Source organism: Aquidulcibacter sp., from assembly GCF_044346625.1.
Taxonomy (GTDB): Bacteria; Pseudomonadota; Alphaproteobacteria; order Caulobacterales; family Aquidulcibacteraceae; genus Aquidulcibacter.
Genome location: NZ_JBIIYV010000023.1, coordinates 1 through 41,958, shown reverse-complemented (window position 1 = coordinate 41,958; position 41,958 = coordinate 1). Strand labels below are relative to the sequence as shown.

General features: G+C 55.2%; 35 protein-coding genes. 12 read left to right on the top strand and 23 right to left on the bottom strand.

Features of this window, described 5'->3' with window-relative positions:
• Positions 1-108: 108 nt before the first annotated feature.
• The 15 genes from ACIQ20_RS07920 to ACIQ20_RS07850 all read right to left on the bottom strand — a co-directional run bounded on the left by ACIQ20_RS07920 (position 109) and on the right by ACIQ20_RS07850 (position 12,374).
• On the bottom strand, positions 109-1,572 hold the full coding sequence (locus ACIQ20_RS07920) for a serine hydrolase domain-containing protein (RefSeq protein ID WP_395779102.1): 1,464 nt from the start codon (positions 1,570-1,572) through the stop codon (positions 109-111).
• Positions 1,573-1,610: 38 nt separating this feature from the next.
• The gene (locus ACIQ20_RS07915; protein ID WP_395779100.1) at positions 1,611-2,333 is read right to left on the bottom strand and encodes a DUF6445 family protein; all 723 of its coding nucleotides are present in this window, start codon (positions 2,331-2,333) and stop codon (positions 1,611-1,613) included.
• The gene (locus tag ACIQ20_RS07910; RefSeq protein ID WP_395779098.1) at positions 2,333-2,887 is read right to left on the bottom strand and encodes a DUF1254 domain-containing protein; all 555 of its coding nucleotides are present in this window, start codon (positions 2,885-2,887) and stop codon (positions 2,333-2,335) included. Before ACIQ20_RS07910 ends, ACIQ20_RS07915 begins: the two co-directional genes overlap by 1 nt.
• Positions 2,887-3,486: a DUF1214 domain-containing protein gene (locus ACIQ20_RS07905; RefSeq protein ID WP_395779096.1), complete on the bottom strand. Its 600-nt coding sequence runs from the start codon at positions 3,484-3,486 to the stop codon at positions 2,887-2,889. The genes ACIQ20_RS07910 and ACIQ20_RS07905 overlap by 1 nt, the downstream gene beginning before the upstream one ends.
• Before the next feature lie 88 nt (positions 3,487-3,574).
• Entirely contained in the window at positions 3,575-4,372 is a 798-nt protein-coding gene (locus ACIQ20_RS07900) for a hypothetical protein (RefSeq protein WP_395779094.1), read from the bottom strand.
• A gap of 55 nt (positions 4,373-4,427) precedes the next feature.
• Positions 4,428-5,582 carry a succinyl-diaminopimelate desuccinylase gene (dapE, locus tag ACIQ20_RS07895; RefSeq protein ID WP_395779092.1) on the bottom strand — a complete coding sequence of 385 codons (1,155 nt, stop codon included), beginning with the start codon at positions 5,580-5,582 and terminating at the stop codon, positions 4,428-4,430.
• A gap of 28 nt (positions 5,583-5,610) precedes the next feature.
• On the bottom strand, positions 5,611-6,582 hold the full coding sequence (locus ACIQ20_RS07890) for a Gfo/Idh/MocA family protein (RefSeq protein WP_395779090.1): 972 nt from the start codon (positions 6,580-6,582) through the stop codon (positions 5,611-5,613).
• Between the two features lie 179 nt (positions 6,583-6,761).
• Entirely contained in the window at positions 6,762-7,244 is a 483-nt protein-coding gene (locus ACIQ20_RS07885) for a DUF3291 domain-containing protein (protein ID WP_395779088.1), read from the bottom strand.
• An 8-nt stretch (positions 7,245-7,252) separates the two neighbouring features.
• On the bottom strand, positions 7,253-8,104 hold the full coding sequence (gene dapD, locus ACIQ20_RS07880) for a 2,3,4,5-tetrahydropyridine-2,6-dicarboxylate N-succinyltransferase (RefSeq protein WP_395779086.1): 852 nt from the start codon (positions 8,102-8,104) through the stop codon (positions 7,253-7,255).
• A 102-nt stretch (positions 8,105-8,206) separates the two neighbouring features.
• Positions 8,207-8,578 (bottom strand): tRNA-binding protein, encoded by a 372-nt coding sequence (locus tag ACIQ20_RS07875; protein ID WP_395779084.1) that lies wholly within the window; start codon positions 8,576-8,578, stop codon positions 8,207-8,209.
• An 8-nt stretch (positions 8,579-8,586) separates the two neighbouring features.
• On the bottom strand, positions 8,587-8,904 hold the full coding sequence (locus ACIQ20_RS07870) for a cupin (protein ID WP_395779082.1): 318 nt from the start codon (positions 8,902-8,904) through the stop codon (positions 8,587-8,589).
• Complete coding sequence (locus ACIQ20_RS07865; RefSeq protein ID WP_395779080.1) at positions 8,897-9,619, bottom strand: pyrimidine 5'-nucleotidase; 723 nt, start codon at positions 9,617-9,619, stop codon at positions 8,897-8,899. The genes ACIQ20_RS07870 and ACIQ20_RS07865 overlap by 8 nt, the downstream gene beginning before the upstream one ends.
• Positions 9,616-10,545: an acetylglutamate kinase gene (argB, locus tag ACIQ20_RS07860; RefSeq protein WP_395779078.1), complete on the bottom strand. Its 930-nt coding sequence runs from the start codon at positions 10,543-10,545 to the stop codon at positions 9,616-9,618. The genes ACIQ20_RS07865 and argB overlap by 4 nt, the downstream gene beginning before the upstream one ends.
• Positions 10,546-10,769: 224 nt before the next feature.
• Complete coding sequence (locus ACIQ20_RS07855; protein ID WP_395779076.1) at positions 10,770-11,441, bottom strand: hypothetical protein; 672 nt, start codon at positions 11,439-11,441, stop codon at positions 10,770-10,772.
• 66 nt (positions 11,442-11,507) lie between these two features.
• On the bottom strand, positions 11,508-12,374 hold the full coding sequence (locus ACIQ20_RS07850; RefSeq protein ID WP_395779074.1) for an isoaspartyl peptidase/L-asparaginase family protein: 867 nt from the start codon (positions 12,372-12,374) through the stop codon (positions 11,508-11,510).
• A gap of 128 nt (positions 12,375-12,502) precedes the next feature.
• On the opposite strand from ACIQ20_RS07850, the gene ACIQ20_RS07845 reads away from it, so the two are divergent.
• Genes ACIQ20_RS07845 through ACIQ20_RS07830 form a run of 4 tightly spaced genes read left to right on the top strand, consistent with a single transcriptional unit; the run spans position 12,503 to position 15,646 of the window.
• Complete coding sequence (locus ACIQ20_RS07845; RefSeq protein ID WP_395779072.1) at positions 12,503-13,498, top strand: NADPH:quinone oxidoreductase family protein; 996 nt, start codon at positions 12,503-12,505, stop codon at positions 13,496-13,498.
• Positions 13,495-13,818: a putative quinol monooxygenase gene (locus ACIQ20_RS07840; RefSeq protein WP_395779070.1), complete on the top strand. Its 324-nt coding sequence runs from the start codon at positions 13,495-13,497 to the stop codon at positions 13,816-13,818. The genes ACIQ20_RS07845 and ACIQ20_RS07840 overlap by 4 nt, the downstream gene beginning before the upstream one ends.
• A 31-nt stretch (positions 13,819-13,849) precedes the next feature.
• Positions 13,850-14,704, top strand: coding sequence for an SDR family NAD(P)-dependent oxidoreductase (locus ACIQ20_RS07835; protein WP_395779068.1), 855 nt, complete (start codon positions 13,850-13,852; stop codon positions 14,702-14,704).
• A 12-nt stretch (positions 14,705-14,716) separates the two neighbouring features.
• Positions 14,717-15,646 carry a DMT family transporter gene (locus ACIQ20_RS07830; RefSeq protein ID WP_395779066.1) on the top strand — a complete coding sequence of 310 codons (930 nt, stop codon included), beginning with the start codon at positions 14,717-14,719 and terminating at the stop codon, positions 15,644-15,646.
• Here ACIQ20_RS07830 and ACIQ20_RS07825 read toward each other — a convergent pair.
• Positions 15,618-16,322 carry a lysoplasmalogenase gene (locus ACIQ20_RS07825; protein WP_395779064.1) on the bottom strand — a complete coding sequence of 235 codons (705 nt, stop codon included), beginning with the start codon at positions 16,320-16,322 and terminating at the stop codon, positions 15,618-15,620. The genes ACIQ20_RS07830 and ACIQ20_RS07825 overlap by 29 nt on opposite strands.
• A gap of 4 nt (positions 16,323-16,326) precedes the next feature.
• The gene (locus ACIQ20_RS07820) at positions 16,327-17,079 is read right to left on the bottom strand and encodes an SDR family NAD(P)-dependent oxidoreductase (protein WP_395779062.1); all 753 of its coding nucleotides are present in this window, start codon (positions 17,077-17,079) and stop codon (positions 16,327-16,329) included.
• 322 nt (positions 17,080-17,401) lie between these two features.
• On the opposite strand from ACIQ20_RS07820, the gene dapF reads away from it, so the two are divergent.
• From dapF to ACIQ20_RS07805, 3 genes are all read left to right on the top strand, one after another.
• Positions 17,402-18,235: a diaminopimelate epimerase gene (gene dapF, locus ACIQ20_RS07815; RefSeq protein WP_395779060.1), complete on the top strand. Its 834-nt coding sequence runs from the start codon at positions 17,402-17,404 to the stop codon at positions 18,233-18,235.
• Positions 18,236-18,311: 76 nt separating this feature from the next.
• Entirely contained in the window at positions 18,312-19,601 is a 1,290-nt protein-coding gene (locus ACIQ20_RS07810) for an adenylosuccinate synthase (RefSeq protein WP_395779058.1), read from the top strand.
• A gap of 6 nt (positions 19,602-19,607) precedes the next feature.
• On the top strand, positions 19,608-19,829 hold the full coding sequence (locus ACIQ20_RS07805) for a hypothetical protein (protein ID WP_395779056.1): 222 nt from the start codon (positions 19,608-19,610) through the stop codon (positions 19,827-19,829).
• A gap of 3 nt (positions 19,830-19,832) precedes the next feature.
• Here the strand turns inward: ACIQ20_RS07805 and ACIQ20_RS07800 are convergent, their stop codons facing one another.
• On the bottom strand, positions 19,833-21,044 hold the full coding sequence (locus tag ACIQ20_RS07800; RefSeq protein WP_395779054.1) for a chromophore lyase CpcT/CpeT: 1,212 nt from the start codon (positions 21,042-21,044) through the stop codon (positions 19,833-19,835).
• Between the two features lie 93 nt (positions 21,045-21,137).
• Positions 21,138-24,824 (bottom strand): EAL domain-containing protein, encoded by a 3,687-nt coding sequence (locus ACIQ20_RS07795; protein ID WP_395779052.1) that lies wholly within the window; start codon positions 24,822-24,824, stop codon positions 21,138-21,140.
• Positions 24,825-25,085: 261 nt separating this feature from the next.
• Between ACIQ20_RS07795 and ACIQ20_RS07790 the strand changes: the two genes are divergently transcribed.
• A complete protein-coding gene (locus ACIQ20_RS07790) occupies positions 25,086-26,222 on the top strand; it encodes a response regulator (RefSeq protein ID WP_395779050.1) in 1,137 nt (378 codons plus the stop codon).
• A 150-nt stretch (positions 26,223-26,372) separates the two neighbouring features.
• Entirely contained in the window at positions 26,373-27,590 is a 1,218-nt protein-coding gene (locus tag ACIQ20_RS07785) for a TadE/TadG family type IV pilus assembly protein (protein WP_395779048.1), read from the top strand.
• Between the two features lie 9 nt (positions 27,591-27,599).
• On the opposite strand, the gene ACIQ20_RS07780 is transcribed toward ACIQ20_RS07785, so the two are convergent.
• Together ACIQ20_RS07780 and ACIQ20_RS07775 are read right to left on the bottom strand one after the other, a co-directional pair.
• Positions 27,600-28,538: an NAD(P)H-dependent flavin oxidoreductase gene (locus ACIQ20_RS07780; RefSeq protein WP_395779046.1), complete on the bottom strand. Its 939-nt coding sequence runs from the start codon at positions 28,536-28,538 to the stop codon at positions 27,600-27,602.
• A gap of 23 nt (positions 28,539-28,561) precedes the next feature.
• The gene (locus tag ACIQ20_RS07775) at positions 28,562-30,676 is read right to left on the bottom strand and encodes an acylase (RefSeq protein ID WP_395779044.1); all 2,115 of its coding nucleotides are present in this window, start codon (positions 30,674-30,676) and stop codon (positions 28,562-28,564) included.
• 270 nt (positions 30,677-30,946) lie between these two features.
• On the opposite strand from ACIQ20_RS07775, the gene ACIQ20_RS07770 reads away from it, so the two are divergent.
• Together ACIQ20_RS07770 and ACIQ20_RS07765 are read left to right on the top strand one after the other, a co-directional pair.
• The gene (locus ACIQ20_RS07770; RefSeq protein WP_395779042.1) at positions 30,947-34,138 is read left to right on the top strand and encodes a TonB-dependent receptor domain-containing protein; all 3,192 of its coding nucleotides are present in this window, start codon (positions 30,947-30,949) and stop codon (positions 34,136-34,138) included.
• Between the two features lie 141 nt (positions 34,139-34,279).
• On the top strand, positions 34,280-35,410 hold the full coding sequence (locus tag ACIQ20_RS07765) for a zinc-binding dehydrogenase (protein ID WP_395779040.1): 1,131 nt from the start codon (positions 34,280-34,282) through the stop codon (positions 35,408-35,410).
• Here ACIQ20_RS07765 and ACIQ20_RS07760 read toward each other — a convergent pair.
• Both ACIQ20_RS07760 and ACIQ20_RS07755 read right to left on the bottom strand, forming a co-directional pair.
• The gene (locus ACIQ20_RS07760; RefSeq protein ID WP_395779038.1) at positions 35,407-36,453 is read right to left on the bottom strand and encodes a LacI family DNA-binding transcriptional regulator; all 1,047 of its coding nucleotides are present in this window, start codon (positions 36,451-36,453) and stop codon (positions 35,407-35,409) included. The two genes, ACIQ20_RS07765 and ACIQ20_RS07760, sit on opposite strands and share 4 nt — an antisense overlap.
• Positions 36,454-36,801: 348 nt before the next feature.
• Complete coding sequence (locus ACIQ20_RS07755; RefSeq protein WP_395779036.1) at positions 36,802-40,032, bottom strand: TonB-dependent receptor; 3,231 nt, start codon at positions 40,030-40,032, stop codon at positions 36,802-36,804.
• Positions 40,033-40,198: 166 nt separating this feature from the next.
• Between ACIQ20_RS07755 and ACIQ20_RS07750 the strand changes: the two genes are divergently transcribed.
• Positions 40,199-41,704, top strand: a complete 1,506-nt coding sequence (locus ACIQ20_RS07750; protein WP_395779034.1) for a tryptophan halogenase family protein — start codon at positions 40,199-40,201, stop codon at positions 41,702-41,704.
• The last annotated feature ends 254 nt before the right edge of the window (positions 41,705-41,958 follow it).

Genomic DNA, 41,958 nt, shown 5'->3' with positions numbered 1-41,958 from the left:
TCCTACGATAACATCGTCGACCATTGCTGCGAGGCATGGAACAAGCTCATCGATCAGCCATGGCACATCATGACCATTGGTCGGCGCAAATGGGCACATGGGTTATGATCAATGCAGCTTGGTATAACTCTTAGCCAAGCGGGTCATGGCTTCGGCCGACGCTGCGGCCATGACCCGCCCCAGCGCTTCGCCTGCATCGAAACGATTGGCTGCCGCAGCGATGGCCACTGGCTTCTCAGGATCAAAACTCAACTCCGCCAGCCAATACGTATTAGACCCATTGTGCCAGAGACTGCCGTCCTCACGCTCCACCCAACCAAAGGCGTAATTGGCTGCAGGTGGCGGCGTGTGCAGAGCGCGCCAGGTTTCTGTCTTGAGGTAATCCGTTCGCTGGCCTTGGTGGCCTAGGCTATGCGCGAGGCCAAAAGCGAGAAGGTCTGGGATAGAGATGTGGACGCCACCCGCTGGGGCCATCGAAGCGGGATTATCCGCCCCCGCACTGAACCCGACAGCCATTAAGCGGCCACCCAGCAAGGCTTTCCGGTGACCTTGAGGATTGCCTTGCCCTGGCGGACCAAAGCCAGCAGTGGAAAGCTTCAGCGGCTTAAAGACCTCCTCGACCATCAAGTCCTCATACGCTTTACCCGTGACGGCCTCGCACAAGGCTCCGGCCAAGACATAGCCATTGTTGGGATAAACCATGCCGCTCTGAGGCGGCAGAGCAAAGGCTTTCGCAACCCAAGTCGCACGGCCGTCCCTAGGTGAATTGGCACCAGACTGGGCCATCATGTCGAAGGGCGACAAATTGGTTGGCATGCCGGTCTGACCTGTCATCAAATGGGCCAGCGTCCGGTCGCGATAGGCTGGCAGCATATCGGGCGCGAGGGTGCCGAAGGCATCTCCCAATTTCATATCCCAAGAAAGCAGCCCACGCTCCACAAGGCGGGCAACCAAAGTCGCGGTCATGGATTTGGTAATGGACCCCACATGCCAAAGCTGGCCTTCGCGCACGCGCGTCTGGTCGGTCACAGTCAAAGTTCCGGCAACAACTTCACGGCCTTCTTGAGCTTTTCCTCGTAAGAGCTGGAACCCACCTACCAGGGCCGGGATTTGATACTTGGTTTGGCCCGCTTTCACTTCTGCGGATAGATCACCGAGGTCCTTGAGAGCGCTTTTTTCCGGGACGGCACCTTCTGCCAAGCGCGACAAGGTCAACGGCAGCGCGCCGCCTTGCGACCACGTGCCTTCCAAAAGATCCTTGTCAGATAGTTTAAGCATGAGGCGGCCCTTGATAGCGGAAAAGGTCACATCCAGCGCCGTTTCACTGACCGTGCCGGCATCGGCGGGGATCGGCTGGTTACCTTGATCAACCGAATAAAGGATCGGCAATTGCCCGTCTTGCACCACCAAGACCAGTCGCAGCGTCGTGGAGCCCGCAACCAATTGCCCGCCCCAACGACCTAGCAAGCCGGCGGCAGGCTTTGCTTGTGCTGATTTCAAAGGCCCAAACAGCGAGGCAACAAAAGGAATGGAAGCAACCAACGACTGTAGCGAGGTGCGACGCGAAACCATATAATCCATCCTAAATCTATAGACAGGCCAATCTGTCCTCAATCCATACCTAAAAACGCATTTACCGTCAGCCGTCCCGTGCTTGGATTTGGATCAAAAACAAATTCTTTTGGAATAGAAGCACAGTGTAGGCTGGAACTGAGATAAACAATCATGCGGTTAAAGCGCGCCTCAACGCCGCCTATCATCTCATAAATCGGGCTGTTCTCGTCAATATAGGCGGCATCCGGCAGGCCGAGCCTTGCCACATCAGCATTAAGCGCTGCTTCAAAGGCTGAAAAGCGGCCTGCATCCACGCTTTCAAACCCAGTGCTGCGTTGCCGGTAAAAGGCCGTCCCCCCTTGGTTCTCGCCTTGGCAAAGATAGAGAAGGGCAGCGACGCGGCCATATTCGAGGCTGTCGAAGTGCGGCAAGCGCTGGATCGGCTGAAGCTGCTCTGAGGGCGTGGTCACAAGGGAGAAATTGCTTTCTCTCAGACCGGCTCGACCCGTATAGTCAAAACAGCGGGGCAGGATTTCCGATAGCGGACCCAATAGGGTTTGAAAGGATGACGGCGGCACAGGCGCGCGGATCCCCGGATAGAACGGCCCATTTGGTGCAAAGCTTGGCCCGTTGACAGCCAAATCGATAATCGCTTCAGGGTCAGGCAGATAATCATCCAACACGACCACTTTGATGGGCTCTTGCCCAAAGTGATACACCTGTGCCGAACGCCCATGCGTTTCAAAAACCTCGACCGGAAATTGCTGCAGATCGCCCATCACATCCCGTCTGTAACAGTGCGACAAAAATCTTGAGCACGCTCAGCTTGCACACGCTTGAACGCCTCCGCGCTTGGTGCCAGACGGCGGACTAGCAAGAGCCCTTTGTCACTCGGCAGGCTAACCACGACTTCCCCCAACTTTGCCGCAATGGGTGAGCGCGCAGAGACAACCATAATCCGGGCCCCCTCTGGCCCGATCTTGCGGTCATTCAGGGTGAAGACATTGTCCGTATTGCCGGCATAGAAAGCCGCTGAGGTGTAGTCTGCACCTTTACCGATAAACACCCGAACCGGCCCCTTTGTAAGGTCAAGGGCGCAAGTCGAGTATGCGAGATCGGGTGACGAACGCACGATTTGCTGGTTTTGCGGGGTGACCATATTGCCATGAGCGAGGCGATTAATTCCACCAGAGGCTTCGGCGATACGCTTCATCGCGATGTTCATGATCACACTTGGGATGAGGCCGATGGTCAATAAATGTCCCAGAACCGCGAGCAGCGCACCAAAGGCTAGAGGCTTCAGCCAGCCGGGCTTCTTTTTGTCTTGAGCCATTAGTTTGCCCCCCCTATTGCTGGAGTTTGGGTGCAGGAAATTTTTTTGATGCTTGGAAGCTTCAAGGCCTGCAGGGCCGACTTCTCAACCGATTGCGGGTTGTAAAGGCGGATCGTCAAAGAATAGGTGCCGCCGCCCTTGCTGGACAGCCAAGGGCCGGGGGTTGCTGGCCGTGTCGCGCTTAATGTCCCAGTCCAAGTTGTTGCAGGCGCGACAAGCGCGCGCGTGGCATCGATCGAGCTCGCCCCATCGGTATTGACGGGCAACATCTGATCGGCCCCGTAAATCGTGATCGACCACCAACGCGTCGGGATCGCCTCACCGCTGAGGGCATAGGTGCAGCCTTCAACCAATTTCGCCCCATCATCATCGACATCGCGGTTGAAGTAGACCGTTTCTTCCTTCGTCAGCGCCAACAGGCCTACGCGCGCAATCGTGGCACGAAGCCAAGGGTTAGCCGCAGCTGCGCCTACAGTGGGATCAGTCGACCAGCGACCTGACACAAGCTTGGCGTCGCTAAACAAACCGCCAGAAATGCTGAGCGCTGAGCCCACACCAAACCCTAGGCCCAAGACGCCGCAGATAAGCCACCGCCACATAGGCACCCTCCCCTGATTTTTAGTCTTGGGGTCAGCTTAAGCAACTGGGCAGGAAAGAATAGGGGCTCTTTGCACTTCTGAGTGCGGCTCAAGACTTGGCGATAGCGAGGCAGAGCTCTCGTCCGATCAAGGCCGCGGTGCCAACGTCCCCACGATCCCAGCGCAGGACAAGCGCTTTTGCGCGTAAGCTTAAGAACGGGGCCTCACCGCCTGCCGCAGACATCGCCAATGCAGGCCCAAGCCGGGCTGACCAGACAAGGGCTGGGTCGCGGTCTGTTGCCCATGCCAAGCCATCCACACCACCGGGAGCAGGCACAGGGGTGAGGGTGCCATCGGATGGCAAGGCAAAGGGCCAAGGTGCGGCCTTAGGGGCAAAGATCAGACTGAGGGGGACCGCTTGCTTCAGCCGAATAACAAGGAAAACCTGTCCGCCGGATTGAACCGCGGCCATAGCCAGACCTTGTACTCGCCCCGTCATCGCATCTTGTGCGTCGCGAGGCCCAAGCGCGCGCAGACCGGCATCTTCGGCGTCTGACAAGGCGGCTTGAATAGCGGCGTCATTGACGATGGCCGTGGCTTGAACCGGTCCGCCACCACCCTCACGCGCGCCCGCCACCATCAACCGCCATAGCGCAACGGCCCCCGCCCCCGTTGAGGCCAAAACCAGCAACAGGACAAAAGCCCCCGCGCCGTACGACACAAAATCTGGCGCATTGAGCGCCAAAGGTGCGAGCAAGGCGAGCAAGAAAAAGGCCAAGATCAGCCCGCCCGCCGACAAGGCGATCAATCCCCCTTCATGACCCGTGCGCGCCTTGGCCGCGTCAAAACCATCACGCAAATTCTGTAGGAGAAACTTTGGGTTCAAAAGGAGAGGTGTGCGCGCCATGACTTAGTGATGACGTGACTCTGCCTGTTTGTGAAATCGGATCCTAGCAAGGACCTCAGACACGATCAAAATAGCGCGCCAACACGCCTTCATAAATGTCCGTCAGGGTCTCAATATCGCGGGTTTCCACCCGTTCATTGACCTGGTGCATAGTCGCGCCAACCAAGCCAAACTCACACACCGGGCAATAATCCTTGATGAAGCGCGCATCCGATGTACCGCCCGTGGTCGACAATTCGGGCCTGCGGCCAGTCACCGCCTCGCAGGACTCTTGGATAAGGTGGGTCAAAAGGCCGGGCGGGGTGAAAAAGGCTTCGCCTGAAACCATGATGGACAGATCAATCTTGCCGTTGAACCCAACTTGCGCGCGCTGGGCTTCGGCCTGCAGCCAGTTGGAGAGGCTTTCGCCAGTGTGGGCTGTATTGAAGCGGATATTGAAGCGAGCAGTCGCCTTTTCTGGGATCACATTGGTCGCAGGATTGCCGACATCCATAGTCACAACTTCCAGATTAGAAGGCTGGAAGCCTTCGGCCCCGTCATCCAATTTATGGCTCTGGATTTGGTGCAATAAACCAATCAATGCGCGCACAGGATTTGCGGCCTTGTGGGGATAGGCGACATGGCCCTGAGTACCGGTGACCGTGACCGAGCAATTGAGCGAGCCACGGCGACCATTTTTGATCATATCGCCCATGGCGTCTGGATTGGTCGGCTCGCCTACCAAGCATTGATCCAGAACCTCTCCTTCAGCGGTGATGGCTTGAAGTAGTTTCTTGGTCCCATGCAAAGCCACCCCTTCTTCGTCCCCGGTGATCAGGAAAGAGATGGAGCCCTTGGGCTTTGGGTGCTTTTCCAAATAGCGGGCCGTGGCCGCGATAAAGGCTGCGATGCCGCCTTTCATATCGGCAGCCCCTCGCCCGATCAGCAACCCGTCTTGCAGCGCCGCCTCAAACGGATCGACCTTCCACTGGGCCAAGTCCCCCGTCGGGACCACATCAGTATGTCCAGCGAAACAGAAATTTGGCCCAACCGTACCAAAGCGGGCGTACAGATTGTCGATATCCTCGAAGAGGTAGCGTTTGACCCCAAACCCAAGCCCTTCCAGCGCCTTTTGAACAACGTCGAGCGCGCCAAGATCAGCCGGCGTGACGGAGGGTTTGCGGATCAAGTCGCAGGCAAGACGGATGGGGTCGATGGTGTTTGCGGTCATGCCATCAATCTAGGGCAGATTGGTGGCTCTAGCCAGTGGTCGCTACCCGGCGGATCGCAGCCATGGCCACTGCATTCGCGATCAAGTCCGTCCCTTCGGTCCAAACTGGTTTTCCGGTCAGAATGGCGTCGACAACACCGTCGAACTGGTAAGCGTAGGATGGCCGCCGCGGGAAGGTTTCACGTGTTTTCTGCCCATTTGCGGTCAGGATCAATTCTGAGCCATATTGGGGTGCCAGCGGATTATCGATATCAAGTCGGCCTTTTGTCCCAACAAGCTCTAGCCGTGGAGGCTTGCGGCCGCCGACGGGGTCCATGTCACAGATTACGTCGGCTTGAAGACCATTTGGAAACGAAAAATGCGCCGTGGTGCGTCGATCTGTTCCATCAGGCTCAAGATCTTGATGGGCCGCTGTTACCTCAGGCTCCTCCCCTGCCAATTGGCGCAACCAGCTTACAGGATAACAGCCGAGATCGGCTAAGGCTCCACCGCCTTGTACGGCCTGCCATCGAAATTCCTGCGCCCTGCGGACGATAGGCGCAGAAAACTCCGCCTCTGCTGACACGAGCTCCCCTAACTGACCGGATTGAACAATCTCCATCGCCCGATTGAACAAGGGATGCCAGCGATAATGAAACGCCTCGATCAACCGCTTACCAGCTTTGTCTGCGGCTTCCACCAAGGCATGCGCATCAGCCTCGTTCACAGTCGCCGGTTTTTCCAATAGGACATGCTTGCCCGCTTCAAGGGCTTTCAGGCTCCACTCGAAGTGACCCGCTGGCGGCAAAGCATTATAGACGACGTCGACATCGTCGCGCGCGACCACCTCTTCATAGGCCCCAGCATTGGGAATTGTATGCGTCATGGCGTACTCAAGCGCGCGCTCTCGCGTTGATGCCCCAATCGCTACCAGAGTTGCATCTGGATTTTCTGAAACGGGATCAATCAACGCAGCTTTAGCGATGCGCGCTGCACCCAGAATAGCGAACCGAAGAGCCATTTACTGCCAATTCATAAAAAAGGCTACGCCTACTATAAGTCCAAGTTTTCATCCGAATCGATAAAAACGCAAGACTGCCAATTTCGTTTGGAATGAGACTCGGTCAAGCCCAGCACATCACGAAAACGTGATAATTGTAAAAATGGCTCAGTATTTTTGCATTACTGAGAAAACCAAATCTAGCCGCAGCGCTTGGAACGCCATTCAGCAACTTGAGGCAGGCTCTCCCATCCAAACGCCACTTCACTCGGGCCATTGGCTCGCAATACTTCTAGGCGCGCCATGCCGTCGTCAAAGGCGGGAATATGGCCAATTGGCACCCACCAAAAGGCCATATGGACGGTGCCAAGGGAAGGAAACCATTCAGCTTTCTGGTTGTAAACTTTGACGTGCGCCGTCTTCCACACAAAGTCCTCTAAAGCCTGCGCTGATGTCCACACGCTCATATTGATCAAAAAGCGCGGGTCTTCTGAAGCGCGAATGTCCATGGCACTGCCGGCATCAGACTTAAGCCGCCAAACAAATCCCTCAGCCCGCTCTGCAATCGCGTTCACAGCGTCGATGCGGCTCGTAAAGCCTGCAAAGCGCGGGTCATCCTGATCATAACGCGCGAGGGACACATTGATCTGGGCTAGATAATGCCCTTCAGGGTGAGGAAACATCGTGTGTCCTAATCGCGTAATAGCTCGTTGATACCTGTTTTGGAGCGGGTTTGCGCATCGACGGTCTTGACGATGACCGCACATGACAAGCTAGGGCCCCCTTTAGGGTCAGGCAGAGAGCCCGGCACAACCACGGCATAGGATGGTACTTCGCCGCGATAGACGGTGCCAGTTGCCCGATCAATGATCTTGGTCGAAGCACCCAAGAAGACGCCCATGGAGATCACGGCACCTTCGCGAACGATGACGCCTTCAGCGACCTCGGACCGCGCACCGACGAACACATTGTCTTCGATGATCACAGGCCCCGCCTGCAAAGGCTCCAACACGCCACCAATGCCGGTGCCGCCCGAAATATGGACATTGGCCCCAATCTGAGCGCAAGAACCAACTGTGGCCCACGTATCAATCATGGTGTTTTCGCCGACATAGGCCCCAATGTTCACAAAGCTGGGCATCAGGACTGCGCCCTTCGCGATGAAGCTGCCCCGGCGTACAACCGAACCTGGCACCATGCGGAAGCCTGCTTCGCGGAAATCAGCCTCTAGCCAACGCGCCGTCTTCAGCGGCACTTTATCAAAGGCGCGCCCGGCATGTTGCACGGGACGGGGATCATGCTCTGGGTCGATCAAATAATTATCATTGAGCCGGAAAGATAAAAGCACGGCCTTCTTGAGCCATTGATGGGTGGTCCATTGCCCGTCAGCGCCACGCGAAGCAACGCGCACAACACCTTGATCTAACAAAGTCAAAGCTTCCCCCACCGCATCGCGGACGGCCCCAGTCGTCTCAATCGAGATGGTGGTCCGGTCTTCCCACGCGGCGTCAATGGTGGCTTCAAGGTGGTTCAGATCAGTCATAAGCGTGGTCATTTTCAGCTAGCGGGTTTGGCCATAAGATCTTTTGCTATGCCTGTGCTTGAAGTGTCACGCAATCGCTTGCGTCATAACTGACCGAAACAATTAAAACAAACGCCCACCGTTCGGCACAGTTTGATCGGGTGCAAAGAGCACGACTTCACCATTTGGATCAGGAAAGCCCAAAGTCAGCACCTCTGAACGGATCGGACCAATCTGGCGCGGCGGGAAATTGACGACCGCTGCGACTTGGCGACCGATCAATTCTTCGAGGCGATAATGGGTGGTGATCTGGGCAGAAGACTTCTTCACGCCCAAAGTTGGACCAAAGTCGATCATTAAAATATAGGATGGTTTACGCGCAGCCTCAAAAACCTCTGCCGACACAATCGTGCCGACGCGAATATCGACCTTCAAAAAGTCATCGAAGCTGATGGGCTCAGCGGCGGGGGCCAAGGGGTCGTGCAGATGATGCATAGGCGAACCTAAATCGAACCCTTTTCCTCAACCACCAAAATCCGGGCGGCTCCCACGGGGCTAGCAATATGTTCATCGCCCACTTGGGCCACAAAAACATCATTCGGGCCAAGGCGTACGGTCTTTTCGATGCCATCTGTGCGATAAGACATATCGACATAGCCATCGACGACCATAAAAACTTCCGCGCCTGTATTGGTGTGCCAGATGTAAGGCTTGTCCGTCCAATGCAGGCGGACTGTGGCCCCCGCAATCTCGGCCAAATCACGCGCGCCCCAAGCGCGGTCTGCGGTAAACTGGGTGATGTCTTGATGGATCTCAGCCATGTTGATTTCCAGCGTCTACAACAGCTTCCAAGAAAGCGGTCAGGTCATTGGTCATGTGATGCACATGATCGGGCGTTTCATCGACGGGTCCTGCAGGGCGACCATCCACGGGCTCATGGCTCCAGTCCTTCCAAGACCAGACGAGGATGGTGGAAAAACCTAGATCATGGGCGGTTAGCAAATTGCGCGACAAATCCTCAACCATCACCGCTCTGGTTGGCTCAACCACATGGCGGTCAATCAGGACATCAAAGGCTTCGCGCTTGGGTTTAGGCACATAGCCGGTGGCCTCAATGTCAAACAAATCGTGGAAGACGTTGTCTAGGCCCAAAGCCGTCAGCGTGCGCTCTGCATGGCCACGAGAGCCGTTGGTGAATACCATTTTGCGGCCCGGCAACGCCTCAATTGCCGCCCGCAGTTTCGGCGCGGGCACGACGGGGCTGTAGTCTAGATCATGGACATAATCGAGGAAGGCACTGGCGGGCATAGCATGCTCGCGCATCATGCCGTTCAACGTCGTGCCATAGGTCGTGTAATAATGCTTTTGCTTGGCTTTCGCTGCATCATAGTCGAGGCCCAAATAGCTGCCGACAAATTCGGTCATGCGCTCATCGATTTGGGCGAATAAATCACATTCAGCGGGATAAAGCGTATTATCGAGATCAAAGACCCAATCTTCGGCCTCATAAAGTCGGGTCAGGGGGCGCGTGGTCATGAGCGAATAAGGGTTCCAGAACCTGAGTCAGTGAAAAGTTCGTTGAGGATCGCGTGGGGCGTGCGGCCATCGAGAATAACCACGGCCTCCACGCCCGATTCAATGGCTGTGATAGCTGTCTCTAATTTAGGGATCATCCCGCCATTCGCAACGCCAGACGCCATCAAGGCCCGCGCGTCCGCAATCGTCATTTCAGGGATCAGATTGCCATTGCCATCCTTCACCCCTTCAATATCGGTCAACAATAAGAAGCGCTTGGCGAGGAGCGAGCCAGCCAGAGCCCCAGCCGCCGTATCTGCATTGATGTTGAAGGTAGCGCCAGAGGGGTCCACACCAATGGGCGCAACAACCGGCACATAATCTTGGTCTGCCTTGATTAAGGTCATGACCAATTGGGCGTCGACTTCCTTTGGATCGCCGACAAAGCCCAGATCGACCACTTGCTCGATCCGGCTTTCAGGGTCTTTGCGGGTGCGAACAACTTTTTCGACCGTGAATAGGCGTGCATCCTTGCCCGATAGGCCAACGCCGCGCACATCGGCTTCGCGGCCTGCTTGGGTGATCAAATGCGCCAATTGCTTATTGACCGCGCCCGACAGCACCATTTCGGCGATTTCCATCGTGGCCGTATCGGTGACTCGCAGGCCGTCAACAAACTCAGACTTCACCCCAGCCCTGTTCAGCATGGCGCTAATCTGCGGCCCGCCGCCATGCACAACAACGGGGTGAATGCCAACAAGCTTGAGCAAGACCACATCGGCCGCAAAGCGCTGGGCAGTCGCCTCATCGCCCATCGCATGGCCACCATATTTGATCACCACCGTCTCGCGGTCATAGCGCTGGATAAAGGGGAGCGCCTCAGCCAAGGTTTTGGCGGTTGCAAAAGCGGTCTCAGCTTTGCTGGCGGCGGCAGTGTCGGCAGTCATAGGCGTTAGATTCCCAAAGGGCTCATAGGCAGGGTGATCGCTTTAGCGGGCTCTGCCCCTCACGCCAAGCTGTTTGGGCGTTTGAGGCATGCGGATGTATGTGTCGTCTCGCGGCGGCGATGTGATCGCGAGGCAACTTTGTTGGAGCACGTCTGTGATCCAAATCATGGCTAGCAATGGCGGCGCGTCGTGAAGCTGCACAGTTTCGATCAGTGTTTTGTGTGTCAGCAGGTGAACTTAATCAATCCTTTTGGAGTCTGAGAGGTGCCCTTTGGCGGCTCAAATCGACATTCCGATCTCAACCCCCGTCCTTGCGTAAGCACCAGATTATCAGACTCCGGCGAGGATTGGACCATATTGCCTTCTTTGGTGGTCACTTTGACTAGGCTCAACGTCGTATATCCTTGTCCATTGCAGAATACCGCATAGCTAAGCCACAAACCTTTTTCACCATGGGTCTCAGGGGTCTCCCACTGCGACTTTAAGCGAACACAGTCTGCAGAGCCATTTTTGAAGAAAATATTGTATAATTTTAAAAATTTTGGGTCTTGCTGCTGATTGGAGAAGTTAAATTTGGTCCCTTGAAACGTCAAAGGAACCGGCCAACCTCTAACGCAAATTGACTCCGGAAAACTGGGGTCGCAGGTCGTCAGCTCATATCGTAAGGAGACGTCGTCATCCTCCGGACCGAAGTCCCAGGAACTCCGCATCATCCGCACGCGAGCCTCATCAACGCGCCAAATCCACCCATTGTGCATGGACTCATAAACGGTACCGGTCGGCACTTGGTTCTCGGTCGTACCTTTATCGCTCGCTTTCGGAACCCAATCACAACTCGACAGCGCGGCGATGGTCAAAAGGCCGATGATTTTGGCGATAGATTTTTTGTTGGTCATCAAATCAAAGCCTCCTCTGCGCTTGAGTTAGCAATCCAAGCCCCATCCAAGCAGCCGCGCATCCTCTCACCGAAACGTCTTAACCTCAAAACGCCCCGTATGGGTCGCAATCCCGCGCTTCATGCCTTCGCTGACATAGGGCGTGGAGACATTGCCCATGGCGTCCACTGCAATCAGGCCACCATCGCCGCCTTGGGTTTCCATATCGGCCAAAGCTCCGGCGCAAGCCGAAGCCAAGGTCTGCCCACCATAGCGGACGCGGGCGGAGATGTCGGCGGCCACGGCGGCGCGCATGAAATATTCGCCTTGGCCGGTGCACGACACCGCCACACGCTCATCGGCCCAAGTCCCTGCCCCGATCAACGGCGTATCGCCGACACGACCAGGCATTTTGTTTAGGAGGCCACCAGTTGAGGTCGCCGCTGCCAAGCGCCCAGCAATATCGCGCGCGACAGCACCGACAGTGCCATGGGCCAACTCACCGGGTTCAACCGGTCGGCGAACGGCAGGGGTGTAATAGGCGGCAGGGTCTTCGATCTCTTCCAAGCCCAACTCGTGCGCAAAAGCCTTGGCCCCAGCGCCAACCAGCAACACATGCGGGGTCTCGTCCATCACGGCGCGGGCGGCCATGATCGGCGAGCGAAAACCAACCAAAGCCCCGACAGCTCCAGCGCGTCGAAGTGCGCCGTCCATCACGGCAGCATCGAGCTCATACTCGCCATTAGCATTGGCCGAAGCGCCTTTGCCCGCAACGTGGAAGCCCGAATCTTCCAACTCCCGCACCATGGAGACAACTACGTCGAGCGCTGACAAGCCTTCTTCCAGCATATCGGCTCCGCGTTTTAGGACTTCCGCCATATGGGCCTCTTCCCGGTCATAGGTGCGACCGCGAGCTGGTCCTGCGCCGCCATGAAGTGCCAATGCCCAAGCCATGAAACGCTCCTTATGCGCTGGGTGCCAGAGGGGTCACCCAAGAAAAATGAGAAATGAGACATGATCCTCTAGTGCGAAGCGTCAGGCTTCGCTATGCCTTTCAAAACAGATTGCTCAGGAGAAACATCATGAAGGCACTTTTGTCCCATTCACCCGGTATGCCCGAGACCCTTAGCTTGGCGGAATTGCCCGATCCAGTTGCTGGCAAAGGCGACGTTATTCTCGATGTGAAAGCAGTTGGCATCAATTATCCTGACGTTTTAATCATTCAGGACAAATACCAGTTCAAGCCAGAGCGCCCGTTTGCGCCAGGTGGTGAAGTGTCCGGCGTTGTTTCGGCTGTTGGCGAAGGCGTCACCCACCTCAAAGTTGGTGACCGCGTGATTGGCTCGACCGGTTGGGGCGGCTTGGCAGAAAAAATTGCTTTGCCAGCCGCGCGCTGCATTCCCATCCCTGACACCATGCCGTTTGATGAGGCCGCTGCCTTCATCATGACCTATGGCACCAGCCATTATGGCCTGAAGGATCGCGGGCATTTGAAGGCGGGCGAGACATTGCTCGTTCTAGGTGCAGCTGGCGGGGTTGGCCTTGCTGCGGTTGAACTTGGCAAAGCCATGGGTGCGAAGGTCATCGCCGCCTGCTCCACCCAAGAAAAAGTCGACGTCTGCCTCGCCCATGGCGCGGATGAAGGCATTGTCTATCCAACTGGTGAGTTTGACGCTGAGGGCAAAAAGGCCTTGGCAGACCTGTTCAAAAAAGCCTGCGGCCCCAACGGAGCAGACGTGATTTATGATGGCGTTGGTGGAGCCTACGCTGAGGCCAGCTTGCGCGCCATTGGATGGGAAGGCCGTTTCTTGGTCATCGGCTTCCCAGCTGGCATTCCTTCCATTCCGCTGAACCTCACCCTTTTGAAGTCCTGCCAGATTGTTGGTGTTTTCTGGGGCGCATTTACTGCGCGCAACCCAAAGGCGAATCAGGAGAACATCGCTGAACTGATGGCGTTGTATGCGGCCGGCAAAATCAAACCGCATGTCTCTGCACACTTCCCATTGGAAAAGGGCGCTGAAGCGATCCGTCATCTTATGGACCGCAAAGCCACTGGAAAGGTCGTTGTAACCTTATGACAGAACCCAAACCTCCCGGTGCTATGATTGTAGCCGGGACTTTTCGGGCAAGGCGGGGTGTAACCTTGCCCGTTTTGGCGGCGATGGCAGCGATGTCGACGGCATCGCGCGCCGAAGATGGCTGCGAACTTTATACCTATGCTGTTGATGCGTTTGACCCAATGACCATCCGCGTCTTTGAAATCTGGTCAGACATGGCCTCATTCAAACGCCACCGCGAAGCCAATCACACAAAGATCTGGCGTGGGAAGTGGAATGATCTTGGACTGGGCGACGCCAATCTGACCTCGTACGAGATCGACAATAAAGCACCGCTCTAGACGGTGTCTCATAAACTCAGGGAGTAAAGCCATGGTTGGACGCGTGAAGGACAAGGTTATTGTCGTGACTGGTGCTGCAAGCGGCATTGGCCTCGGCACGGTAGAGCGCTTGATTGACGAGGGTGCCTTTGTTCTGGCTGCCGACATTCAGGATGAAAAAGGGGCGAACTTAGAGGCTCGCTTCAAAGACAAGCTGATCTATCGCCATTGCGATGTGACCGATGAAGCCCAAGTCAAGGTCATTCTTGACCAAGCCGCCGATCATTTCGGCGGTGTGGACGGCCTTTTCAACAATGCAGGCTCAGCCGGCGTCATGAGCCCCTTGGAAGAGGTTGAGTCCAAGGACTGGAAAGCGATCTTCGATATTCTCGTTACCTCGGTCTTCTACGGCACCAAGCATGCCGTGCCACATCTGGCCAAGCGCGGCGGCGGCGCGATCGTCAACACTGCCTCCATCGCAGGCCTTGAAGCGGGTTGGGGCCCGATTGCCTATTCCACAGCAAAGGCGGCGGTGATCCATTTCAGCAAAGTTGCAGCCGCCCAATTATGTGCGAAGAACATTCGGGTCAATGCGATTTGCCCCGGCCTGATCGCTACCTCAATCTTTGGCACTGCCCTTGGGATGCCACGCGAACAAGCCGATCAATTGGCGGCTCTCATCGCCCATCAAGGTGGTACGGCCCAACCGATTAGCCGGGCAGGCCAGCCGAGCGATATTGCTGAAGCCGTCCTGATGTTCATGAGTGATGCGGGCGGCTTTATGACGGGGACGCATCTGGTTGTTGACGGCGGCATCACAGTCGGTCCGCGCCACGCTTGGGACCCTGCTGCCCCCTCCCCCATGGCCTCGATCTTTGGTGATGCCGTGCCGACGACACAAGGCTAGTTCAGATACTCGATGGATCAGACCGCTAGCCCAGCCAAAAAACTGCCGCTCTCGCCCAATGGCATTGGCGCGCTCTGGATGTTGGGGTCAGCGGTCGGGTTCTTGATCATGGCGGTGCTGGCCAAGGGCCTTGGCTCGACAACCAGTGTTGCAATGCTGATTTTTTGGCGCTCTCTGGCAGGCGTTGTGGCGGTTTTGCCGTTTGCCTTGATGGCCGGGCCGAAGGTTTGGAAGACCAGCAGACCCGGCAAGCTTTTGCTGCGCTCTAGCTATGGCACGATTGGCTTTTTTGCAGGTTTTTACGCACTCATACATCTGCCTTTGGCGCAAAGCCAAGCGTTGAGCTTTTCACGCACCTTATTCATGACCATTCTGGCGGTCGTAATCTTGAAGGAAAAAGTGGCTTGGCGGCGTTGGACCGCCGTTGGGATCGGCTTCCTTGGTATCTTAATGATGACCAAGCCGGATTTCTCTGCCCATGTGACAGCCATTGATCCGGCAACCTTGGCAGCGCTGGTTTCAGCGTTGGCGTTTGCGTTTGCTCTGGTAACCGTCAAGGACCTAACCAAGGATCATTCGTCTTTGACCTTGGTGGTCTATGGCAATGTGTTCACAACTTTAGCAGGTCTGCCCTTCCTCATTCTCGACCCGGTTTTGCCAGACCTGAGGACGATGGGCCTTCTCGTCGCGATGGGCTTTGCCGGAGTTGCTGCGCAATCCTGCTATGTGCGGGCGTTGTCAACGGGGGACGCCTCTCTGATGGGTCTGATTGACTATATACGCTTGCCCTTGGTTGCCGGAGCTGGGGTGATTTTCTTCAACGAAATCCCCGACGCATTGGCGATGGTGGGGGCGGCGATTGTCATCATCTCCACCCTTTACATCACCATTCGCGATGCGCGAACCAATTCAGTCAAGCCGCCTGCCCCGCCACCAGCCTAGAGCCCCACTCGTTCAACATGCCCAGCGTGATTAGGGCTTGCCCACCATAATAGAGGGTCCAAACCGCCGGGCTTGTGACCCGGTGCCACGGCGATTCAGGACTCAAAGCGAACATTTCCACGCCTAAAATCATATCCGAAGTCGCAAAAGCGATGACGCCGATCACCACATAAGTGACATTTGGGCCGGAAGGCAGAGCGAGCGCGGAAAAGCACATGCCAAGAATGATCAGGAAGTAGATGGTCAGCGGGCCTTTCATGGCACCTAGATGCGGCCACAAGACCCTGAACAAAAGAAAGGCACTGGTTAGCAACAAAGCAAGGGCAGCAGCGATTTGCCAAGCTACCAAGCCGCCCTTGAACGCACCAAACTCAAGAAACAGCGGGATGTAACAGCCATGCGCAATAGCAAAAGCAACTACCCCAGCTATAAAGCGCTTCTCCCCCGGCCCCGCCAGAGCCAAGTCTCCCACCGCACTAGCGGCCAAAGCAAACAATAGAAAGCTTGGCCCCTGTGCTTGCCACACGACCAAGGCGAGACCCGCAACCGCAGCTGTCTTCATAAAACTGCGAACCGGATTGGCCGCCTGCTTGTTGAAGATCAGACCATAGAGCACTGCCGCAACGGCCGATAACAGCCATAACAAAACCATGGGTTCCGCAAAATCAATCACCATAGCCTCAGCCCCCAACGCGCAGCGAAAGGCCACCATCGACGGAAAGACCTTGGCCGGTGATGAATCCCGCGTCATCGCTGGCAAGAAAAAGCGCGACTTTGGCGATATCGTTTGGTTCGCCCAAGCGGCGCAAAACAGCCTTGTTTGCCCACGTATCTGCAATCTCTGGCCGTTTATCCCAAAGGCCTTGGGTCATGCCGGTTCGAATAGCACCGGGCAGCAGCCAATTGGCGGTGACGCCAAACTTGCCAAGTTCAATTGCTAAGGCGCGCGTGAAGCCTTGAACGCCCGACTTGGAGGCAGAGTAGGCGGCAAGCCCCATACCACTGCCTTCAGCCATAACAGATGCCGTGTTGATGATACGGCCAGCTTGACTGGTTTTCAGGTCGGGGATGACAGCGCGGGTGAGGCGGAACATCGCGCGGAGGTTCACGTCCAGCGTGCGATCCCAATCCTCATCGCTGGTTCGCTCCACCAAGCTGTTGGTGGCAATGCCGGCATTGTTGAACAAGATGTCGACCCCGCCCAGTTGGGCGCGTGCTGCCTGTAAGATTTGCTCGGGGGAATCCGCATCGGTCACCGATTGGCCGTGCATGAGAATGGTAGAACCTTCAAAGGCTGCATCTAACCGTTCGCCCGGCAAGTCCACTGCGAGGACTTGTGCGCCCTCGTTGGCAAACAAGTGCGCGGTAGCTAGTCCAATGCCAGAGGCTGCCCCCGTAATAATGGCCCGACGGCCAGCCAATCGTTGAGTCAAAAAATGTCCCTTCTCTGCGTCTGCAAAGAAGGGATAATAGATTAGTGCGCAGTGTCGATGGAAAAAAACTCGTGCGTCGGTTGAACTGCAGTCCGCAGACCCTGGAGGGGGGCTGGGGGGGCTGTTGGGAAACCAGAACCTGCGAGATGTTCTGCTGTCCAACCGACAATGTCGTTATCGACCCCGCTTGTGGCGCGATCTGGGTGCAAATGCGGCAGAACCGGGGCATTGCATTAATTATTTGTCATTTAACATCACCAAAGCATGAAGATGGTTTCCATTTGGTGTTTTACTTCAAGTCAAATGAGCCTAAACACACGATATGAAGTTCGCAAAAATGAATGGCCTTGGCAATGAGATTGCCGTCTTAGACGCGCGCGACCGCCCCCTGACCTTAAATGCCAGCGCGGTGGAGGCCCTAGCCGTCGCTGGAAAAGGGATTGGTTTTGACCAGCTAATGGTCCTACTGCCACCCAAAAACCCCTTGGCAGACGTTTATACCGAGATTTGGAATGCTGATGGGTCCAAGGTTGCCGCGTGTGGGAACGGCTCGCGCTGTGTCGCTTGGTATGTAATGCGGGAGATGAAACGAGAAAATCTGGTGATTGAAACAGAAGCTGGCCTTCTGGGAGCCGTCAGTGTCGGCCCGAATAGGATCAGCGTCGATATGGGCGAACCCATTTTTGATTGGGAGCGTATTCCTATGTCTGAACGCATGGATACAGTTCGTATTGAGCTGCAAGTTGGCCCGATCGACGATCCAGTCTTGCATGGCCCGGGCGCCGTCAGCATGGGCAACCCGCACTGCGTCTTTTTCGTCCAAGATGCAGAGCTTGCCCCCGTCGAAGCCGTTGGGCCGATGATTGAGTATCACCCCCTATTCCCTGAGCGCACTAATGTTGGCTTTGCCGAGATTGTGGCGCGAGACCATATTCGCTTGCGGGTATGGGAACGCGGCGCTGGCCTGACGAAAGCCTGCGGGACTGGGGCGTGTGCGGCACTGGTGGCCGCTGTGAGGCGTCGTCTATGCGACCGTACCGCCAACGTACAAGTTGATGGCGGCATGCTGCAGATTGAATGGCGGGAGTGCGATAATCACGTCATCATGACTGGGGCAGTTGCCCTCGAATCTGAAGGTAATCTAAGCGGAAATTAGGTAGATCGCAGCCTGATAGCTTGACGAGTTCGCCCTCAGACCCCAAGCACCCCGCGCAAGCAGGGAGTTTAGACTCATGGCGAATGTGGTGGTTGTCGGGGCCCAATGGGGCGACGAAGGCAAAGGCAAGATTGTAGATTGGTTGAGCGACCGTGCCGATGTGGTGGTCCGCTTCCAAGGCGGTCACAATGCCGGCCATACGTTGGTTGTAGGCAACAACGTCTATAAGCTCTCGCTTCTGCCTTCAGGCGTTGTCCAAGGCAAATTGTCTGTGATCGGCAATGGCGTGGTCGTTGACCCTCACGCACTGCTGGATGAAATCAATCGGGTTCGTAACCAGGGTGTGGTGATTGACCCATCGATACTAGTTCTAGCCGAAAATGCGACCCTGATCCTTGCCCTGCATCGCGACTTAGATGGTGCACGTGAAGCTCAGGCCGGTGCTGGCAAGATTGGCACCACTGGGCGCGGCATCGGCCCAGCTTACGAAGACAAAGTTGGCCGTCGCGCTATTCGCGTTGCCGATCTAGCTGACCCCGATGCGCTGGACGCCAAGATCGAACGCTTGTTGGCCCATCATACGGCCTTGCGCAAAGGCCTCGACCTGCCAGAACTCGATGGCGCTGCCATTAAAGCAGAACTCGTCAGCCTCGCCCCCCAAATCTTGCCCTATGCCCAGCCTGTCTGGAAAGTGCTGGAAGAGACCCGCCGTCGGGGCCGCCGCATTTTGTTCGAGGGCGCTCAGGGCACGCTGCTCGACATCGACCATGGCACCTATCCCTATGTGACCTCATCCAACACCGTGTCTGGCCAAGCCTCAGCGGGCACTGGCATGGGTCCAAACTCCTTGGGCTATGTGTTGGGTATTTGCAAAGCCTATACGACCCGCGTCGGCGAAGGCCCCTTCCCGACTGAATTGTTCGACGATGTGGGTAAGCGCATCGGTGAACGTGGACATGAGTTTGGCACGGTGACCGGGCGTCCACGACGTTGCGGCTGGTTTGACGCCGTGCTGGTGCGCCAAGCGGCCATCGTCGGCGGCATTAGTGGCTTAGCGCTAACCAAGTTAGATGTGCTCGATGGCTTTGAGCAACTCAAAGTCTGCGTCGGCTATCGGATCGGGGACCGCGCCTTAGATTGGTTCCCGGCTGGCCTTAAAGATCAAGCCAGCGTCGAGCCGATCTTTGAGTATTTCGACGGCTGGCAAGAAACTACGCGCGGGGCGCGCTCGTGGAAGGACCTGCCAGCGAACGCAATCAAATACGTACGGCGCATCGAAGAATTGGTGACCCGGCCCGTCGCCCTGCTCTCCACCAGCCCAGAACGAGACGACACAATTTTGGTGCGTGATCCATTTGAGGGGTAAGGGCTGATGGACCAAAAGCCACCGCCCCCAAATTCCGAAGATGCCCCCGCCCCCGATTGGGATGACGAGGACGTTGATGAGGCCTCGCGCGAGCTAACGCCCGAAGAACAGGCGCTGCATCAGGAAAATATGGCCAAGCTTGGCCGGATCATGCGGGCCTATGGTATTTTGAAGTTTGGCTTGACGGCCCTGCTGGTCGTAATCGTGATCAAATTCTTCGGTCGCTGAACCTTATCGCCAAAGCGCACGGGGGTCGCGCGTGCAGCTTAGCTGGGTCCCACCTACATCCAGCGCCAACCGATTGGCGGTGGGCTCTCCCCAAGCATAGCCTTCGGCCCGGTCATCACCATCAATCAAGAGATAAAGCGTCAAAGAAGGCCGGTTCTGGCCAATCGGCCATTCCACATTGCGGAGGCGAAGCCGAAGCTTTGTAGGATTGCCGCCCGCAAACTCAGCGCTAGCCATACCGCCTTGATCATGCACAACAAGGTCGGTCACAATCGCGCGTTCTGCCCCTTTAGCAACGGAAGCCCAGCACGTGAAAGTCTTGGTGCGCTTCAACCGGGTTGGCGGCAAATCACTGCCACCAAAGACGCGGACACCGCGCTCGTCGACGCCAACATCGCGCACTTCCCACACATTAGCAGAAAGGTCATGCTGTTCGCTGACCGATAGAACCCGCTTGTCGGCATTGGTCACGAGCTTGCAGGTTGCCGGACGGGTCGCGCCACTAAAGCCTTCGCCGCGCCGGCGCCAAATGATGTCGCAGCCTGCAACCGGGGTAAAGGAATCCTTCTTCACTTGATCGGGCTTCAATCCCTCTGACCCTTCAATTTGACGCCAAGCCCCTTCCAATGGTTTGCCGTCTTTAGGAGCAAAGCCTGCGAGGCGCACCGCCCCAAGCTCTTGATCCACGCTAAGTGTCCAAATTCGTTGGCGAACAACGGGGCCGGCTTCACCGCCCTTTCGGTATTCAACATAGAAGCTGACAGGGCCAAACTCTGGCGCTACGACTGGCTTAACGACCGCATGTAGCCGTTCTTGGCGTAAAGGCAGAGGCACGTTGAGCTCGGGTTCGAAAAAGGTCTGTAGCTCATTATCCCAGCGCCCAGCCAAAAGGTCGGCCAGGTCTAACATGTCTTTCTCAAGGACATCCTTCATGGCCGGTGGCATCAGCTTAACCGGGATAGGAACCGGAGGTGCCGATGTTACAGCCTTGGCCGGTGGCATGGCTGCAAGATCTGGTAGGCCAGCCTGTTCGGCGATCGATTGGTTGACCATGTCCGTCAGGATGCCTTCGGGCGTCAACTCAGGCGGCAGTGACTGTGATGAGGTGGCAGGCTTGGATAAAGCTTGCGCCCTGCCAAAATTTGGGGAGAGGACGGCAATGCATGCCACAAAGACGGCGGCCTTATTCTGGTAGTGGCGTGTCGAAATCGGCATGTCCAGTCCCTGTTTTCCCTCATTAGGAGAGCGACTATGTCATGATTTTGTTTGGCTTTGCCAGTCCTTGCTCTGCCATACCTGAAGGCAGGCCTAGGAAGCTAATGCCGTTGGTAAGGTTGGGGCCGATGGGGCGGCTGGGGTGTTGGTGCTGATTAGGGACGGCGTGGCGCTCGTCGAAGCTGGCGTTAAGAGACGAACAAATTCGCTGGCGACCATGGGCTTGCCAAACAGATAGCCTTGCAACGTATGGACACCCGCAGCCTTTAGAACCGCATGCTGCGTTGCTGTCTCGACGCCCTCGGCGACCACTTCGCGGCCCAAGGCCCGACCGATACTGGAGACGGCTTGGATGATCGCCAAAGCCTCGCGGGAGGTTTTAGGATCAAGATCGAGACTGGTCACAAACTCGCGGTCGATCTTGATCTTGTCAAACGGGAAACGGTGCAAGGAAGTCAAACTGGAATAGCCGACACCGAAGTCATCCAGCGCCAGTTTGCAGCCCATGGATTTGATCTGGGCAAACAGCTGGCGCACGCGATCAGGGTCACCCAAAAAGGCCGTTTCGGTTACTTCCAACACCACCCGGGCGGGATTAAAACCGGTCTCGGCAAACAGCTCCTTCAAATCGCCAACAAAATTTTCGTCAATTAATTCAAGTGGTGAGACGTTGAGCGCAATCGGTAGATCGCCCCAATCTGCGGTATCGTTAAACACGGCCTGGCGGACAAAGTGGCCGATGTGCGCAATGAAGCCCGATTTCTCGGCAATAGGAATAAAGACGTCTGGGCCAACACGCGCCCGGCCGCCGCGATCCCACCGTAGAAGCGCTTCTGCTGAGACGACTTGATTGCCGGTGCGGTCATAGAGCGGCTGATAGACCATACTAAGCGCACCCGTTTCCAAATCCGCTTCCAGTTCGTCGCGCAGGGCCTTTTCGTCTGGCGACAGAATGGCCGTGTTGAACACTTCAACGACTGATGGCTTCACTTCGGCCTTAATCTCAGGCGCTGGTTCCTCAGGTAAATCAGACTCCATCAGGATAGCGAGGCGGTCTAGGGTCATGTGCAAGAGCGCAATGGCACGCTCAATCTCAGACTGCGCAATCGGCGTGTTATGGATGCGGACCGCGGCTTCAATCGTACCTGCTAGTTTCGCTACGGCACTTGCCCCAATATTCAAGCTCATCGACTTCAGCGAGTGAGCAGCCTTCGCAATACGGTCTCGATCACCCGCGTTTAAGGCCTCTTGTAGTTCGATCAATGTGCTGGGGGCGTGGTTGCGATACAGACCAACCACACGCACGACGAAATCGCGACGGTGCGTCTTCAGATCGCGCAGGAAAGGCAGAATCACCGCTTCATCAAACAAACCCCCTTCGACTGAGCCCCTATTCGCGTCTGTGGAGTCCCACGTCTGATCATCCGACCGCGCGTCAATCATTTCGAGCGCCTTGGTTGCCAAACGAGCGGGCAGATTTGCTTTCAGGATTTCACCCAAAGCCACCAGCGTGAACGGCTTGTGCAATACCCCGTCCATCCCGCATTCCGACCAAGCATTTGCAGCCGTACCCACGACATGGGCGGTCAAGGCAACCACGGGCATACGCTTGCGGCCTTCTTTGGCTTCAAGGGCGCGAATAGCTCGGGTGGCTTCATAGCCATCCATGACGGGCATAGAACCGTCCATTAGTACCAGATGATAGTCTTTGGTCGCGAGAACGTTCAGGGCATCTTGGCCATCAACGGCGACATCGGCCTTAATCTCAAAGCGCGACAGGGCCTCCACCGCCACCTCGCGATTGACCTCGCCGTCGTCGACGACCAAGACACGCGCATCAGGAAAGGCCACTGTGATGGCTTGGTTCATCAAGCCGCCTTGGGCGAGGGCAAAGCTGGTCCCGTTGCGTAATGCCAAGATCAAATGGTCAATATCGGCGTGGCGGACGGGGCGTTGCAATGCAGCAACCGCTTGACCAGCGCGCACCATGGCATCGGCGGCGGAATCATCAGCATCGGCAATCAGTACGAGCTTTTTGGGATTAAAGCCGGGTGGCAATTCGGTGCGATTGACCTTGTCTGCAATCAGCAAATCCGGCTGCAAAGCATCTGTTTGACCAATCACAGCCCCAGCCGTAGCCAAGCGTCGACTGATCGCCCAAGATTCAACTTGGCCGTCTACAAAAATCTTGACGCACGAGGGCACGTCGCCTTCTTCCAGTTTGGGCGGGGCAGCTGAGACGCGTGCCTCACCTGTCAGGGCTGGCAAACGTATGTGAAAGCTAGTGCCGTGGCCCTGCTTACTGGTCGCGCCAATCTGGCCGCCCATAGCTTCCACCAAGCGCTTGGAGATCGACAAGCCGAGACCCGTACCACCAAAACGACGGGTGGTGGTTTGGTCTTCTTGGGAGAAGGCCGAAAAGATGCCAGAAATCTTGTCTGCAGCAATCCCAATGCCGGTATCCTGCACAATCAAGCGCCAAAACTGACTATCTGGATCAGGCTCCAACCGAACAAGCACATGGCCGGTTTCTGTAAATTTCAAAGCGTTGGAAACGAGGTTGGAGATTACCTGACCAAGACGGACTGAATCGGCAGGGATCATTTTGGGGGCTTGTGGATGGGCCGAAGCGACCAGCTCCAAACCTTTTTCCCGTGCTTTTGTATGGAATAGGGCCAGAACATCATCGACCAAGTCCAGCACATTGATCTCACAAATTTCCACTTCAAGCTTGCCAGCTTCAATCTTGGAGAAGTCGAGAATATCGTTGATCACCGCTAGCAAGCTACGGCCAGATTTCACAATCGTGTCTGCATGGCGCTTGGCTTTGGCCGGCAAGGATTCCGCCGCCAACAATTCTGCCATCACCATCACACCGTTCATTGGCGTACGAATTTCGTGGCTCATGGTCGCCAAAAAGTCTGACTTGGCGGCGTTGGCACGCTCAGCCGAGTCTCGGGCCACCAGATAGTCGCTGGTCCGCGCTGCCACTTCAGCTTCCAGACCGCGCATATGGGCTTCAATACGGCGATCCCGCTCACCAATGGCTTCCAACATGGCGTTGAAGCCTGTCACCAGCGTGCCGACTTCGTCCGTGGTGGTTGCCTCCACCCGTTGCGAAAAATCGCCTTTTTGGCCAATTGCGGCCACGGATTTGGTCAGATCGGTCAATGGCTCGGTCAGTGCGCGTTGAATGCGCCGGGAGATTGCCAAGGCCATCAGCAATGCCAAAAAGGCAATCCCCAACACGCTGCCAATGGAACGCAGCAAGGGCGCCAAGAAGTCATTGGCCATATGGACCACGACGACTCGCCCCAACACCTTGCCACCCAATTCGATCGGCGAGACGACTTCCACAGATTTGGTCGTGATCAGCGCGATGAGGTTTGGATCGGCGCTTTCACTGTCCAAGCGCACGTCGTTTCGCAACCGGGTACCAGAGCCATTTTCGGCCAAGGACATACCATTAGCAAGTTCCACCCGAGCGTAAACGATCCCAGGGCTGCGGGAGATCGCACGAATGGCGATAAAGGCGCGTTGGCGATCTTCGTCATCTGCTGCTTCTGCCGCGCTGCTGGCCAAAACTTGTGCTGCCGTCCGCATTTCAGACCAGCGCGCCTCTGCGTGGCGCGTCATATCCTGATAGGCAAAAATCATGGTGACCGGCACGACCGAGAAAATCACCGAGCCCAGCACAAGCGCCGCCAACCGTGACCGGATGGAGCTTGGCTTTCTGGCCTTTTGGACTTTCTGTTTAGGAGGCTTCGTCTGAGATTTCACCTGATCAAACCTGGGCGCTAGCATCGGACTCCCTAAGTAGCGCGGACACATTAAGTGCGGGTTAAGCCAACAGATTTTGGCCACTGCTGAACTAGCCGGTAGCACTGCATCGCGACAACTTGGTTTGACGGGCGGTTAACCGATTTAAGCTAGGGTGTAGGGCTAACAGGAGCCTGATAGACGTGCACAAAGCCGTTTTAATTCATCATTACAGACACGCTGAAATCGCGTTTGTCTGCCGTTCTGACAAGGTTGCACCCGATGAGTGACTTTGGCCGAATGGCTGCATCCCAATTTGTGGCGACGGATAATGCGCGGATTTTGGTGGTCGACGACGATCCCATCCTGCGAGAGTTTGCGGGTGTTTATCTATCCACCCCGACTATGGAAGTTGAAGTCGCAGAAGATGGCCGCGTCGCTTTAGAGCGCCTAAAGCAAGGTGGGATCGACATTGCCTTAGTCGATCTGGAAATGCCCATCATGGATGGCTTTGAACTGATCGCTGCTGTGCGCGCCGAACCGAGCCTTGAAGACTTGCCCATTGTGGTCATCACAGGCCGCGAAGACATGGAAGCAATCGACCGCGCTTATGGCACAGGAGCGACCTCGTTTGCGATCAAGCCGCTGAACTGGCGCTTGGTCAGCCACCAATTGTCCTATGTGCTGCGCAATAGCCGCGCAGATGCTAAACAGCGCCAAGGTCGTCGCTTGGCAGAACAAGCCGATGGCTTGAAAACTAACATCCTGCGCTTAATGCGGCATGAGTTTAATACGCCCTTCAATGTCATCCTAGGCTTTGGTAAACTGATTGAGGGCCATAGCGACAATCTAGCCATTCAAGGTCATGCCCGTCAGATTCTGAACGCCGCCGAAAAGTTCAAGCGGATGCATGATCAATTGATGGAATCTGCTCGCATTCTGTCTGGCGATATTGAGGTCACCAAAAAGGTGTTCTCGGTTGCCGACTTGATTAAGGCCGCAGCGCGTGAGGCCCTACGTGGGGGTGGCAAATCGACTGATCTGAAACTGGCCGATCGGACTGGCAACTCTGAAATTACTGGCGATTATGATCTACTACTAACGGCTTTGCGCAATCTGATTGAAAACGCATTCGCCCATGGCCAAGCCCCAATTCATGTCATCGGCCAAAAGACGGCCAATGGCCGGGTAGCCATCCGCGTCTTAGATGCTGGCCAAGGCATGGACCAAACAAGCTTCGCCCTTGCAATCCAAGCCTTCAAGCAAGGTACCAACGCATTACAACGCACTGAGGATGGCTTAGGGTTGGGCTTAGCCACAGCTGTCGGCAGCTTGAAAGCTGTTGGCGGTGAAATACATCTTGTCAGCGGCGAAGATGTCGGCTTTGGTATTGAGATGGAATTTCCAATTGAGTTATAGCAATTTGGAAGAAAGATTTATTTTATTGAATATAAAATTACTTTGTAGTTAATATCTGGCTTCGAATACTAATCGTATCTCATCTTTCAACTTAATCGGCCATTTAGATAAAAGGAGTACGACCTACGGCTTGTGTGTAGGCGTGCAAGAATGTTTGACCGACTAAATGGCAAGAAATCTCGACGGGGCAACGTAACGCTGGTCACTGCTTTGGCATTGGCACCGTTAAGTTATGCTGTCCTGTGCGGTGTCGAAATTGCCGGGATCGCCCAAAGCAAAGCCAAATTGCAAGCAGCAGTAGACGCAGGCGCATTAGCCGGCGCCGGCGAATTGAGCGTGTCCACCCGCGGTGATGATGGCATTAGAAGCACTGCGATTGCCCTCGCTACCAATGCGGTCAGCGGTATGCCAGATATCACGCTACCAAGTTTCGAAGTCGCCATCGATCGCGAAGGTGGCACCGTCAGCGTTACAGCACGAGCGCAGTTCAGATCGATGTTTTCAGGGCTCGTGACTGATAAAACACCGCTGGCGGTCACATCGACGGCAGAAACGTTGAGCAAAACACCTCTTTGCGTACTGCAGATCGACCAAGTTGCCGCGATTGGGGCCAATGTCACGGATCGTGGCGTCATTCGCGCACCTGGCTGTTTGGTTCAATCGAATTCAGGAATCTCGGTTGTGAATTTGGGGCGCATTGAAGCGGGCTCAGTACAAGCGGTAAAAAGCGCAAGCGGTACCATCTCTCCTGCAGCCAGCATTGGTGCTTTGCCGATGGATGACCCCTTTGTCGACTTGGACTTAACCTCGCCTAATTGTGTCAACGCACTGGAGAATGTGGTCCATAGCGGAAATGCGATGATCAGTCTTCCCGCTGGCGTGCATTGTGAGAATTATAAAGTTACCGGCAACGCGACATTGATACTCGAGCCCGGCGAACATTATTTCAAAGGGCAATTGGAGTTTAACGGAAACTCTAAATTACGTGGCGATGATGTCGTGTTGATCTTTGACCCTGACCGCGCATTCTCATTTGATCAAAAGGCCGATATTGAATTAACCGCGCGCAAGTCGGGCCCACTTGCTGGTTTTTTGATTGCCACAGGACGCAACAATACAAAGCGCTTTACAGTTTCTTCAAGTAAAGTCCGAGAATTATTAGGCACGATTTATATCCCAGGAAGCGAACTTTACGTTTCTTCTTCTGGAAATGTGGCCCAAGACTCGGCGTGGAGTGTGATCGTCGCAAAGTCGCTTACTTTGGCCAATAACCCGGTCTTGGTGATCAATAAAAACTATGCAGGCTCGAATGTGCCCGTTCCCGAAGGGGTTGGTCCATCGTCTGGGGTCCCCCGACTAGCCCGCTAGGCCTCTGCGTCAACCGAAGTTTTGCGCGGTGGCCATGCCCCCCATCCGACCAGCAATAAAGTGAAACTCCGCCACGGTTTCTTCGATAATGTCCCGAGCGGACTTGATCTCGTCGATGAGCCCCGATGTTTGACCTGCCAGACCCACAGCAGCCTCCATATCCCCACCGAAATAGAGGTCGAGAATGCCCTTGAACGTATCGGGTGGCATGACACCGGCGTCATAGATCGCAGCGGTTCTTTGGGTCTTGAGCGCCCGAATACAGGGGCTAGCCTTTTTATTGAGGACATAGGTCCCTGTTTCTTTGGCATCGAGAATGGCTTGCTTGTAATTGTGATGCACGGGGCTTTCGGCACAACTGACAAAGCGCGTGCCCATTTGGACGGCTTCTGCGCCTAAAGCGAAAGCTGCAGCCATGCCCTTGCCGTCACAAATGCCACCAGCAGCTACCAAGGGCACATCCGAGACCTTACGGATCGCTTGTAGCAACACTAGGGTGGAGACTTCCTCAGGGTTCTTAAAGCCGCCGCCTTCTGCGCCTTCGACAACCAACCCATCGATCCCTGCCTCAACGCACTTCAGCGCAGCATCCACCGTCGGCACCGCGTGATAAACGACGATCCCAGCGGCCTTGAGGGGCGCAATGAACTTCGCGGGGCTGCCCGCAGAAGTGGTCACAAACTTCACGCCCGAGTCGCAGATAAACTGCAAAATTGCATCATTTTTCAGAAACATGATGGGAAGATTGACGCCAAATGGAGCGGACGTCAGCGTCTTCATTTTCAGGATTTCTGATTGGCAATTCTCCGTCTCACCAGAGGACGTTTCAATCACGCCAAGCCCGCCTGCTTCACACACGGCTGAAGCCAGTTGAGAACGGGCAATCCAGCCCATTGGCGCTTGGACGATGGGATATTTTGCACCCGTATGGGCCAAGAAGCGGTTCATAGCGATTTCCTTCCTTAAGGTGTTTAGCGGCCTGGCCGATAGCTGCGCTCGATCTGACCAGCAAGATCGGCACGATTAAACAAGACCGGCTTTGTCTTCATCTCGACAAACAGCTTGCCCTGATCGGCATAGTGGGGTGAGGCTTTGTCCAAAGTGGCGGAGCCATATTGGTGGATGCTTTGCGACGACAACTTGCCAGCTTTGTTCCAACTGACAAACATAATGAACGTATCGCCGCCATTGGCGGTCAGGGTTCCATCCTTCTGCGTCTCGCCATAGACAGCACGAAAAACGTCTGGGCCGCCGTCGACGGGCAAATCCAACGTGCCGCGCCGATAGCGATTGACCTCCCCCCAAGTGGGATCAAGACGCCCGAAATGGGTTTTGAGTTGGGCGATGGCGGCATCTAAAGCTGGCCGCAAGGGTGGTAAAGGCTCACCATTTTCTGCGGCACGACCAATCGGTTGCCCCATAAGGACGGCCAATGCAGCACCGCGGTTGGCGCGATCCGTGCTGCGATCCCAAGCTTTAAGGACTTTCTGAGCTTCGGCCAAATCTGGATTGCCGGTGGCATCATAGGTCAAAGCTTCGCGAATAAGGCCTGCCAGGATCCCCTTCTCGCTAAAGGCCAGATCATACTTATAGGCCTCAAACTCTTCGGCTGAAATAGACGGGTCTAAGGCATAGGTTTCCAGCACGCGGTACGCGCGATTGGTCATATTGGTTTGCAGGCCAAAATGGGCACCGAGGCTCTCTTCGCGGATGTTGTCTGGGCCATCTGTGGCAATGAGTGGATTATTGTTAGAATTAAAGACCAAGCCTGATTGCGGGTTCCAAAGCTGGGGCAGTTTGTCGAATGGCACACGGTCCTTCCACAAAAGGTCGCTGCGATCACCGGGTAGGACGCCCTGCCAATCCACGCCATCCTTCCGGACTGGGAATTGACCATTGGAGAGATAGCCGACATTGCCTGCTTCATCAGCATAGATGAAGTTGATGCTAGGCAAGGCTTGCATAGCCATAGCCGCGCGCCACTCTGCGAGGTTTTTCGCCTTATTGATCGCCATATATTGGTTTGGCTGGCGTAATTCCCCTTGCCCGGCATAACTGACGGCAAAAATTCCACGATCGGTCTCTAAGGCAGGGCCATGCACCGACCACAATAGATCGCGTTTCACGGTCCACAGAATAGGCCCCCAGACTTTCACCTTGAACGTGGCTACCTTCTTTTCAAACGGCACCCATTTGCCGTCTAGCAAATATTGGCCGGGCTTTTTCGGATCAGTCGTCAGGCGATAGACATCTGCTAAATCGGGTTTATTGACGGTACTGGCCCAGCCCAAGTGCGCATTGTGCCCGTGCAGCATGAAAGGGGAGCCGGGGAAGAAGCCGCCCGCGACATGCCAACCTTCACCACTCTCCAGTACAGCTTCATACCATGCCACCATCCCGTCATAGGGTTGGTGGGAATTGACCAAGAGACGGGTTGCGCCATCGGTGGAGCGTTTGGGCGCGATGGCAACCCCGTTAGAACCTTTAGGCGGGGCTTTGTCGGGTGCAGGTGCTGGCTCTAAGATGGACTTAAAAACTTTATCCAGCCCATAGAAAAATGGCCCACGAAATACGGTGCCAGCCGCAACATCCTTCCCAGACAAAGGCAAAAGCCCATTTGGCATTTTGGTTGGGTTTTGTGCAGCATACAAGTTTACCCCATCGGCATAGGCTTGCATGATCGCACGCGCTTCTGGTGTAACCTCGCGCTCATAGCCCGCATTCACGCTGTCCCAGACTCTCAGCAATTGCACGAGATAATCACCAATGGCTGCATCCTTGCCCTTGGTCTCGCTCATGGTGCCGCGTGTGGCTAGGACGGCTTCAGTGATCGTGGCAAAATCATCTTCGGAGTGCGCATAACCCATACCAAACGCGACATCGACATCGCGCGGCCCTGAAATATGAGGCACGCCGAACTTATCGCGCTCAACTAGGGCATTATAAGATTTTGCTTTTTCAAGATATGGGGCCGGATTGATCTCCTCAGGGAACAAGGCCAGTCGAACGCCTGCCGCATAGGCCCCACCAGCCAAGATAAGGATCAAGAGACCAGCCGCCAGGCCGATCTTGCCAATTTTGTCCATGATGTTGCCCCCTTGAGCGCTTATGAAGCTGCGCTCTTAGCTCATCTTGGTAACGCAATTACGGGCAATGTCTATGGGGGTAGGAGGCTGATGCCGGGCCTGACTGAAACGACAACAACCAATTGATCTGCGTTGCCTTCATTTTGCGCAAGGGACTGTCTGAATCTCGCTGAATAATCACTAAGCAGACTATTATTTGGGCAACTCTAGACAATGGCTTGGAAGCATTCTTAACTGAGGTATTCGAGTGACTAATCCTTGGGGGGGAAAATGACTTCATCGACAAAACGTGTAAAGCTGCTCGTTGGCGTTTGCGCATCATCACTTCTAGCGGGTGCCGCCTGGGCCCAATCGAGCCCAGCTGGTGGCAATGCGCCGGAGCCAACCGCCGAAGTCATCGTTGTAACCGGGTCACGCATTGCGCGCGCAGCCGACGCAAGCCCCTCGCCTGTCACCTTTGTTAGCGCTGCGCAGCTGGAAGCTCAGGGCGTAACTCAAGTTGCCGACTATCTTGAAACCTTGCCGCAGCTCGCAGCATCCACAACAGGCGAGCAAGCCACCGGTGTGCCGGGTCGGGCCACATTAAATCTGCGTGGCATGGGCAGTGCTCGAACACTTGTTCTCGTCAATGGTCGTCGCCATGTTGCGGGTGTTTCGGGTTCCAGCGCGGTTGATATTGGCACCATTCCTTCCGCTTTGATTGAACGCGTGGATGTTTTGACAGGCGGCGCATCGGCCGTTTACGGGTCCGATGCAGTCACGGGCGTGGTCAATTTTGTTACCAAAAAGAAGTATGAGGGCTTTGAAGTTTCTGCTCAGACCTCGATGTCCGGGCAAGGAGACTCGCCGGGTTTCTTTGGATCCCTTCTCTATGGCAAGAATTTCGGCGAAAGCGAAAAGGGTAATCTGACCTTTGCAGCTCAATACGATGCGCAAGAAGGCTTGCTCTATGGCGATCGGGACTTCTCAAAGGACAATGGTCTGGCGTTTAATACTGAAAACCCAGCGACGCGTTTCCAAGTTGGTGATCCAATCCCAACTGGGCGGACAGCTAACAACACAATTGGGAACACCATTTTAGTAAACGGCGCACCGCGCTACGCAAATACCGATCCAGCCCTCATAGAGCGCGCCCGAAGTGCCACGCCGCGAGCTATTCTGGGGAACCGTCGGTTTTCGATTTCCTCTACTCTTGGCCTGATTGGATTAGACCCATTCGGAACTGGATTTGCTGATGGTGCGAGCGCAGTTCCTGGTGCGGACTTTAACGGCAACGGCATCAATGACTGCTTGGAGAGCACGATTGGGCGGCGTTTCTTTGGCTGTTGGGTGGTAGACACAAACTCCGGAAAAGTTCGACCATTTCAAGATGGCTTGATTTCTAGCGGGCAGAACCAAATTGGCGGCGATGGCGCCGAGCAATATTTCAACGAAAGCAATCTGACGCCTACCACAGGCCAATTCGTAGCCAACCTTTTCCTTGATTATGAGGCAAGTCCAAACTTCCGGCCCTATTTCGAAGGCAAAATCGTCAATTCCAAAGCACGTTATTTCAACGTCTATAAAACTTTTGACGACACCATTCTCATACGGCGCGACAATCCGTTTATCCCAGTCGAAATCCGCAATTATATCAATTCCCAAATTGCTGCTGACCCAAGCCTTGCGAGCACCTATCAATTGATGATCGGGCGCGACAACATCGATGTTGTCCGCAATGATATTGGTGATTCCAACGAACGCAGCACGTTCCGTTTTGTGACGGGGGCGGATGGCGACTTCTTCAATTTGGAAGGTTGGCGCTATGATGTGGCGTTCAACTATGGTCAAACACGGACAGAGACGCGCTCGTGGAATCGCTTGGATGACCGTTATTTTGCGGCCATCGATGCGGTAATCGATCCGGCAACAGGGCGGCCGACCTGCCGATCAAACCTAAACCCAAATGCCTTGCCACCGTCACCCGCATCTCAATTCCCATTCATCGAGATCGACAGATTCACCACTTTTGACCCTCGTGATAAGGAATGTCGGCCTTTGAATTTGTTTGGTTTGAACAAATCCAGCAAAGAGGCTCGCGAGTTTGTCTCGTATGAAGAGGTTGAGAAGTCGACGATCCGCCAGACTGTTTTCAGTGGAACGGTCTCGGGTGACTCGGCGAAGTTATTCTCCCTTCCAGGTGGAGCGGTCAAATTTGTCGTTGGCGCGGAATATCGAAAGGAAGAAAGCGACTTCAGACCGGACGCGCGTGAGACCTTAGGGGAAACCTTCGACGTCGGCGGCACACAACGCACCAAGGGTTCCTATGATGTCAGCGAAGCCTATGTGGAAGTGAATTTGCCCATTATCAGCGAAGCACCGTTTTTTGAGACGCTGGAAGTCAGCGGTGCAGCCCGCTGGGGCAATTACTCTACAATTGGCGACAGTTTTGCGTGGAAGGCCGATCTAATCTGGGCGCCCGTTTCAGACTTACGGTTCCGCGGCGGCTACTCGGTGACGGTGCGCGCACCCAACATCGGTGAATTGTTCTCGCCAGAACAGCCTACAACGTTCTCGCCATTGGACCCCTGCGATAACGCGCTAATCGGCCAAGGCTCGCAACCTGCCAACCGCCTTGCCAACTGCCGAGCTGATGGAATTCCGGTCGGTTGGAGTAATCCAAATACGGCTCGTTTCACAGGTGTTTCAGGTGGCAATCCAAACCTGAAGGAAGAAACCGCGGAGACCTATAGCGCCGGCTTAGTTTTCAAACCACGCTTTGTTAAAAACCTGATCATTACAGCGGATTATTGGAACATCGCCATCGAAGACGCCATCGCCGCGGTCTCGGCACAGGACATCGTCAATGCCTGCTATGATGCTCCCAATCTGCAAAACCAATTCTGCAACGCGATCCGGCGCACGCGCACCGCGGGGTCGCCAACTTTCCTAGGTCTAAACTTCATCCGTCAAGGCGATATCAACTTCGCTGCGCAAGAAGCGTCTGGGGTTGATCTGAATTTGCGTTATGCCTTACCACTCGAAGCTATCGGCCTAGAAAAGTTTGGTCGGCTTGCAGTGGCGCTCACCGGTACTTGGGTTGAAAACAGGCAAAACTTTGAAAATCCAGCGGCACCCTTGGTTGGCAATAAAATCCTAGGCGAAATCAATAACCCGGAATTGACCTACAGTGTTGGCTTGGACTGGGATAAGGGACCTTGGTCGGTGAATTGGTCATCACGCTTCATTGACAACCAGACATTGTTCGGTGTCGAGGTTGAAACCGTTGCACAGTTCACACCCGCCTTCACCGGCGACTTCTGGACACACAATGCTTCGATCCGTTACGATCTTACGGACGATCATTCGATTGTCGTCGGCGTGAACAACCTCAGTGATGAAAAGCCTTATTTGCGTGAATGGGCCGAGCCGGTTTCAGGTGTAGGGCGTGATTTCTTCATCCGCTATACGGCAAAATACTGAAGCTATCGATCAATTTCGACCTCACGCTTGAAAAGGTCCCTCCATTGCGAGGGACCTTTTTTTGCGCTCTGCGATTTTCCGCGACAAGTCCGCCCGTGTGCGTTAGCAAAGATCAAAACCATAACTTGCGGAGAAAACACCATGAGCGACACCCAACTCCACGGCCTTGAATTGCGGTCTACCGTTACGTCTGAGGGCCAATTGATCCTCAATCTTGAACCTGTCGCAATCGATGAACCGGGCCCGGATGAAGTGATTGTTCAAGTCGAAGCTTCGCCAATCAATCCTTCTGATTTGGGGCTGTTATTGGGGCCCGCAGACATGGCGACCTTGGTGGCCAGTGGCACGCCAGACCGGCCTGTTCTGACCGCAACCATCCCGCCAGCTCGCATGGGTATGATGAAGCCCCGCTTGAATGCATCTATGGCAGTCGGCAATGAAGGCGCAGGCACAATTGTGCGTGCTGGGGCCAATGTTGCTGGCATGCTCGGTAAGAAAGTCGGCATGTTTGGCGGCTCCATGTATGCCACCTACCGCAAGTTGTTGGCCCGTGATTGCTCGCCTCTGCCAGAGGCCGCAACTTCCGCTGATGGTGCTTCAATGTTTGTGAACCCCCTCACCGCGCTGGCCATGGTCGAGACGATGAAGCGTGAAGGCCATGTCGCCCTCGTCCATACCGCTGCAGCTTCTAATCTGGGTCAAATGCTGAACAAAATTTGCCTCGCCGATGATGTACCCTTGGTCAATATCGTTCGAAGTGCGGAGCAAGCACAAATCCTCAAAGATATTGGTGCAAAGTATGTGGTGGATTCAACCTCTGACACCTTCCAAGCAGACCTGACCGACGCCGTAACCGAAACCAAGGCCACCCTCGCGTTTGATGCAATTGGCGGTGGTCGTTTGGCCAATTCGATCCTGCACGCCATGGAGGCAGCTGCTAACCGCAATGCCAAGGAATATAGCCGCTATGGCTCATCCACATTTAAGCAAGTCTATATCTACGGCGGCCTCGATTTGCGCCCAACCGAATTGGATCGCGGCTTTGGCCTATCGTGGAGCGTGAGTGGCTTCTTATTGACGCCTTTCTTGCAAAAGATTGGTTTAGAAGCCGCACTGGGTCTACGCCAGCGTGTGGCGCGAGAGCTGACCACCACTTTCGCGAGCCATTATACCTCGACATTGTCCTTGGCCGATGCGCTGCATCCTGATCACGCACGTGCCTATGCCCGCAAAGCGACCGGCGAGAAATATCTGATCAATCCAAGTCTCTAGGATTTAGGTGCGGCGGTACTTGCGCGTTCAACAAGCGAACCCGGCACCAAATAGGGGTGTTCGCTTGGCGAGGTGGCTTGATGGATCAACAGTTCAACGGCCTTAGAGAAAGTGGCTGCGATCGGTTGATCCACGGCTGTCAATTGTGGCGTGGTAAATCGAACAACTGGGGTGTTGTCAAAGCTGATAATCGACAGATCGCCCGGCACGGCCAGATTGCGCTCATGGGCGATGTCCAGCGTCGCTAAGGCCATTTGGTCATTACTGGCGATGATGGCGGTGGGTGCGGGATCGAGGCTGAGAAGCGCTAATGCGGCCTCGCGACCACTCTCATAGCTAAAGTCCCCCGGTACGCATAAGCCCGCATGCGGCAGGCCCACTTGCGCCATAGCCTGCCGCCACCCCTCGACGCGCCAGTGCGACAAATTATAGTCGGGCGCGCCAGCAATAAAGCCGATCCTCTTATGACCAAGTCCAATCAAATGCTGGGTTGCCTGTGCCGCCGATCCTGCATCCCCCATATGAATGGCAAAGCCACTGCCCGGCGTCAAAGAACCAATCCGCGCAAACGGTATTTTGCGCTGATCCAGAAGTTTGGTGATTAAAGGATTCTCAGAGTGCGGCGGTGTTAGGATGATACCATCGGGCTGAAGGGCGGCGATGGTGCCACTTAATTCGCGCTCAACGTGGTCATTATGGGTGTCGACGAGTTCAAAGATCATCCGATAGCCATGCTCGGCGCTCGTCAGCATGCCCCCTAGAAGCATCTGGTCGACCCAGTCCGCGCCACGACGCGCACGCCATTCTGCGATCGTCCGTTCTCGGTCATTGATGACCAGAATGAGGTAAGAACGCGAGCCACTCATGCGTTGGGCGGCGATGGAGGGGACATAGTGCAGCTTCTCAATCGAGGCTTGCACGCGCGCCTTCATTTCAGGGCGGACATTAGGTTCATTATTAATGACACGGCTGACCGTCTGCAACGAAACGCCCGCATCGGCGGCGACATGGGAGATGGTGACCGATTGATTGCGGCGCGCCATAAGCTACCCCCTTACCACCTGCATAAGCGCAGACTTTACGCTCACGTCGGCTTCAAAAAGCGGGAATGTGTCTTCAGAATGCAATGGAATGCCTTTCATGAAAATCGACATAATCTTGATAACCGGAAAGAAATTTGGAGATCCACTCCTAGAGGCTAAGTCACGAACAATCAAAAGGTATAACAAATCTACACTGAAAATTGATTGATCGACAAAAGGTTAGCTTGTCCGCACATCAAGTGAAAGCTCTCTTCAACCGATTACAAGCTAAAGGCCCACTTGAAGCTCAAACAACTGGCGACAAGCGAGCCTTGGAGGTCAGTCCAAGGCTCGCTCTTGCCGGCTAGATTAGAAATCTACCCGCGCCATCACGGTGAAGCGACGGTCGTTGCGGAAGGCCGAACGCGTCACCCGTGTGCCTTTGAAGTCAATGACTTGGCTGGTCTGAGTTACTTCATCCAGCAAGTTCACGCCTTGGATCCCAAACTTAACCCGTGGCGTCCACGCGTAGAAGATCGACCCATCGAGTTGACCTGTCGCCTCGCCATAAATGGGCGAGAAGGGGAAGATCACATCGCGCGGTGTCTGCAAGAACTCTGACCGCCAATTATAGGCCAAACGCATCGCAATCGGGCCCTTTTCATAGAAGCCGACGGCGTTGATCGTGTGTTCCGAGACCCCTGCCAGTGGCGTATTGCCCGCAAATGGGCTCTGCTCTGCGCCGAGGTTTGAGTTACTGAAGTCGCCCGCATCCACATAAGTATAGGTGAATTGGGTACCCAATCCGCTCAACAGGCCCGGCAAGAAGTCATAGGTCTGCTGATAGGATAGCTCGACTCCTTTCAAGATGCCGCCATCGCTATTGACTGGACCATTGACCAGAACATCAGTGGAGACACCCTTTGGACTGGTGAACTTACGAACCGTAGCCCCACCATTCACAATGCCCTGAATGTCCTTCATGAAGGCCGAAACCGCGACATAACCCACTTTGGCAAAATACCATTCGTATGACAGGTCATAGTTCCAAGATTCAACTGGACGTAGGAGACGGTTACCCGTGCCAATCTGGAAGAGAGGTCCTGTTGCCAAGGTACCGCCAGCTTTCAGGCTGGCCGTATTGTCGGAAATGCCGCCACCCGTTGCGAAAGCATTCAGGTCTGGCCGCGAAAGGCCCTTTGAGATCGCCACGCGGACCAACATGCCATTACCGAAGTCGGCTTTCGCATTAAAGCTTGGCAAAACATGGTCGAACTCAATGTCGGCGCTGTCGTCGATTTCTTCGCCGGTAAAGACCGCGGCAAATTCTGCCAAACGCGTGGTTGATAGTCCGCAGTAGCCCGGGGCAACTTGGCCAACTTGAACCCGGCTACAGGCATTCTGCAACTCAGCAACGCTGACCACACCATCGCCATTGCCACCCGATCCAACCGAATCGAAGAACTCACCAGTTGGCAGTTTGATTGCACCAGCACTTTGAACGGTGGTCTTCACATAACGCAGGCCGAAGTTACCCGAGACTTTGAGGTCGCCGGAGAAGTCTTTGCCAAAGTCCACGCGGGCGAAGGCGGCCGAGGTCAATTCTTCCACGTCAGAAATTTCACCGGCGGTCCAAGGACCACCAAGCACATTGCCGGAACGCGCAGAAATTGGGAACCAAGCGTTCGGGGTCAGGGTCGACGCCGTAATTGCATTCGCTTGTTTGCGGATCTCGCCGCTCAGATAGTCGCGAACCGTGTTGTCGCCGCCGAAGAAGAAGGCAGAGCCATCGCCCAGAGGCACAGGCACATTGCCGCGCTGGAAGTTGTCGCCGAATGGATTTCGGATAGCGGACGACCCCGGGAAGTCTTTGGCATAAGCACCACCGCAGCCAAAGGCTTGGAAGTCACCGCAGTTCCAATTGCCACCGCGACCAGTCCAAGGTGCACCTAAATTGCCCCAGTTGGAGAAGTTGGCGCTGCGTGTGATGCGCGAGCGATCGCCCCAACGTGCGCCAAATCGCACGCCCTTGAAGAAGCCGTCTTCTTTCAAGTCATAGGCACCGTCGAGACGCACACTGGTCATCTCGCCTTCGTTATAGACTTGGTTGTCCAGCAAGAACCAATAGAAGGTCTTGGATGGATCGGTGAAGTAGCTGGCTGGCGATGTTGCCAAACCGGGCTGCAGGAACTGCACCAGAGGAGTTTCGCCGGTATTGTCGATATAGACGTCGCTATAGGTCTGCATCGCCGAGATGAAGCCATTCTCTGTGCGGTCCGATGCGATGTGCTGGGCTTCGAAGTTGAAGCGTAAGCGATCGGTTGGACTAAACTTTACAGTCAAGGACACGTCTTCGGTCGATGCTTCATCTTCGCGTTGGAAGCGCAGCAATTCGGTTGGGATGCCGCGACCGCCTGTGAAGGGCTGAAGCTGGGTCAATGTACCCTTGGCGAACTGATTGCCAGCGAACGTCGCGGTCGTTCCGGGGGCGACAACGGGGAACAACGCGTCGTCATTGACCAGAGCCAGAGCCGAGAATTCTTCCAAGGTCGCTTCTGTGGTTGCCTTCAAATATTCAAGCGTGGCCAACCAGCGCTGATCATTACTTTCCCACTGGCCAACGATCGACATCGCATCGCGGTCACGGGTTAGATCGGTGGTACGTACGCCTGCGCCCTTCGGCACAAATACGGCATTGGTCGGTGGGAAATTCGAGGCGTTAAACGCTTCGCCGCCGCTGAAGCCGCCAGAACCCACAGCACGCACACGGATACAGGCTGAGGTCAGCGAGGCATCGCGGTAGCACGGGTCGGTAATCTGGGATGCATCGGTCTTGGTCACTAATTGCGATTGGGCATAGGCAACTTGCACACCAAACGTGCCAACTTCGGTTTCATAGGTATTGGAGCCCAAGAAGGAGAAGCCAGGCGACCATTCTTTAGCCATGTCGCCATAATTGCTTTCAATGGTGCCAGCAAAGCGTGGGCCCTTTTTGTCGAGTGGCTTACGCGTGACAAGATTGACCGTGCCAGAGATGCCGCCGTCAATCATGTCTGCCGTGGCATTCTTGAATACTTCCACGCGACCCAAAAGCTCTGGCGAGACGTCGTTGAACGAAAGTTCGCGGCCGCCGTTGGCGGAGAAGATGTCGCGGCCATTCAACTCAGAACGCACGTAAGGCAGGCCGCGGATGATGACGCCAGAACCTTCGACCGAGAAGCGGTCTGGATCATTGCGCTGTTCAAAGCGGGAGATATTGATACCCGGAATGCGCTGCAGGGCTTCTGCCACCGAACGGTCGGGCAAAGCGCCAATGTCTTCAGCGGTAACCACGTCAACGAAAGTGTCGAGATTGCGCTTGATCGATTGCGCATTTTGCAACGAGCGGCGGAAGCCCGTTACCACGATCACTTCGGCTTCTGGCTCAGCTTGCTGCGTTGCAGGGGTTATAGTTTCGGCTGGCTTAGCCGGCTCTGCTGCTGTCTGCGCGAAGGCAGGCTGGGAAACCAGCGCCAAAAGGGCGAGACTGGATGCGGTGGTCAAAGCGGTAAACCGCCGAGACCGAGACGTGGTTGTGCCTGCGTTGAGTTGATAGGCCAAAATTTCCTCCCCTGACTCCCTTCTTTTTTGAAGGAAGCTATTCATATTGGGTGACGCATAACCGTAATTGAGAGCGTTCACAAGAAAAAAATGAACGTTCACATTTGCGTCATCCGTGCTAGATGGCAAGAAAATACAGTTAAAGTGAATCTGGGGGTAATGAGACATGGCAATTGAAACGATCGTAATCGTAGGTGGTGGTACGGCGGGCTGGATGGCTGCAGCCGCATTGTCGCGCTTGCGTGCGGGCAAGCCGGTCAATGTCATCGTTATCGAATCAGAACAGATCGGCACAGTTGGCGTTGGCGAAGCCACCATTCCCCCCTTCCTCGACTTCAACCGCTTATTGGAAATTGACGAGGCTGAGATGCTGTCTGCCGTGCAGGGCAGCTTCAAACTTGGCATTCAATTCGTTAATTGGGGCAAGATTGGCGACAGCTATATCCACCCCTTTGGCAATTATGGCTATCAAGTCGACGGCGTGTCCTTTCACCATATTTGGCACAAATTCAAAGAGGCAGGCGATAAACGGCCGATCCAAATCTTCAATATCGAAACCATGGCCGCCCACCATGGCCGCTTTGCTCGGACTGAAGACTATCAGCGCGACGACTTGCCCCCCATCAATTACGCCTATCACCTCGATGCCGGCCGCTATGCCAAATACTTGCGCGGCTATGCTGAGAAGCGCGGCGCAATCAGGATCGAAGGCAAGGTCAATGATGTCGCTTTGGATGGCGAGACAGGCTTTATAACCTCCGTCACCATGGATAATGGCGTCGTTATCGAGGGTGATTTGTTCGTCGATTGCTCCGGCTTCCGGGGCTTGTTGATCGAGCAAGCGCTAAAGACCGGCTATGATGATTGGTCAAACTTTTTGCCATGCAATCGCGCGGTCGCTTTGCCCTGTAAGCGTGACGATGGCAGCCCACCGCCACCCTATACGCGCGCGACCGCCCACCGCGCCGGTTGGCAATGGCAAGTGCCGTTGCAGCACCGTAATGGCAACGGCCACGTCTATTGCAGTGAATTCATGAGCGACGATGAAGCGCTGGACATCCTGTTAAATAATATCGCGGGCAAACCTCAGGCGGAGCCGAATTTCCTCCGCTTTGTCACTGGGCGGCGGAAGAAATTCTGGAACAAAAATGTGGTGGCCTTGGGTCTGGCTGCAGGCTTTATGGAGCCTTTGGAATCAACCTCTATCCATCTAATCAACACTGGCATCAATAAGCTGATCGCGCTGCTATCACTCGATGGCATCACCCAAGCGCAAGAAGATGCATTCAATCGCCTGACTGGCAAGGAATATGCCCGCATCCGCGACTTCTTGATCCTGCACTATAATGCCACCACCCGCGACGACAGCCCGTTCTGGAATTACTGTCGCAACATGGCTGTGCCCGAAAGCCTGACGGAAAAGACGGACCTGTTCCGCCTCAATGGTCAGATCTTCCGCGAGGATGATGAGCTATTCACCGAAACCAGTTGGGCCGCGGTGATGATGGGTCAAGGCATTACCATGCAAGGCCATAATGCTATGGCTGATACCCTGATGAGCGCCAAAACCAGCGATGAATTGCGCGGGATCGAACAATCCATCCAATTCGTGGTGCAACACATGCCCACCCATAGCGACTATCTGAAGCGTTATTGCCCTGCGCCGATGTAAGGGGGAGGCAAGCCCCTCTAGCTCTGGGAGAGGGGTTGGGTTGAGGGCTTACATTCGCAAAGACGATGGGTACTATGACGGCCTTCATTGCACGGATCAATGCGCTGGTGCGCTAAGGCCCCCTCACCCCTCGCCCCCTTGTGTGTTTTGGATGTGATAGAGAGGTCGAGTGAAGGCTGGTCGCGCAACCAGCCTTCACCGCGACCTTGAGACCGTGTGTCCCCTTTGGCGTAAACCGTGGGAGAGCTTGGTCC

Bases quoted from the DNA above. Each gene is read 5' to 3' on its own strand.
- ACIQ20_RS07845 (WP_395779072.1), top strand. From the start codon at position 12,503: ATGAAGGCACTTTTGTCCCATTCACCCGGTATGCCCGAGACCCTTAGC.
- ACIQ20_RS07800 (WP_395779054.1), bottom strand. From the start codon at position 21,044: ATGCCGATTTCGACACGCCACTACCAGAATAAGGCCGCCGTCTTTGTG.
- ACIQ20_RS07910 (WP_395779098.1), bottom strand. From the start codon at position 2,887: ATGGCTCAAGACAAAAAGAAGCCCGGCTGGCTGAAGCCTCTAGCCTTT.
- ACIQ20_RS07765 (WP_395779040.1), top strand. From the start codon at position 34,280: ATGAGCGACACCCAACTCCACGGCCTTGAATTGCGGTCTACCGTTACG.
- ACIQ20_RS07750 (WP_395779034.1), top strand. From the start codon at position 40,199: ATGGCAATTGAAACGATCGTAATCGTAGGTGGTGGTACGGCGGGCTGG.
- ACIQ20_RS07850 (WP_395779074.1), bottom strand. From the start codon at position 12,374: ATGGCTTGGGCATTGGCACTTCATGGCGGCGCAGGACCAGCTCGCGGT.
- ACIQ20_RS07920 (WP_395779102.1), bottom strand. From the start codon at position 1,572: ATGGTTTCGCGTCGCACCTCGCTACAGTCGTTGGTTGCTTCCATTCCT.
- ACIQ20_RS07885 (WP_395779088.1), bottom strand. From the start codon at position 7,244: ATGTTTCCTCACCCTGAAGGGCATTATCTAGCCCAGATCAATGTGTCC.
- ACIQ20_RS07790 (WP_395779050.1), top strand. From the start codon at position 25,086: ATGAGTGACTTTGGCCGAATGGCTGCATCCCAATTTGTGGCGACGGAT.
- ACIQ20_RS07805 (WP_395779056.1), top strand. From the start codon at position 19,608: ATGGACCAAAAGCCACCGCCCCCAAATTCCGAAGATGCCCCCGCCCCC.
- ACIQ20_RS07760 (WP_395779038.1), bottom strand. From the start codon at position 36,453: ATGGCGCGCCGCAATCAATCGGTCACCATCTCCCATGTCGCCGCCGAT.
- ACIQ20_RS07855 (WP_395779076.1), bottom strand. From the start codon at position 11,441: ATGACCAACAAAAAATCTATCGCCAAAATCATCGGCCTTTTGACCATC.
- ACIQ20_RS07810 (WP_395779058.1), top strand. From the start codon at position 18,312: ATGGCGAATGTGGTGGTTGTCGGGGCCCAATGGGGCGACGAAGGCAAA.
- ACIQ20_RS07905 (WP_395779096.1), bottom strand. From the start codon at position 3,486: ATGTGGCGGTGGCTTATCTGCGGCGTCTTGGGCCTAGGGTTTGGTGTG.
- ACIQ20_RS07830 (WP_395779066.1), top strand. From the start codon at position 14,717: ATGGATCAGACCGCTAGCCCAGCCAAAAAACTGCCGCTCTCGCCCAAT.
- ACIQ20_RS07770 (WP_395779042.1), top strand. From the start codon at position 30,947: ATGACTTCATCGACAAAACGTGTAAAGCTGCTCGTTGGCGTTTGCGCA.
- dapD (WP_395779086.1), bottom strand. From the start codon at position 8,104: ATGACTGATCTGAACCACCTTGAAGCCACCATTGACGCCGCGTGGGAA.
- ACIQ20_RS07875 (WP_395779084.1), bottom strand. From the start codon at position 8,578: ATGCATCATCTGCACGACCCCTTGGCCCCCGCCGCTGAGCCCATCAGC.
- argB (WP_395779078.1), bottom strand. From the start codon at position 10,545: ATGACTGCCGACACTGCCGCCGCCAGCAAAGCTGAGACCGCTTTTGCA.
- ACIQ20_RS07865 (WP_395779080.1), bottom strand. From the start codon at position 9,619: ATGACCACGCGCCCCCTGACCCGACTTTATGAGGCCGAAGATTGGGTC.
- ACIQ20_RS07915 (WP_395779100.1), bottom strand. From the start codon at position 2,333: ATGGGCGATCTGCAGCAATTTCCGGTCGAGGTTTTTGAAACGCATGGG.
- ACIQ20_RS07900 (WP_395779094.1), bottom strand. From the start codon at position 4,372: ATGGCGCGCACACCTCTCCTTTTGAACCCAAAGTTTCTCCTACAGAAT.
- ACIQ20_RS07825 (WP_395779064.1), bottom strand. From the start codon at position 16,322: ATGGTGATTGATTTTGCGGAACCCATGGTTTTGTTATGGCTGTTATCG.
- ACIQ20_RS07785 (WP_395779048.1), top strand. From the start codon at position 26,373: ATGTTTGACCGACTAAATGGCAAGAAATCTCGACGGGGCAACGTAACG.
- ACIQ20_RS07775 (WP_395779044.1), bottom strand. From the start codon at position 30,676: ATGGACAAAATTGGCAAGATCGGCCTGGCGGCTGGTCTCTTGATCCTT.
- ACIQ20_RS07890 (WP_395779090.1), bottom strand. From the start codon at position 6,582: ATGGCTCTTCGGTTCGCTATTCTGGGTGCAGCGCGCATCGCTAAAGCT.
- ACIQ20_RS07780 (WP_395779046.1), bottom strand. From the start codon at position 28,538: ATGAACCGCTTCTTGGCCCATACGGGTGCAAAATATCCCATCGTCCAA.
- dapE (WP_395779092.1), bottom strand. From the start codon at position 5,582: ATGACCGCAAACACCATCGACCCCATCCGTCTTGCCTGCGACTTGATC.
- ACIQ20_RS07870 (WP_395779082.1), bottom strand. From the start codon at position 8,904: ATGGCTGAGATCCATCAAGACATCACCCAGTTTACCGCAGACCGCGCT.
- ACIQ20_RS07835 (WP_395779068.1), top strand. From the start codon at position 13,850: ATGGTTGGACGCGTGAAGGACAAGGTTATTGTCGTGACTGGTGCTGCA.
- dapF (WP_395779060.1), top strand. From the start codon at position 17,402: ATGAAGTTCGCAAAAATGAATGGCCTTGGCAATGAGATTGCCGTCTTA.
- ACIQ20_RS07840 (WP_395779070.1), top strand. From the start codon at position 13,495: ATGACAGAACCCAAACCTCCCGGTGCTATGATTGTAGCCGGGACTTTT.